The organism is Nocardia sp. NPDC005745 (genome assembly GCF_040630775.1).
GTDB lineage: Bacteria > Actinomycetota > Actinomycetes > Mycobacteriales > Mycobacteriaceae > Nocardia.
In genome coordinates this window covers 1-57,671 of sequence record NZ_JBEXYF010000027.1, presented here as the reverse complement: position 1 = coordinate 57,671, position 57,671 = coordinate 1, and the positions used below count along the sequence as shown (strand labels likewise).

Sequence of the window (57,671 nt, the reverse complement as noted above, 5' to 3'; positions counted from 1 at the left end):
GTCGCGGAGGACAAATCGCTCCGGGAAATCGGCGTGTTGATCGGGTTGAAGGAGACCACGGTCCGGGCCCACCTCGTCCGCATCGAACGCAAACTCGGCGCAGAGGACCGGGTAACGGCGGTAGTGGCGGCGATCCGCAAAAACATTCTGCCGCAAACGCTCCATGAGCCCGCGGATCGAGCCCGCTCGCCCTTGCCTGACCTGACCCCGCGCGAGACCGAGGTCCTCGCTCTGGTGGCGGAGGGCAAATCGAGCCCCGAGATCGCCACGCAGTTGGACATTTCCGTGGCGGCGGTGGATTCTCTCGTGGAGCGCGCCGGTGAGAAGCTCGGCTCACCCACCCGGGCCGGGATGGTTGCCGTGGCCGTCAGCACGGACGTCCTTCCTCGCACCACACAGGGAGGCGATTCCGGCCAGGCTCTTCCTGAGCTCACCCAACGCGAGATCGAGGTGCTGACCCTCATCGCGAAAGGCAAGACCAGCGCCGAGATAGCCGACGATCTCGCACTGACCCCGCAGACTGTGGAGTCCTATGCGTCGAGGATCAATCGAAAACTCGGAGTAGGCACCCGAGCCGGGTCGGTGGCGATCGTCATCCGCACCGGCATCATCCCCCCGATCGATGCGACTGCGTCGGATGGCGCCGCCCGGCCCGAGCTGACGCCTCGTGAACGAGAAGTGCTCGGCCTGGTCGCGAAAGGCGAGAACGACAACGAGATAGCCGCTGCGCTGGGCCTGACCCGACAAAGCGCGAAAACGTACGTCTTCAATATCAACCAGAAGTTCGGTACCCATCATCGCGCAGGGATGGCGGCTTTCGCACTACGCACAGGCAACCTTCCGCTGATGGATGCTGCCCCGGTCGCCGGCGCCGAGAAGACAGGAAGCGGCGGTTCCCCGAGTGGACGACGGCGGACTCGACCGCATGGGGCAGTCGACAGCTATTACGACGCCGATCCGGCGGCCGCACTCGGCCTCTCGCCGAGCGGTTCTCCGCGCACGACCGCATCACACGTTCCCCGTGATGTGCCGCGCTGGGCGATGGGATTCAACCGCAACCCAGACACCGGTGAGGAATGGGGCGACGCCTCGGGCCAGGGCGGTCTCGGAGACACGCCCGGTCCCACGCCCTGGCAGCAGTCCACGACATCCGATCCCGGCATCGCCCCGCCACCGCCAGGGATTGCCCGGAACGATGCGCCGACTTCACCGCCGAAGGTCGCCACGCCGCGAACACGCGCGCAGAGTGACCCTGTCCAGGAAGCGCCCGACACACCGGCGCTGGTACGCGCGGCTCGAAATGGCGACAGCGTGGCGTTCGACCGGCTGCGTGCGGATTTGGCGGATCCGATCGTCCAGTGGATGTCGGCCAGGATGGCCGGCGACCGAGCCGCGGCCGAGGGATTGACCGAGGAGGTGTTCGCCCGTGCGGCCGCGGGAATCGGGCGGTTGCGTGCAGAACAGGACATCGAGCAGTGGCTTGGTGTCATCGCTCGCAATGTCCTCGTCGAACACCGGAGATATGAGCGGCTGCGCGACGGGATATGGGCCTCCTACGCCGGTCCGCGAAACACCGCTTCGGGCCCGCAGGGTGGGCTGCTGGCGAGAGCCGATCGCGCGACGGTGCTGCGTGCTGTGCACCAATTGCCGTCTGACCACCGGAAAGTCCTCGTCTGGCGGTTCGAACAGGACAAGACGGCGACGCAGATCGCCGAATCGATGCCGTCCGCGTGGGGATCGCGGGCGGTTCGGAGGGTGGAGCGCAGGGCCGCGCAGCGCGTGGTCGAGATGGTCGCCGCCGAACTCGGTGTGGTCGTGGGCGGACAGAGCGCCCAGCGCCAGCAGCAATGGCGATTGATCCAGGACGCGGATCCTGTCGAACTCGAGCGGCATATCCACATGCTTCCCGAGCGACAGCGCGAGGTCGCCGGACTCCTGCTGCCCGGTGGGGCGAAGGCGGTGGGCACCTCACCCAGAAGACTCAAGGACACCTTGTACCAGCAAGTCGTTCCCGCCTTGGCAACTTTGCTGGCCGGTGGTGTGGTGCTCACCGACCATGAGGCGGTGATGCTCACGCGGGCAGCGCAGCGGCACGATCCAGCTGTTCTGGCGCCTTACGCGCCGGGACTCGACCCGCTCCACCAGAAGACGTTCGAACAGTTCTTCATGCAGCGGCGCACCGTCAACGAGATGGCTGCCGCGGAAGGCAGCAAGCCGAAGACGATCTACATGCGCGTGTACCGGGTGGCCCGGTTCATGGCGCAGAAGGTACCCAGGGAGCTGCGCGAGAGTTACACGAATCGAGGCCTGCTCCAGTCGGCCACGACGCACGATGTCGCTCGCGAGGCAGGGGTCAGTCAGAGTACTACCGAAAAGGTACTCAGAGGCGCAGGGGAATTCGCGCCGGAAACCAAGCGTCGCGTGCTCGAAGCCGCGGATCGACTGGGGCACACGTTCGTGCAGCGCGAAGGGGTTGCGCCGCCGCTGCGCGTCGTCGGGCCTGCGGAACAGTACCGGTATCTGGGTGGCGATGCCGGGTACCGAATGACTCGATACGAGGCCCACGTACTTTTCGAATCGGCGGTTCGCAGCGGGACTCCAACGGTCGGCGATTTCACCGTGCGGATCCCGGATGCGTCCACAGCCGATGGCAGACCGCTGTTTCCGGAGCACCAGCTGTGGCAGATGATGCCGCCGCACGTCCAGCGGTTCCGCAAGGTTCTGCACCTGCTCTCGGATGTGCGGCTGCCGGATGGCCGGATTCTGGATTCTTCGACGCCGGTGCTCATCGAGCAGCGGCCGCTCGGTGCCGTTCCGACCGATTTCCAGTTCGATCGATTGCGGGCCATGGTGCTGCGCAGTATGGAAGGGCTGCGGCGGGCGCTGGGCGAGGTACCGGTAGAACCGCTGCGACAGTGGCTTCCCGGATTCCCGGAGGATCGAGACACCGAGGGATTCCTACGGTTTCTCACCGGGAAGTGGACGGGTCAGGTCTCGCGATATCGGCAAGCAGGTTGGGCCGAAATGTTCACCGACCTGGAAATTCCTGGCCGAGACCCGTTCGCCGCGATACTCGAGCAAGCGATCTTCATGATTCCGGCTCGGTTCGAGGTGCTCCACGGGCGACTCGGCAGAGAGAACATCCGGATCGACCGAGGCCGAATCACTGCGATAACGGGCTGGGCTGGAGCCTTGATCGGAGACCCGGCATTCGATTGGGCGTGGCTGAACCACCGAGGGACCGGTGATTATGTGCCACCGCGCCTAAGACCGCCCAATATGCCCATTTATGAGAGCTTGCTGCATGTCCGGCGAGTCGTCCACGGCGCAGTGGAACTGGTCGCACAGGGTGAGCCGGACCCCAATCGCATCGCTGAATACGCGGCGAGTTACGCCATCGTCCGCCGATTCTGGGGACTGCCGGCTCGCAACCCCGGGCTCTTGCGGGACATTTTCGAAGCTCAACGCCGCAGACTTGCGGCCGAGACTGCCGCGCGGACCGAACCTCGCACAGGTCAGCCCGAGAACCCGGAGGGTGCAGGCCGACAGACACCGTGGAGCGGCGGTGCTCCGTCAGCTCAGCCGAAGGCCGAGCCGCTCGTCCGGGGTACGTCAGGTAGGCCGACACCCTGGCAACGAACTGCCCCGTCGCCGTGGGCACCGGAGCGGCAAAGCGTCCCGACCGCCGGCACTGCGTCACCAGACGCGCTGCCCGGACCTGTCCGACGACCGGCCCAGCTCACGGCACCGATCGGCGCCGTGAGCCCGCGCGACTCCGATGAACCCGTCGACAGCACCAACAGAGACATCGAAGCTACCAACGCCGTGGATTCCCCATGTGCGGTAGGAGCGTTCGCGGATGCCTGGAAAATCGGATTCGACGTGCGGCAACCGGTGGACGTGGACGGGCCGGTTCCGGCAGCGGCGGTGTCCTGGCTGGCTGGAGCGCACCACAGGCGATTCGATGACGGTCTCGGTGAAGTAGCGCAGTTCATGACTGATCTGGGGCCCGGCGCGGGAATGCTGGTGAATGTCCGTCCGGTCGGTGCGGCGATCGGCCACCTGTTCTTGCTGCACAACGATGGAAAGCACATCTGGATCCACGACCGGCAGGCAGCGAAGCCGAAGGCGGTGTTCGACCCCGGGAACCTCCCGTTCGCGGTGGCGACGACACATGCTCTGGTACTGACCCGGCGGGGCAGCGGCAACACGCTGGAGTCGCGACAGCAGCAACTCGGCGAGGACATCGCTCCCGCCGATCCGGACATGGCCCGCGGGCGGGCCCTACGACCGGTCGATGCCGGCGCCCTCCCCCCCGAGGGCCACATCGACGAACCGTCCGCCGCGACGCCGATCTCGCGCGGCAGGCCGAGCGACGCCACCTTGGAGTTGATGCACCGCTATCTCGATGCGGTGGAGGCCGCCGATGGACAGGCGCAAGAACTGCTCGTGGAGGTCGAACAGCACATCCCGGATACCGGAGAAAGGGCCTACATCCAGCGTTTCGCCGAAAATGAGCGACGTGCGGCCGCGCTGGCGGAGGAGTTGGGAATACCGCTCGATCGGCTCCGCACCTTGATGGCCGAAGAGCTCCGGAAACTGTTCGACGGCGAGATCGTGACCCGAGCCACTTCGGGATCGCTGCGAGGCGTCCTCGAAAGCGGAAGATTCAAGACCGGGTTCGACTTCGCCGGGCGGAGTCGGATGGGACACAGTCTGTTGGCAGGCCGGGTGGCGCTCGAGCAGGCCCTGTTCGGTTATCCACCCGACCTTCCGACGCAATCACGGCCCATCTACGGGTTCATCCGCACGGCACCGTCCTATCGAGTGACCGAGGGCGACGCGCTCGCTCAGTACGGCGACGTCGACATCGTCTTCAAATCAACTGTGGAAGAACGGACAACAGCCAACGTCGGCGACACGAAATCTGTCGTGGCGATCCCGAGCAGAGTCACCGACCCGCAACCGGAGTCGTTCGCCGCCACCCCCCGTGGACACAAGACGCTCGGCTATATCGGCCTCGAAGGCATCGACCGCGACTACACCGGCAAACGGTTCACCGGTAACACCTACATCGAGGCACAGGTGCACGGCGCCACAGTCGCCGACATCGACTACGTCGTGTTCCATACGTCTCCTCCGGACCAGCACCTGCGAGAACTGCTGGACGCGGCGGGCATCCCCTGGTCACATTTCTTCCGCAACCCGAGCAAACCATCGAGGGCGGTACAGGCAGCCGGGAGGACTCGAACGGCTGCGCCGGAGGCGAAAGCGCCCGAACCGGAGGATTCGGCCGACCCGCGCGAGGGCTCCGAACCACGGCAAGCCACCAGGAACGTAGGCCTCATCGGGCACGCAAGTGTCCCTCCCTGGAACGACATCGGCGGCGCCGATGCATTCTCCGACGGTGGCCCCTCGGCTCTCGAAACACCGCGCCGAATGCGCAAACGGCTGCGCGAACTGGGCGAACTCCACATAGATGGGGGTGGTTGGGTCTCCGGAGGAGGTCAACGCCGGCACTCCCGAATGGATCCGGACGAGGCCGCCGTTGCCGCGATACGAGATCTGCCGGCGGATCGAGGAGGTCTGAATCCGGATCTCACCGTGGAATTCGTTCCGCTCTACGCACCCGACGGCCTGCGCACCGAGGAGGACCTGGAGGCGGTCGCGACGGCCGTCGCCGACATGATGCGCGAGCGCGGCTGGCGAGATCGGAGTCAGATCGAAGCCGCAACCGAGTTGGTGCGCAGTGCGGGGCGCAATGCGATGACGTACATGGAGCGCTACACCCGCTCAGTGCAACGGCGCGGCGTCGAGTGGTACGAGGAACAGACAGCCGTGCAGGACATGAAGGCTCGGCTCACACTGCGGATGTCCACGCAGGCCGATGCCCGATCGCTTTACGTGTCGTTCGACGTCGACCAGTACCGTCCGGAGCGATCTCCCGACATCGAGATGTTCACGTGGCATGCGCCGCTGTTCAGCCATGCCGAGATCGGAGCCGAGCTGCGGGGGTTGCTCGACTCGGCCACCGTGTCGGGTGTGGAGCAATGGGGTGAGGTGTGGGCTCGGTTCGACGAGCCGCGGTCGGAACCGAGCGGTGACAGCGTCGTCGAGCCGCCACCCGGGGGAGATCTCGAAGCGAAGGCGCGCATCGTTCGAAAACTGTTCGACGATCACCGCATCCGCTTCTCGGGGTGGGAGGATTCCGTCGTCCCGGTGCAAGCCGTCGAATCCGTCGATCGTGCGCTGCGAGACCTGATCGCGGAATACGGCGGCCGTTTCGCTCTGCGGTACTTCAGGTTCGACGACGAAATCGAGGGCTTCGGCCTGACCCAGAGTTTCGGCACCACAGCTCCCGATACCAAAGACTATTACGTAACTGTCACCCTCAACAGCAAGATCCTCACCGATCCTGAGTTCGCGCGAGCGTGGGCGGAGCAGACCGCGGACCATCGTTGGGCGGGGTCGACGGAGGACATGATCTACCAGCTGACGCACCATGAGTTCATTCACGTCGTAGCGGACGAGGGAAACTGGGTGCTCCATCACCTCGCACCGGCGATGTTGCGGGCGGCCTACGAGCTTTATCGTGAATTGGATCTGATCGCGGCCGATGTCGGATATACCGAATGGCTTGCCCTGCTACCCCACTATTCCTTGTTGACGTTCACGGACCCCGTGACGAATACGTTCGACCCGGTCGAGGGTGTCGCCGAAGGGGCCAGGGCCGGTGCCGTCGATTCATCCTTGCCGTTGACCCATCCGGCGCGAGTGCTGCACTGGTTGACGGTGACACGTGACGGATCGTCGCCGGCAGAGTTCTTGGCGCGATGGGCACAGCGCCAAGCATCCGGCGATCCGGACATATCGCTCCTTTTGCAGGACTTCCGTGACGTCACCGGCCGCGATGACATCGCGACACCACCCCTTCTTCGCCCGGGGGACACGACAGCGGATGTCCTGGTGGCCGCGACCGGTGGGCAGCCACAGCACTTCGCCGATGCCGCTGAGATCGAGGCCCGGTTACGGCTGTGGGACGAGTCGTCGGGCAATCGGGGCGACGGTGTCTCGGCACTTGTCGTCCCGCCGGAACAAGATCCCTACCTACTGGTGCGTCGCGCCTCGCCGGACGGGACGACCCGGATCGAGCTGCGAAGTCCGGTCGACGGTGTGCTGCGTGCCAATCACGTGCCGTCCACACGATTGCCGAGACCGTCCGGCGCGCTGGGGATGTTCTTCGATGAGACCGGAGCGGCGATCACCGTATCCCTCGGGCACGACGGCCCGCCTCGAGACGGGCAACCGGATAGCCACGAGCCACGGACTCCTGCACCGTCGCGAGAAGGCGCGGCGGAAACCGCCACGCAGCATGAGCAGGAGCGTCGAGATGGGATTGCGTCGCTGCGGCCGGACGCTGCATCCGAGCCGGGGTTGGTCGTGCAGGCGATTCCTCACGTGGAACTAACGGCGGCACTCGCATCGTACGGCGACACCGGCGACGGATGGACAGGTGCGGACGGCACGTACTCACGGCGCTTGCCGGACGGTCGACATCTGTGGATGTTCTCCGACACGTTCCTCGGCACCGTGCATCCCGACGGGTCGAGGCCCGCGACGAGCCCGATGGTGAAGAACACATTCGTCGTGGACGACCAAGGCCGGATGTCGACCGTTCACGGTGGGACGGCCGACGCCCCCACCAGCGTGGTGCCCTCCCCCAAGGGACAAATGCTCTGGGTAGGAGGCGGATACGTCACGGGAAACGTCCTCAACGTCATGCTGGTTCGGTTCGTCAACAACGACCCGGACGACCTGATGTGGGGTCTCACGTGGGACGAGAACGTACTCGCCAGATTCGACGCCGACGACCTCGGTCTTATCGATCTCACCCCGATGCCCTCGCAGGCAGGAGTCATGTGGTCGGCGTGGCTGGACTACGACGGCACCCACACCTACGTCTACGGCACCGAGGAATCGGGCAACGACAAATTCATGCACGTGGCCCGGGTCTCCGGCGATGACCTTCGTGCGCGATGGGAATTCTTCGACGGCGAGGGTTGGACGTCGAACGAAAACGATTCCGCCCGCATCATGCCCGGGGTCGCCAACGAATACAGCGTGACTCGATGGCGGGACCGTTATCTGCTGATCACCCAAGACACCAGTGCCCCTTTCAGCGCCGAGATATGGGCGTATCTGTCGGATTCACCCACCGGTCCGTTCACCTCGCCGACCTTGGTATACCGAGCGCCCGAGGCCGGCGCCACCGGATCCTTCGGCGACCCGAACGTATACGCCTACAACGCACACGAACATCCCGACCTGCGGTCCGGAGACACGCTGGTCATCAGCTACAACGTGAACAGTCTCGACTTCGAGGGCGTCGTCGGCGACGTGTCGAAGTACCGGCCACGGTTCGTCACCGTGCGATTGAACCCGACATTCGGGTCTTCCTGCGCAGACGCGACCGAGCACACGCCCGAGCCGGATGCGCCCGATGGCCTCGACCCCGCGACGAACCCCGTGCTCGCGGCGGTGCTGAACCCAGCCGGAGATCCTGCCTTCGACCGCATGGAAGCGGAGCATTTTCCGCCTGTATTCGAATTAGCGATGAGGGTGCAGCTTGCCGCTATCGATGACATCACCGGCACCCCGGGACCATGGACCGCGGACAACGCGCTACGCCCATTCGTCCGGTCGGGTCTGTTACTCGGGGCGGTGAAACAACTCTTCGCCCAGAAAGCCGCGGTCGATCGGGATTCTGCAACCGCGGAAGCAGAGCCGGCTCTGGCGGAGTTACAGGATGCGCATGCGAGCCGCATTCTCACCGACTCGGCATTGGCCTGGATTTTCCAGTACCTGCACGAACATCGCGGCGATCTGGATCTGAGCTACGCAGAACTCGGGTATCTGGAACGAAAGTACAAGGATTTTCAGAACGCGGGAGCATACCTTTCCACCGATCTGGAAAAGCATCGGCTCTCCGAACTGAATTCCGAGGTAGCGGTACTACAGACCGCCTACAAGGATAATCAGGAGCGCGCGCTCGAAGACGTCGAGATCCGAGTGGACGACGCCGACGAACTACGCGGCCTGACCGGAGATCAGATAGAAAGCGCCCGATCGCGCGCCGGGGAAGACGGCGGATACGTGCTACCCAAGCCGCCCGCGATCAGCGGGATCTGGCACCCCTACCTGACCTATCTAGACGATCCCGCCCTGCGCCGGCGGATCTACGAGGAGGTCGCGGGTTTGGCGATCGTCGACCACGACAACTCGCAGAACGTGCTGGACCAAGTAAGGAGGTGGGCCGAACGCGCCGAAATGACCGGCCACAACAATCACGCCGAGTACGTGATGGCCTCCGGCATCTTCGATTCGATTCCAATTGTGAAGAACATTTTGGACCGGATCGCGCGCGCGGCGGCCACCGCAGCGCGGGTCGACTTCCCACTCCTCGCGGAAGCCATCGGCGCCGAGACGATCCAGCCATGGGACCGAAATCGAGCACTCGACGTCTTGATCAGTCGACGGGTCGGAATCGACGAACAGCGGATCCGTGAGTTCTTCGAGCTGGACTTGGTGCTCGACAAAGGCGTGTTCCGCGTGGCGAAGGATTTGTTCGAATTGACCATCACCGAAGTCGACGAGGACAGCAAACCGCCGGTCTGGCACGAAGATGTCCGGGTGTTCGCAGTCCTCGACAAGGAAGGTGAGCACCTCACCAACTTCTACTTCGACCCCTACGCACGCGCTGGCAAAAATGGGGGTGAATGGACGGACCCGATTCGACTGAAGTTCACGCCGAATGGTCAAAGTCCGCTGATCAGCGTCCATTTGAACTTGGAAAAACCGCCTACCGGACGACCCACGCTGCTGGCCCCGAACGAGGTGGACACACTGTTCCACGAATTCGGACACGCATTGCACTTTCTACTCGGTGAAGGCACCCACGAACCGGCCAAGCGCCACCTGGTATTCGCCTGGATCGAGTTCGTCGCCAAAGTATTCCAGCAGTTTTGGAAACATCCTGATGTGGTCGCGAACTACGCAGTGCACCACCAGACCGGTGAACCGATGCCCCCGGAAATGCTCGAAAAGCTGGACGAGTGGCGGACGGCGTACCGGGGTGCCGTCACCATTTTCCGACTCGCGGGCGCTTACGTCGACCTCGCGTGGAGTTCGTTGCCTTCCGCGCAGGTCCCCCAGGGTGACGATCCCCGGGCAATCGTACAAGAATTCGAGAAGACAGTTCTGACCGAGGCGGGAATCTATTTTCCCGAGATGAAGAACCCTTATCCGTCCCAATGGTTCCGGCATCTCTTCGCGCAGATGGGAGCTTTCGGGACTTACTCCGGACAGTATTGGTCGTATCTCCTGAGTGATGTCCTCGCGCTGATCGTTTTCGGAGTACGGATCAACCCGAGCATCGAACAACACGGTCGACTCACACCGGAGACCGGGAAACTGATCCTCGATGAGATCCTTCGATACGAAGAGGACAATCTCGAGCAGGCAACCCGACGGCTGATCGGATCACAGCCCGCGGTCGAATATTTCCTCATGGACCAGCGTCTCCTATGGCCGGAGGCGCTGCTGGAACTCGGAGCGGACGCGACACCCCAATGGCTGAACACGCCCGCCGAACGCCCGCCGGGCACCGACCTCGAGTCGTGGTGGAACGACCGGCTCACGCCGACGTTGCGCGCGGCGATGATCCAGGCGTTTCCGGCCGAGGTCCTGGCGATGGACATCGCACTCTCACCGGAGACCGTGGCCGCCGCCGAGCAGCGGCGCAGGACGCTGCTCGAATACTCCCGGGATGCCCCGGCCGCCACGGCACCACCCGCAGCGCGGACCACCGCGAGCGACCCCGATGCGACCCGCGGACGCCACGAGGCTCGAGACCAGCCCGGTGACCGTACCGCGGCGGAGGAATCGGTCCGTACCGCGATCGAAGAGGCAGCGCCCCAGTGGCCGACCGCCGCACGGACAGCTGCGTCCGAGATGGCCGCAGCTGTGGTGGCCGATGCCGCTCGGCACGGGGCCGCCAGGACAGCGGTCGTGGCACCGCACGCCGACGTACTGCGGGTCACCGTCGAACACGAAGGCGCCGCCGAGCTGTCCCCGGAACTCGTGCGGACGTTGGAGACCGGCGCCACCAGTTGGCGGGCCGAGTCGTCCGACACCACCGGCCGGGTGCTCTTCGAGTTCCACCTCCGGGGCGTGCCCGAACGCGGCGGCGCCGACCCCGCAGACGATCCGGTCGTGGGTTCCCAGGTTGTGCGGGTCGGTCCGATGGACGATGCGTCGGCGGCGGTCCGCGCGTCGGCCTTCATCATGATCAGCCCGGATATCCGTTACTGGAACCACATCGGACCGGCGGTGAACGAAGCGGCGGCGCTGGCGGAGACGCTGGTGCGAGAAGTGGGCCGGGGCGGCCGGGCGGTGACCGCGACAGCGACGATCACCCGGTCCGGGCGGTGGGCCCTAGATGTCGTCGAGGAAAATGCCGGGACGCCGCGATTCGGCCGCGCCGTCTTTCGGCCGAGCGAATACCGTCCTGCGAGCAACAACGTCGCCGAGGTTCTCGAACGTGCAGTGCCCCTGAGCGAGACGAGACGGGCCTCGGAGCCGGAAGCCGTGCCTGCGCGTCGGGATGCTGTGGCCGATACCGCCGGGGCCGACCCACTCCGGCTCCTCACTTGGAATATCGCGGGCGCTCGCCGTTCGCGTTCCGCCGAGGCGTTCGACTATGTCGACGATTTGCCGTCTTTCGTCCGGGTATTGAGCGAGATCGGCGCGAACGTCGCTTTCTTGCAGGAGTCGGAGGTCGGCCCGGACGGATCGAACGCACGGCAGCTGGCTGAGATGCACGGCTACCAGTACGTCTACGAGACAGTGATGTGCCCGTCGCACATGGATACCACCAAGGCGATCAGCCTTGCCGTGCTCAGCGATCGGCCGATCGAGTCTGCTGTCGACGTACTGCTGCCCGCTACGGGCGTCGAGCTCACACTCGGGGGCCGAGCACTGGAGCCGGACGAGCAGTTCGACCGGTACGCGCAAGCCGTCCGGATCGCCGGTACCTGGTTCGTGAATCTTCACCCCACGCCCCTGGGTTTCTTCGGCCGCAGCTACGAGGAGCACCAGGACGTCGAAGGCGCGGCGCATGCCAGGGCGATCGAGCAGTTGCTGCATTCCCTGGCGGATGGCCTGCGGTCCCTGGCGGATGGTCCGATCGTGTTGCTCGGCGACTTCAACACCGATGACCCGGGTTCGGTATACCGAGCGCTGATCGGCGAGTTGGATCTCACCGCCGCGCTCGATCCGGCGACCGAGACCGTTCCCTGGGGAAGTGCGCCGGACCAAGTGATGACCTCCGCGGAAATCCGGACGACCCGCGGCTACATCGTGGTCACCGAAACCGATCACTATCCGGTGGTCGTCGACCTTTCGGAGGCCACCCCAGATTCCCCGCCGTCGAGTGCGGTGCGCGCAAGCGCCGTAGCAGACGCGCATCCGGCGGGCCCGCGTTCGCCCAAGGCGACGAACCATCCGGAAACCACTTCCCGGCAGCCGCATTCAACGGCTCAGCAGATAATTCCGTTCGACTCGCATCGAGTGTCGGGGACAGGTCCCGCCGGAATGGCCCTCGACATCCCCGAACGAAAAGCCTGGGATCTAGGAACAGTGCCGCCCCCACGCGGGCGGTTCGACCCCGGCATGGTCCATGCGGTCGACCCTCGTCTGGGGCCGGACGCCTGGGCGGTCGGTCAGCGGCCGCAGCGACCGCTCGATGCCCGAGAACCAGCGGGGAACGCCTCGGGCGGTCAACCCGCCGCGCGCCCGACGCCCGGCGACGACATCGGGACGACCGACCACGATGAGAACCGATCTCGCCCCGGACAACCAGGTGCTCGCGAGCACACCGGCGGCGGCGGCATTCGCATAACTCCCGCCGGCCTGATCGTGCCCGCCGACCCGACCAACAGCTTGATCGTGCCCGCCCCGCACGTGCTTCCCGCCGATCCGTCCCTCGAAGAACTCATGGAACGGTTGCGTCCGTGGAAGGAGATCTTCCCGTACTTCTGGCAATTCCCGATGCCGCGGGAGGGTGAACCATCCGGCCGGGAGTGGATCGAAAGCAGCGAGCGAAGAGCTTGGATGAGGAGGAGGGCGATACTACGGACCCCGCTCTATGCGGGGGTCGACGCAGCCGTCCGGCTTACACTCGGAGCCGAAAGGCTGCTGGCAGCGCCCAATTCGAGTCCTGGACCCGCGACGCTCCGGCAACGGCGGGTCATCCCGGGCCGTGGGGAAATCGATGCCGAGAAGAAGCGGACCCTGCGGGCCGACGCGCAGGTTCGCGAGTCGAATCGTGCCGATCTGGTCGAGATGACGGTGTTCGAGAGATTCTGGCGGGCAGTGTCAGGGGACGAGATCCCCCAGACCAAGCAGATTCGCCGGGGAGAAATGGCCTACGTCGGGGGACGCCTGCTACGCGCCGAGGGCCACAATCTCATGGTGGCGGGGCGTTATGCCGAAGACTACGAGCTGATGGTCGCGGGACGCGACCCCGTTCTCACGCCGGAAGAGTACGCACTGTGGCTGATGTTCAGTCACGACGCACTGTGGACCGTGCACTATCCCGGCTGCCGAGAACTGGAGTCGCAGTCCCCCGAGTTCCTGCTCACGCGCTACCTGACGGTCGCCATATTCGACAAGATCGCCTCTAAGCCGCTCGAGGTGCAGTACCTGAATGACGTCGTCCGTCCGTATTTGCGCCGTCAAGGTGCGGCAGCCGGCCGGGTATTGCTCCACGAGCTATCCCATCACCTGCTGGATTCGTGCCGATCCACCCTGGAGCAGCTCGGTATGCGGGCTCGAAAAGGTTCGGGCACAAAGGTAGAAGCCGAGGTCGAGGAGCATCTGGACAACTGCGCGGCCTGCCGGACCTCCGCCGCCGCTCTCCCGGGAGCGAGCAGCCTGGGCGGCCGCGAACTGGTCGAGCAGCCGCTCCACGTGACAGAACCCGCGCAGACAGCGACGACCGGCCTCGGCGACTCGGTCGAGTCCGACCCCGACGAATCGGTCTTCGTCGTTACTTTCGAGGTGGTTCTTTCGGAGTATCCCGCACTGCGGGAACTCCTTCCGGAACGGGAATACCGCCACCTCGGTGGCGACGAGGGCGAAGTGATGCCCTCGGAGATAGCCCGGTCACTGCACGAGGCAGGGGTTCGGTACGGCGGAAAGCATTCGGGAGCCCAAAAAGAGGTCTATCTGATCGGCGACTACGCGGTGCTGGTACCCAAGCCGTCGCACACTTCGCTGGATTTCGTGCTCTGGCCGGACGAGTATCAGACGCTGCGGGCAATCGCGGAGGTGGCGCTGCCCGGTGAGCGGCTGCCGGTGCCACAGGTGCTGCATGTGGAGCGGAATGCCGAAGGCCAGGTCATGTTCGCGATCCAGCGGCGGATCCACGGCGAACCGGTGGACAGCGTCTTCAGCAAGGAGCTGGCCCCGGCCATGTCGACCTTGATGGACCTGTTCCGCCGGATCGAGGTCCAGCGGGACTCACGGCCAGTGCGCAAGGGCTCATTGCGACTTCCCGCGGACTATCCGGAATCCGGCGACTCAGTGGGATTCTTCCGGATGATGATGAAATACCTCGAGCGCGTTTACCGGCACTACCGCGAACTCGAGCCGTATCGAGTTGCGTTCGACGAACTGCGGCTCTCCGAATCGCTGGTCGAAAGCCTCGGTGAAATGGTCGGCGAACTCCGCAGCCAGCCGTTCTGCGTGCTCCACGCGGACATCACAACGGCCAACGTCTTGTGGACAGCAGACGGAGGCATGATCGTGGACCTCGGCCTGGCTCTGTACGGCCCACCAGATTACGAGGCCGCAGTAGCCATGCATCGGGACCCCGGCGAGATGGAACGCGACCGTATCCCCATTCACCTGCTGCCGTACTTCGGTCTCCTCGACGTGATGAGAGTCTTGCTCGACACGATCCGTCTCGTCGACGAAGCGACCTCGCCCGATCCCGATGCCGACCGCATCGGTAAAATGGCCGGGAGCGTGGCCTTCGCACTCGGTTGGCCCCATCAATTGCAGCACGGCGATACTCAACCGCTGCCGACGTATGTTCAGATCCGCGACTTCGCTGACCGGCTGGTACAGCAAACTGCGGCGCGCTCCGGCACATCGGCGTCCACCGACACCGACCCCGAGCAAACGCTCTCCGTGGTTGGCGAACCCGACGAGCCGGTGTACGTAGTCACCGAACCCGACGAGCCGAGTCCGACAACCGCGCCGGACAACCATGCCCCGGCCCCGCATGACGAGCGAGAACCGCACGACGCTTCGGAGCCGCAGCAGTCACCATCGGCCCGCGTTTCCTCCGCGGACGAGCAGCGGCATACGGACTGGCTCCAACCGGGCTCCGGTAGCCTTCCTGCGCGTCCGGTCGATCAGGCACAGGACGGCCCGGGGATCACCCTGCGGGCGCAAGCGATCCGTGCGAGCGCCGATCCGCAGGCGGCGTTCGATGGGGCTGTGGCGCTGGATCTTCCGCCGCAGCGCGCCCGTGGTCTGGATGGGCTCGTTCTGGATCCGCGAGCGGCGGTGTCGGACCCGTTCGGCGGCGTGCGGCGCGGTCTGCCCCACGGCGTGCTGGCGCATGCCGCGAATGCGGATGACCCGCATGGCGGCGCCTTCGGCGGTGGACGGAGCGAAGCCGAGCGAATCGCCAACGCTGCCTTATCGACCTTTCAGGTCGGGGCCACATTCGACCACCTCCGGAATTGGGCCGCACGCCTCTCCGATGACACTCTCCAGCACCTGTTGACCGGCTTCACCCACCGGGTCGCCGGACAGCTAGCGGCCATTCATCGCGGCAAACCGCCATCCGTGACCGACCGTGTGATCGATCCGGCACGCCTGCTGGGTGCGATCGTGACGGAAGCGGCCGGCCGCTTCGGCGACAGCGTTCCTACCACCTCGCCGACCACCTACCGGGAATTGTTCGCTCTCGGGTCCTGGCTGCGGGCGAACCGAAGCACCGTCGCCGACCTGCAGGCAGGCATGACCGCAGTGCTCGACGCCGCGTTCGCTGTGGCCCGTACGACCACCGAGCACCGCTGGTCGGTGGATGCTATGCACCACACGGTCCCGGCACATCTCCAGGAAATCGCACACCGTATCGAAGAAGCCGGGCGGCATCGCATCTGGCTCGAGGAGGACGCGTTCCCAACGGATGGCGCCCTCGACGCGGAACATGTGCGGCTCGTGGGGTCCGTCGTGCTGGACGGCCCAACGCTGGTTCGGATGGTCGGGGAGTGGGCCGATGTCATGAACACGCTGCTACAGCGACGATCCGGCGAGAAGTTCTCGCCGCGGTACACCGCGATCTTCGAGTCGCTGCCCGTCCACGCCCTTGCGCTCGATCGGGCGCGGACCGGCTCCGACCGGCTGTTCGCCGCGACGGCCGCGACTGCCCTGCCGCATCTTCTCGATGCGGCGTTCTACCTGCTCCCCACCAGCAACTCCGCCTTGGGACTGGACTACCTGCGTCAGGCCGACGACCTGCTGACCGAGGCCACCACTCGCTTCGCGAACCACATCGTCATCTATTCGCTCCAGGACGCCGCCGACAACGTACACAAACTCTACGAAGACATCGTCGCCGCGCAATCCCGCCGCCCGCCCGAAATCCGGGCGCGGCGCACTCATGACGCCCTGTCGGACTTTTACGGTGTCGGATCGGAATCGCCCCTCCACCGATCATTCCTCTGGGGAGTGCGGGCGCTGTGGGGGCTGGGTAGCCAGAGTCCGGGGATCGAGTACGCGACTCGGGAGCACCGGCTGAACCCCGTCCTGCCGTGGGACTGGGATATCACCGATGACGAGCGCGCCCTCGCCGCAACCGCGGCGGACTTGCTGCACAGCGTCCGGGGACCGGAGGCAGGCATTTCGTCATTACTACGGCACAGCGGTTCCCGGGATCTGTTCGAGGACACCTGGGACAGCGTCTCGAAGAACATGCGATGGTGGAACAAGCTGCGGAGATGGACCAGCGGGACCACACCGATCGGCAGTCTGCTGGCGGGGGCCACGGACTTTTCGGTGTCGCAGATGCAGTTGGCGGTGCTGAGACAGTATCCCCACATCATCGGAGCCGCCGCCGGCATCGAATACCGGGCACGGGATCTGGCGAACCGGCTATCGCTCGCCCGCGACCTCGAATCCCCCGAGATCACGCCCGAACGCCGGCTCGAGCTCGCCACGCTGCGCGACCAGCTGGCAGAGGTCAGACGCGGCGCCTTCGGGCTGGCCATCCCCGGCTCCGGTCCGCCACCGGTACTGCTGATCTCCTACGATCCCATCTCCGAGGGCGGCACGGGCGGAGCTGTCGTCTCGATCGGCGAAGCCGACAGCGCATCCTTCGTGGCGTTCAACGTCACCGGAACCGACACACTCCTCACCGATCTGTCGAACTGGGCGGTTCGCGCCTGCCGGCAGTACGAAGAAGCGCAGCAGCACGCGCCCCGCGATGCCCGCGTGGCGATCATGTTCACGGTCGGCATACCGCGCGGTATCGGTGCACCTCCGCACGCCGCCGGGCCGGACGCCTCGGGAATCGACAACGTCGTCGCAGCCCGAGACGTAGCCGGGGAGATCGTGGCGCGGGAACTCCTCGCCTACGACGCGACCCGCGAATTGGCCCTCGACGACAGCGACGAGAGTTGGTCTCGGATGGTGCGACTGTCCACCGCAATCGGGCACGGCGACGGTGTCGGTGTGCTGCGGGCGGCCGCCCAGACTCTGTGGCTCAGTCGAGCTGTGGACCAGATCGTTCTCGTTCCCCGCTCGGCCGGCGACCCGCTTCCCACCGCCGGTCAGCTCGACATGGGCACCGAGCATGTGTACACGCTCAACCCTCACCGCGACCGGAACGGCGATCCGAACACCGTTGCACTGATCGTGCTCGGACATGGCGCCGATATCGAGTCCGCACCCGACGCCTCCAGCCGATCATCCGCTCCGCTGGTCGAGACCCCAACCACCATCCGCGATCTGTCTCAGTTGCTCTCCGCGCATGAGTACCGACCGCTCGGGGGCAGCCGCGGAATCGTCATGACGCACGACGAGGGCCTGACGGTATACCGAGCAGCGCAACCACTGCTCCGCGATGCGCTGTCGGGGACCTACAACACGACAGTCCTGCTCGAAGACCTCGGTCTCGTCCTGCGCATCGGTCAACCCGATACCGGCAGCTACGACCCGCGTTTCGGACCCGAGCACAGCACCCTCCCCGTCATTTCTCGATATGTTCGGAACGCCCCTCAACTGCTGAGAGTGATCACCGGCCAGATGCCGGACGGGCGCGTCATCGACGAATCGGCGCCGATTCTCGTCGAACGGCTCGCTCGGGGAGACAATCTCACCGAGACATTCCGGCGAGCCGACCGGAAAACGATCCGATTCCGTCAGGGTCTGATACTGCGGGCCTTCGCGAACATCCACGAGCAGCTGCGCACGATGCCGGAGGACCATCCGCTGCTGGTTCAACTGACGCCACCAGGCGTCGCGAAGGGCGACACCGGCGGGTGGTATCTGAATCATATCGATTGGTACACAAAGAACTTCTATCTACGGCACTATGCCCGCTTCGGTCACCTGTTCGACGAGTTCGGCCTACTCCGCGGAAATCCTTTCGAACCGCTGATCGACGAGGCTCGAACGATGCGGGAGTCCCGCCACCACATCCTGCATGCGGACCCGAACGCAGGGAACTTCCTCATCAGCAACGAGCTTCACGTAACGCTGCTCGACTGGGAACTCGCCGTCACCGGTCCGAGCGCCTACGACTGGGCCAGGTTGGGCCATCTCATTCCGGGGATCGAGGTCCCTCGCGAACTCGGTGGCCCCGATATGGGCGCATTCGCTCGACTCGAGAAGTTCAAGCGGGTCATGAACGACACCGTCAAACTGGCGCCCTTGGCCGCCGCAGGACAACTCACCCCTCCACTGATCGAATTCATCGACACCGAATTCAGTGAGGCCGTGATCCAGATGCGTCAGCTATCCGGTCACACCGACCTGCTGCCGCCACGCGCGGAACTCGAGATTCTCCGCTCATGGCGACCATGAGAGCGGATGGCTCCGGCTCGACCGCTCTACGCCGACCGCATCGTGCCGCGCCTCCGGCTATCTTCGACGTTCGCTGCCACCGCGGACAGGCGCTGCTCACTCGGCGGTGTGCGGCGAGACCAGTGGCTTCCACATCGATACGGAGGACAACGTGGCAGAAGAACCCGGTGCGCTGACCGTCGAGCACCCGCTCGCTCGCGCGCTGGCGGCACACGCGCCGACGGGGTGGCAGCGGGTGGACGCGGTGTTCGCTGTCACGGTGGTGGGTGAAATCGCCCATCTCGTATATGCCGTTGGCGAACAGGCGATACCGGTAGACGCGCCGGAGCCGGTGCTTGCCGTCGTCCGCGAGCACCGCGCGATCTCGGCCGGCGCGGAACCCTGGTGGCGTCTGCTGCTGGCGATGACGAGTTCCGGCGAGATCGAAGCCGCGTACGACTACGGCGAAGAGCCCTTCCCGGACGGTCAACTGTTCGTGCCGGAGGCGTACCGCGCCGACCTCGCGGCGTATCCGCGCGAGAGGCTGCCGGTGTGGCTGGCCGCCTACATCGGCCATGGTGACCGGCAGCGGCGTACACCGCAGCAGGCCGCCGCCCAGGCGCGCGCGGACCGGGCCGAAGAGGTGTGGGCGGTACTCGCGGAGAACGAGTTTCCGCCGTTCCCGCAGATGTGGTCGCGTTGGACGACGATCGCCGCGGCCTTCGTGGCGGCGCGGTCGGAATGGGGCCCACGGATGCTGCCCTGGGTAGGAGTATTCGAAGGCACCGCGCGCGGGGGATCGACATTGCACGCGCTCCCGGCCGGGCGGGCCGTGCTGTCCGGCGGTGTATGGAACGCGCCGACCTTGGACGCGGTGTACAACGCGGGCGCACCGATGCCGCGGCTGTACGGCGGCGCGCCGGACTGGGTTGCCGACCCGGTCTTGAACCCGCGGGCGGCATCCGGCCTGCTGTCGTTCTGCTACTGGTGGGAAGCGGGGCGCTGGTACCGGGGGCAGTCACCGCCCGCTCAGGAGTGCGCGCCCGCCGTGCCGGGCATGTGGACGCGGGAGACGGCGATCAAGATCGTGGCGGGTCTGCTCGCGGACAGCGCGGGAAGGGACGCGCCGGAGGCCGTCGGCGCGTTGTTGTCCGCGGCCGAGACGGGAAGAGTGACGCGATCGGCGCTGGTCGCCGTATTCGGCGATGACGGCCGTTACGACATCGACGGCGCGCTCTATCAGTTCTCGGCGGCCGGGCTGCTGTCCACCGTGCCCGAGCCGATGCCCGCCGCCCAGGCGATCGGCCGGGTACGGGACTACATCACCGGACGGCAGCTGGACACCACCGGGTATCCGCTGTCGCAGCTGAGCGCCGATCGCTTCCGTTTCGGCTGGATGGTGCACGTGCCCGCGAACGCGAAGGCTCGCCGGGCGATCTTCTACGTCGCCGACGACGGTGAGTTCGCGCACTCCTCCTCCGCAGTCGACCCGGAGCAATTCGTCGCCGGGTTCGAGCAGCGCTTCCTCGATCGCCACGGTCCGGTGGCCTGACACCCAGGCAGACGTCTTTGCCAATAGTTCGCCTAGATACTTTTTCGATATTCTGAGCTCTGTCGGTAGAAGTTGCTGTCTGTGCGGCGCGACACTCGGGTACACAACGGCCGTTCGCCGCCGGGCACCCGAGCAGGAAGGTCGATCATGTCGCTGGAAAGCAACAAGGCGCTGGTCCGCCGGTTCTATCAGGAGATCGACGCGGGGAACGTCGACGCCATGGACGATCTCGTCGCGGAGGATTACCTCGACCACTCGCCGCCGCCGTTTCCCGGCCTCTCCACCGGCCGCGAGGGCCTCAAACAGGTCTTTCGCATGTTCTGGGACGCCACTCCCGGGAGGCACGTGATCGAGGATCAGCTCGCGGAGGGCGACCGGGTCGTGACACGACTCACCGCGTACGGCCGCCATACCGGGGACCTACCGGGGATACCGGCGACCGGGAACGAATTGACGATGACCGGCACCGCGATCCACCGGATCGCGGACGGCAGGATCGCCGAGAAGTGGTCCGACAAGGACGTGCTCGGGTTCCTTCAGCAGCTCGGCGTATTACCCGCTGTGGGAGGGCACTGACCGACGCGGCCCGAACGCAGCGTTTCGAAACACGAAAATGGGGAAAGCCGCGTATCAGTACCAATCCGATACGCGGCTTTCCGTCTGTGGGCGAAGGGGGACTTGAACCCCCACGTCCCGAAGGACACTGGCACCTGAAGCCAGCGCGTCTGCCATTCCGCCACTCGCCCGAGCGACTGGGAGACAGTATCACGGCCTCGCGCCGGATACGAAATCGCCATTTCAGAGGCCTGACCGGGGGGCTGGACAGGCCCGGGAACCCGCGGCCGTCGCCAAGAGTTACAGGTGTGGACGATCGTGGATATCATGCAATGAACGTGGTCGATTAACGACACGCCATACACGCGTGTCGTTGTTACGAATCAGGAAGAGACGCGCACCGAAGGGAGGCCTTGATGGGCATCGTTTCGCGATTCGAGCGTCGCCTGCAAGGTGCCGTCGGTGACGTGTTCGCCCGAGTGTTCGGCGGCAGTGTCGTACCCCAGGAGGTGGAGGCGGCGCTGCAACGCGAGGCCGCCGATCATGTCCAAGACGTGGGCGGAGGGCATCTGCTGGCACCCAACAGCTATGTGATCACGATCAACTCCTCCGATCATCAGCAGTTGGACGCCGACCACGACCTCACCACCCGCGCGTTCGCCAAACACCTGCAGGACTACATCCGCGAACAAGGCTGGCAGACCTACGGCGAAGTACACGTGGCGTTCGAGGCATCACCTACGCTGCACACCGGACAGTTCAGGGCGAGTGGCCGCGTCGATCCCGACGCCGGACACAGAGCCGGCGCGGCTCGCGGCCCCGAATCACCGCCACAACGACCTGCAAACCCGCAACCAGGAGCTGGCCCCATGACGCAGAACTCAGGCTACGACCCGAGCCGTGAGCCCGCGGAGTCCGATCCACGCAACCGCGGGTACGCTCCACCGCCTGCCGGTCGCGGCGGTGCGCAGAACGGCGCGTACCGCGACGACTACGGCCGCGGTGGCGCGTACGGGGCGGATTACCAGGCTCCGGACGCACAGCAGGGTTACGGCGATTACCAGAACGGCTACGACTACCCCCAGGGTGGCCAGGGCGGCCAGGGCTACGGCCAGCAGGGTTACGGCGAAGCCGGCTACGGCCAGCAACCCGGCTACGGCGAACCGGGCTACGGCGAACCGGGCTACGGCCAGCAGGGCTACGCCGAACGCGGTTACGGCCAGCAGGGCTACGCCGAGCCGGGCTACGGCCAGCAGGGCTACGCCGACCAAGCCTATGGCCAGCAGCAGGGGTACAGCGATGCCGGTTACGGCCAGCAGGGCTACGCCGAGCCGGGCTATGGCCAGCCAGGCTATGGTCAGCCCGGATACGGGCAGTCGGGATACACCGATCCGAGCTACGGCGATCAGAGCTACGCCGATCAAGCCGGCTACGGTCAGGACGACCAGGCCGGCTACGGTCAGGCGTACTCGCAGCAACCCGGATACGGCGCGCCGCAGGCTTACGCGGGCGGCCAGGGCTACGGCGCGGCGCCGCAGGCCGGTTCGGGCTATTCGGCGACCCTCCAGCTGGACGACGGCAGCGGCCGGACTTACCAGCTGCGGGAAGGCAGCAACATCATCGGCCGCGGCCAGGACGCGCACTTCCGCCTGCCCGATACGGGCGTGTCGCGCAGGCACATCGAGGTGCGCTGGGACGGACAGACCGCGATGTTGTCCGACCTCGGCTCCACCAACGGCACCCTGGTGAACGGCTCCCCCGTGCAGGACTGGCAGCTCGCCGACGGCGACGTCATCCGTGCCGGGCACTCCGAGATCCTGATCCGTATCGTCTGATCCCGTAAGCTCGCGGTGCAGGTCACGACATGGCTCTCGAGGGATTCGTCGGCCGTATCGTGATCGAACTCGACCGACGGCCCTATGATGCTGCCTACACACGCGCGGCGCCGACACCGGGGCCGGCAAGACCAGCAGGCTGGTGGGGGTGGTCGAACCGCACCTACGGCACCGACGTACACGGTCGAACAGGAGGTGGAGCGCCGTGCAGGGACTGATCCTGCAACTGACCCGTGCGGGGTTCCTTCTGCTGTTGTGGTTGTTCGTGTGGGCTGTGCTGCGCACGTTGCGCAGCGACATCTACGCGGCATCCGGCATTCGGATTCAGCCCAGGGCCGCACGCGGTTCCGCGGTGCTGCCTTCCTTCAGCCGGGGCCAGAAGGGCGCCAAATTTCTTGTGGTGACTCAGGGTTCACTCGCCGGCACCCGCATCTCGCTCGGCACCCAACCGGTGCTGATCGGGCGTGCGGACGACTCCACGCTGGTACTCACCGATGATTACGCCTCGACCAGGCATGCGCGACTGTCTCCGCGTGGTGACGACTGGTACGTGGAAGACCTCGGCTCGACGAACGGCACGTACCTCGATCGCGCGAAAGTCACCACCGCCGTCCGTGTTCCACTCGGCACGCCTGTTCGTGTCGGCAAAACAGTGATCGAGCTGCGATCGTGACACTTGTTCTCCGCTACGCAGCGCGCAGCGACCGTGGTCTCGTCCGAGGCAACAACGAAGACTCCGTGTACGCGGGCGCCCGGCTGCTCGCACTCGCCGACGGCATGGGTGGCCATGCCGCGGGAGAAGTCGCGTCCCAGTTGATGATCGCCGCGCTCGCCCACCTCGACGACGACGAACCCGGCGACGATCTGCTCGGCAAGCTCGACGCGGCGACCCGAGAAGGCAACGCCGCCATCGCCGATCAGGTCGAGGAGGAGCCCGAGCTCGACGGCATGGGCACCACGCTCACGGCAATCCTGTTCGCGGGCAAGAAACTCGGCCTCGTGCACATCGGCGACTCTCGCGCCTATCTGTTGCGCGGCGGCGAGCTTGCCCAGATCACCCGGGACGACACATTCGTCCAGTCGCTCGTCGATGAGGGCAGGATCACACCGGAGCAGGCGCACACGCACCCGCAGCGTTCGCTGATCATGCGCGCGCTCACCGGCAACGAGATCGAGCCGACGCTGATCATGCGCGAATCGCGCGCAGGCGACCGCTACCTGCTGTGCTCCGACGGTCTCTCGGACGTGGTCAGCGACGAGACCATCGCGAACACGATGCGCGAGGGCACCACCGACGAGTGCGCCGACCGGCTCATCGAGCTGGCGTTGCGCAGCGGCGGGCCGGACAACGTGACCGTCGTCGTGGCCGACGTCATCGATCTGGACTACGGCCAGAGCCACCCGATCGTGGCGGGCGCCGCGTCCGGCGTCGACGAGGACACTCCTCCGCCCAACACCGCCGCGGGCCGGGCCTCCGCCCTGCGTCCGCCGCGGTCCGCGCCGCGCCGGGCCGCCGCCGCGCCCGAGCCGCCCGCGAAGAAGTCGCACCGGCTGCGCTGGATCGTGCTCGCGCTGGCGCTCGTCGTCGCCGTCTGCGTGGGGCTCGTGGTCGGCTACAAGATGATCCGCAGCAATTACTACGTCGGCGCCGACGACGGTTCGGTGGTGATCCTGCGCGGGTTGCCCGGGTCGATCCTCGGCTACTCGATCCATGACGTGAACCTGGTCGGATGCGTAACCCGCAACGGTGAACTCACCCTGTCCGAGCCCGGGGCGGATGCGCCCTCCTCGTGCAAGCCGCTGAAGGTCAGCGATCTGAAGCAGACCGGCCGTGATCAGGTGGACAAGGGATTGCCGCCGGGTTCGCTGGACAAGGCCAGGGACTCGATGACCTATCTCGCTCAGCGAGAACTGCTGCCGCCGTGCCCGGTCAAGGAATCGGCGCCGCAGCCGGGAGTCGTCCCGTCCGCCGAGACCACACCGCCCGCGCCCAACGGCGCTCCGCCCGCACCGGCCACCACCACACCCGCGCCTGCGCCTGCGCCTGCGCCTGCGCCTGCGCCGGAACAGGGTGACGCCAGGGGCACCGAGATCAAGACGCCGACCAAGTCGGAGGCTCCTGCCACGCCGTCGAGCACCTCACCCAATCCCCAGACCACGGGGGAGAACTGCCGGGTGACGGACTGATGTCCGCGCCGGCACCGCCGTCGGCTGGGGCTTTTCCCAGTCCCCCGGGCGGCTTCGCTCCCGCGCCACCGCCGAGCACCAGACGAAATGCGGAACTGCTGCTGCTCGCGGCGGCAGCGGTCATCACCACCGTGTCCCTCTTCCTGGTCGAGGCGAGTCAAGAACAGTCGATCACCTGGGATATCGCCAAGTACGGTCTGGCCTACCTGGCACTGTTCGCGGTGGCGCACCTGGCCGTGCGGCGGTTCGCCCCGTTCGCCGACCCGCTGTTGCTGCCGATCGTCGCGTTGCTCAACGGACTCGGTCTCGTGCTGATCCATCGGCTCGACCTGGCCGACCAGCAGACCGCCGCCTACAACTCGTGGGCGACCCCCTCCCCCGACGCCGATCAGCAGATCCTGTGGACCGCACTGGGCACGCTGGTGTTCATCACACTGCTGATCGCCCTGCGCGACTACCGCACGCTCGCCCGCTACAGCTACACCCTCGGCCTGATCGGCCTCGTCGCGCTGGCCATCCCGGCGCTGCTGCCCAGCGCGTTCTCCGAGACCAACGGCGCGAAGATCTGGATCCGGCTGCCCGGGTTCAGCGTCCAGCCGGGTGAGTTCGCGAAGATCCTGCTGATCATCTTCTTCGCCTCGGTGCTGGTGGCCAAGCGCGAGATCTTCACCGCCGCCGGGCGTCATGTGCTGGGCATGGAGTTCCCGCGCGGCCGCGACCTCGGCCCGATCCTGGCCGTCTGGATCGTCTGCATCGGCGTGCTGGTGTTCGAGAAGGATCTCGGTACCTCGCTGCTGATCTTCAGCACGGTGCTCGTGATGCTCTACATCGCCACCGAACGGGTCGGCTGGCTGGTCATCGGCGGCGGGCTGCTCGCACTCGGATTCATCTTCGCCTACCAGTTGTTCGGCCACGTGCGGGTCCGGGTGGAGACCTGGCTGCACCCGTTCGACGACTACAACAACACCGGCTATCAGATCTCGCAGTCACTGTTCGGCCTGGCCACCGGCGGTCTCGCCGGAACCGGCCTCGGTAGCGGCAGGCCCAACCAGGTGCCCTTCGCCAAGACCGACTTCATCGTCACCACGATCGGCGAGGAGCTCGGCCTGATCGGGCTCGCCGCGGTGCTGATGCTGTTCCTGGTATTCGTGGTGCGCGGACTGCGCACCGCCCTCGCGGTGCGCGACAGCTTCGGCAAGCTGCTCGCGGCCGGTCTGTCGTTCACCATCGCGATCCAGCTGTTCGTCGTGGTCGGGGGTGTGACCAAGCTGATTCCGCTGACCGGTCTCACGACTCCGTTCATGTCCTACGGCGGCTCCTCGCTGTTGGCCAACTACGCATTGCTGGCGTTGCTGATCAAGGTCTCCGACGCCGCCCGCGCACCCGCCCCGGTGCGTAAGAAAGAACCGGCGCCGATCGCCGACGCGCAGACCGAACTGCTGCGCCGCGACGGGGGACGATCGGATGCGGGGCCGCTGACATGAACACTCCACTACGCCGAGTCGCGGTCGCGGTGATGGTGATGGTCGTCGCACTGCTGGCGAACGCCACCTACGTGCAGGTGATCAAGGCCGACGACCTGCGCTCGGATCCGCGCAACTCCCGGGTGCTGCTGGACGAATACGCCCGCCAGCGCGGGCAGATCTCGGCGGGCGGCACCGTGCTGGCCAGCTCGATCGCGACCGACGATCGCTACAAGTACCTGCGCGCCTACCCCAGCGAGCCGGAGGCGTACGCGCCTGCCACCGGCTTCTACTCGATGCAGTACGGCAGCACCGGACTGGAACGCGCCGAGGATTCGGTGCTCAACGGCTCCGACAGTCAGCTGTTCGGCAGCCGTCTCGTCGACCTGATCTCCGGCCGGGACCCGCGCGGCGGCAACGTGCTCACCACGCTCAACCCGCTGATGCAGAAGGTCGCCTACGACCAGATGACCAGCAAGGGATACACCGGTTCGGTGGTGGCCATCGAGCCGAGCACCGGCAAGATCCTCACCATGGTGTCCACGCCGAGCTACGACCCGAACCTCCTGTCCGGGCACGACGGCGCGCGCGGCACCCAGGCGTGGGAAACGCTGAGCGCGGATCCGAACCACCCCATGTTGAATCGCGCTATCTCGCAGACCTATCCGCCCGGGTCCACCTTCAAGGTCGTGGTCACCGCGGCCGCGCTGGCCAACGGCGTCGCGACCCCCGACGACCAGTTCACCGCCGCCCCGACCTTCACACCGCCCGGCACCAGCACTCCGATGGAGAACTACAACGGCACCACCTGCGGTCCGAATCCGACCGCTTCGTTGTTCGAGGCGTTCCGGCGCTCGTGCAACACCGCGTTCGCCGAACTCGGCATCAAGGTGGGCGCCGCGGACCTCAAGGACGAGGCGGCCGCGTTCGGTGTCGGCCCGCACCGGGGGATCCCGATGCCGGTGGCGGAGAGCACCGTCGGCACGATCTCCGACGACGCCGCCCTGGCGCAGAGCAGCATCGGGCAGCGCGACGTGGCGCTGACCCCCTTGCAGAACGCGGTCGTCGCGGCGACGATCGCCAACGGCGGCGTCCGGATGGAGCCGTACCTGGTCGATCAGTTGCAGCGCCCGGATCTGAGCGAGCTGACCAAGACCAAGCCGGTCTCGGTCGGCCAAGCCGTCAGCGCCGATGTAGCGTCGACCGTAACCAACTTGATGATCGCGTCGGAGAGCAACACCTCCGGAGGTGGCCAGACCCCCTATCAAATCGCGTCCAAGACCGGCACCGCGGAACACGGGACCAACCCGCGTAACACGCCGCCGCACGCTTGGTATATCGCGTTCGCCCCCGCGCAGAACCCGAAGATCGCCATCGCGGTGATCGTGGAGAACGGTGGGGACCGGGCGCTTGCCGCGACCGGTGGCTCGGTCGCCGCGCCGGTGGCTCGCGCGGTTCTGGACGCCGGTCTTCGAGGGGGCTGAACGATATGGATGTGCGAGTGAAGGTACGGGGACCTCGATGCTGAACAACGGTGCGATGATCGCCGACCGATACCGGCTGCAGCGACTGATCGCGACCGGCGGCATGGGCCAGGTCTGGGAAGCGCTGGACACCAGGCTCGACCGCAGGGTCGCGGTCAAGGTGCTGAAATCGGAGTTCTCGGCCGACCCGACGTTCCGGCATCGATTCCGCACCGAGGCGAAGACCACCGCCCAGCTGAATCACTCCGGCATCGCGGGCATCTACGACTACGGCGAGACCATCGACCCGCAGGGCAGCGAGATCGCCTACCTCGTCATGGAGTTCGTCCAGGGCGAGCCGCTGAACACCGTGCTCAACCGGCTCGGCAGGCTGTCGGTGGCCCAGGGACTCGATCTGCTCGAGCAAACCGGGCGCGCGCTGGACGTGGCGCACCGCGCGGGCGTGGTGCACCGTGACGTGAAGCCGGGCAACATCCTGGTCACGCCGACCGGCCAGGTGAAGATCACCGACTTCGGTATCGCCAAGGCGGTGGACGCCTCCCCGGTGACCAAGACCGGCATGGTGATGGGCACCGCCCAGTACATCGCCCCGGAACAGGCGGTCGGCGAGGACGCCACCGCGGCCAGCGACGTGTACTCCCTCGCCGTGGTCGGTTACGAAGTGCTGGCAGGACAGCGGCCGTTCACCGGCGACGGCGCGATCACCGTCGCGATGAAGCACGTGCGCGAGACACCGCCTCCGATGCCGGCCGATCTGCCCGGCAACGTGCGCGAACTGATCGAGATCACGATGGAGAAGGACCCGTCGCGGCGCTACGCCAGCGGCGGTGAGTTCGCCGACGCGGTCGCCGCCGTCCGCGCGGGCCGCCGCCCGCCGCCGCCCAGCGGAGCGCACTCCGCCGCGCCCCTGACCGGCGCCACGCGGGTGCTCCCGCCCGGCCCGACCGCCGTGATCCCCTCCACGCCCGCCGACTTCGACGGTGCGACGGTGCGCTACTCGACGCCCGCCGCGGGCGCGGTGGGCGCGGTGGGCGCGGCCCATCAGGCGGGCACCCTCGCGGCTCCGGCCACGGTGCTGAGCCGCGGTGCGGCGAGCGGTCCCCCGCCCGGTAACGGCAGCAGGTTCACTACGACCCAGAAATGGCTGACCGGGCTCGGCATCGGCGCCGTGCTGCTCGGGGCGCTCACGGCCTACCTGCTCTTCGGTGGAGACACCAATCCGGATTCCACGCCGTCGCCGACCGTGACGGTCGCGCCGAACCCCAAGCCCGTCCCGCCGGTGGCCACGACGACCCCCAAGCCCGCACCTCCGCCCGTGGACACCGAGACCTACGAACCGCCCACCACCGAGCCGAAGACCACGACACCGGAGCCGACGACGACCACCCCGCCGCCCACCAGCACGGCACCGAGCACGACGAAGCCGACGACCACCGCGCCCACCGCCACCACCAGCCGTCCGCGCATCCCGACTCTCGACATACCATTCCCGGAGATTCCCGGTGCCCGAGGGCCTTCGGCCACCCGCAGCGGATCCGCCACTTCTTCGCAAGGACTGCCATGACGACCCCGAAGAATCTCTCGTCTCGCTACGAGCTGGGCGAGATCATCGGGTTCGGTGGTATGTCCGAGGTGCACAAGGCTCGCGACATCCGGCTGAGCCGGGACGTGGCGATCAAGGTCCTGCGGGCGGACCTGGCCCGTGACCCCACGTTCTACCTGCGGTTCAAGCGCGAAGCGCAGAACGCGGCCGCGCTCAATCATCCGGCCATCGTCGCGGTCTACGACACGGGCGAGGCGGAGGTGGACGGCGGCCCGCTGCCGTACATCGTGATGGAGTACGTCGACGGCGACACGCTGCGCGACATCGTGCGCGGCAAGGGACCGCTGCCGCCGCGCCGCGCGATGGAGATCATCGCGGATGTCTGCGCGGCCTTGGACTTCAGCCACAAGGCCGGGATCGTGCACCGCGACATGAAGCCCGCGAACATCATGATCAACCGGTCGGGCGCGGTGAAGGTGATGGACTTCGGCATCGCGCGCGCACTCGCCGACAACTCCAACCCCATGACCCAGACCGCGGCGGTGATCGGCACCGCGCAGTACCTCTCCCCGGAGCAGGCGCGCGGCGAAACGGTGGACGCGCGCTCGGACGTCTACTCCGTCGGTTGTGTGTTGTTCGAGATCCTCACCGCGGAGCCGCCTTTCACGGGTGATTCCCCGGTCGCCGTCGCCTACCAGCACGTCCGGGAAGACCCGCGACTGCCCTCGCACGTGTATTCCGGGGTGCCGCGCGAACTGGACTCGGTCGTGCTCAAGGCGATGAGCAAGAATCCGGCCAACCGATACCAGACCGCCGCCGAGATGCGCGCCGACCTGATCCGGGTGCTCGGCGGCCAGAAGCCCAGCGCCCCGATGGTGATGACGGACGAGGACCGCACCACCATGATGAGCGCGGACGAGCCCCCGCCGCGTAACTACCGTACGGTCGAGCGCCACGACGACACCGCGGAGCAGGATCCGGCCGAGCCGAACGGACGGCGCCGGACCGCCTACATCGCGATCGGCGCCGTCGCGGCCGTCGCGGTGGCTTTCGCGCTGTTCTGGGTGCTGCTCGGGCCGGGAAGCCGACCGGACCAGGTGGCCATTCCCGACCTGTCCAACAAGTCCTCGCAGCAAGCGCAGGACGCGCTGCAGAAGCTCGGCTTCACGGTGGCGATTCAGCAGAAGCCCGACAGCAAGGTCGCCACGGGGAACGTGATCGCGACCCAGCCCCTCGGCGGCTCGCGGATCGACGAGGGCAGCACGGTCACGGTCCAGGTGTCCTCGGGTCCCGCGCAGGTCCAGGTGCCGAAGTTGACCGGTCTGTCCCAGGAGCAGGCCGAGCAGGTCTTGAACTCCAAGGGCCTGCGGATCAATCCGAACGTCGAGCGCAAACCGTCGAGCACCGCCGAGAAGGACCAAGTGATCGAGCAGAACCCGTCGCCGGGTTCGAAGGTCGACGTCGACTGGGAGATCGTCGTCACCGTCGGCACCGGCCCGGAGGCGGTCCGCGTTCCCTACGTCGTCGGGCAGAGCATCGACGTGGCCCAGCCGAATATCGAGGGCAACGGCTTCAAGGTCGTCGTCCAGGAGGTGCAGTCCTCGAAGCCCAAGGGCGAGGTGGTCGCCTCCAGCCCGGCAGGCGGCAGTAGCGCCGAGAAGGGTTCCACGGTCACCGTCCAGGTGTCCGCGGGTGACCTGAAGATGCCGTCCCTGGTCGGTCTCACCGTCTCGCAGGCGGTGGAGAAGCTGCGCGCAGAAGGCTGGACCGGCAGCACCAGCCAGATCAGCCAATCCCCGCAGGGCACCTTCGACGCGGGCAATGTCGGCCGCATCCTCAGCCAGCAACCGTCGGCGGGCAGTTCGATCCAGAAGAACAGCGCCATCCTGGTCGGCGTGGGGGTACTCGGCCCGCCGTGATCGGCGCCGCCGGTATCCAGAAAACGAGACCAACCGGTGTGAATTGCGGGAGAATGATGCTGCTTCATCCCAATCAGCGCAGCTGAGCACGAGGAGGTAGCTCATGACCACTGCCAGGGACATCATGAAACCGGGCGTCCAGTGGATTTCGAAGGACACGACGATCGAGCAGGCCGCACGAACCATGGCCGAACTCAACGTCGGGTCCCTGATCGTCTCGGACCAGAACGAGCGGATGTGCGGCATCGTCACCGACCGCGACATCGTGGTGAAGTGCATCGCCCAGGGCAAGAACCCGTCGGATTGCCGGGTGGATGAACTGTGTGAATCGACACCGCGGTGGGTCGACGCCAACGCCGACATCACCGAAGTGCTCGATGAGATGGAAAGCAACCGGGTCAAGCGCATGCCGGTCATCGAGGACAAGCGGTTGGTCGGCATGATCAGCGAGGCGGACCTGGCCCGGCATCTGGACGACAACCAGCTCGGCGAGTTCGTCACCGCCGTCTACGGGCGTCCCTAGGTTCCGGACCGGCGCGGAGGAACGTACCCGACAACGCCTTCCGTGTCCGCACAAGGTACTTCGGCACCGTGCGGCCGGCTCCCGCTCGGCGATGAGTTCAGGGATCCCGCACCGGCCGGTGCCGGCAGCCGGGGCGAGGTGCCAAGGTGAGTTCGGGCCGCGGACGGCCGATGGCCGTCCGCGGTTCACTCGTCCGCGACACCGCGCTACGCGATCAGGCTGAAAGCCTCGCGGTTGCGACGTCACGGCAAGGCTGCGCCGAGCTGTCTCCGCGGGCCTCGACGGTGCGCGGGATCATCGACGTGGCACCGACGACGTCAGATCGTCTCGGCCTTCGGTAGATAACGCAACACCGCGACGTCCCCGACTTGCGTCACATCGGTAAGGCGCATCCGGCGATGAGGCGCGCCCGGAAAGTCGGCCGGGTCGAGAAAGCGCGGCGCCGCGCTGTCTCCTACCAGGATCGGGGCGATCGCTAGATGCAGTTCGTCGGCCAGATCGGCGGCGAGGAACGCGGTGTGGATGCGGGTGCCGCCCTCCACCATGAGCCGCTCGACACCCCGTCGGCCCAGATCGTCCAGCAGTGCACCGAAATCGAGCTCGGTACCGAGATCCACGACCTCGGCCAATCCGGCGAGGCGGGCGGTGAGTTCCGGCGCGGTCGCCGCGGTGGAGTACACGAGCTTGTCGCCGCCGTAGTGCCAGAACCGCAGCTCCGGAGCCAAGTCGCCGCTCGCCGATACGGTCACCTTCAGCGGGAATTCCGGTTTGCCCGCCGCGACGCGCGCGGCCCTGCGTTCGGCGCTGTCGACCAGCAGCCGCGGGTTGTCGCTGCGCAGTGTCTGCGCGCCGACCAGGATGGCGTCGGAGTCCGCGCGGACCTGGTCCACCCGGTCGAAGTCCGCCGCGTCGGACAAGCGCAGCCGCTGCGGGCTCGCGTCGTCGATGTACCCGTCGATGCTCGTCGCGACCGACAGCAGCACATGCGGACGGGTCACTGCAGCACCAGCGCGGCGACCTCCGCCTCCAGCGTCTGCACCAAACCCTCGGCGGGGCGCTCCCCGCACACACCGAGCCAGTTGGCCAGCATCCGGTGCCCACCCTGGGTGAGCACCGATTCCGGGTGGAACTGCACGCCGTGGATGGGCAAGGTGCGATGACGCATGGCCATCACGATTCCGCTCTCGGTGCGTCCGAGCACCTCGATCTCCTCGGGCAAAGTGTCTTCGACGACGGTGAGCGAGTGGTATCGCGTGGCGGTGAACGGGTCGGGCAGACCGGCCAGCACACCCGCGCCGATGTGGAAGACCTCGCTCGTCTTCCCGTGCAGCAGTTCCGGGGCCCTGGTTACGGTGGCGCCGAACGCCTCGCCGATCGCCTGGTGGCCGAGGCACACGCCGAGCAGCGGAACACTCTGCTCCGCGCAGGCGCGCACCAGCGGGATGCTGGCGCCCGCACGGTCCGGGGTGCCGGGGCCGGGACTGATCAAAATGCCGTCGAAATCGCCTACGACCGCGCCGACGTCGGCCAGATTCGGATCGTCGTTGCGCCAGACGACAGCGTCCACACCGAGTTGCCCGAGGTACTGCACCAGGTTGAAGACGAAGCTGTCGTAATTGTCGACGACCAGAACACGCATGACATCGAGATTACGTCCCCGCCCGGCACCGCGTCGCATCCATTACCTGTTGGGATAGCCTAGAGACCACGACCTGCAGCCGAATACGAGGACGTCATGCCCAAGTCGAAGGTCCGTAAGAAGACCGACTATACGATCAACCCCGCCAGCCGGACGCCGGTGAAGGTGAAGGCGGGGCCGTCTCCGGTCTGGTATGTCGCCATCATGCTCGGGTTCATGCTCGCCGGGCTGGTGTGGCTGCTCGTCTACTACCTGGCGGCCGAGCAGATCAGCTGGATGAACGACCTCAACGCCTGGAATTTCCTGATCGGCTTCGGCCTGATGGTGGTCGGGCTGATCATGACGATGCGCTGGCGCTGAGCACAACGCCGACCCGGATTACAGACGTGTCATTCATGCACACCTGTGGATGAGCCTGTGGACAACTCGAGGAGCGATTGGGGAGTGCTGTGAGTCCTGAGCTCCCGGTCCCCGGCCCGCGGGACCGCGAAGAGCCGCGCCTGGCCTGGACCACGCCGACACCCGCGCTCGTCGCGGTCACCGTGGGCGGCGTCGCGCTGGCCGTCGCCGCGGTGGTCACCTCCGAAGCGGCCAGCCGCCTGCTCGTGGGACTCGCCGCCGTCGGACTGCTCGCCCTTGCCGGGCTCGGGTTCCGGCAACGCCCGCGGCTGTCGGTGACAACCGGCGCGCAACCGCGCATGGTCGTCCGCACGCTGACGGGGGCGGACGAATACGCCCCTGAGCAGATCATTCGCGCCCGTGTGGTGAGCTACCGACGCCTCGGGCGCAAGATGCCGATGTTGGAACTCGACGTTCAGCACGACGGCACCGAGCGGCTCCTGATCTTCGGCCGCTGGGATCTGGGCGCCAACCCTGAACTCGTCTACGAAGACCTGGTAGGAGCACTGCGGCTCACCGAGGACAAGACTCGCTGACGTGCGTTCGCCCCACGCGGACGCGAATGTTTCACGTGAAGCGAATCGGCGTGTCACGCAGTGGAAGTGATCGCACTCACCGCCACGGTCGCCAGCGCCGCGACGGCGACGAGCGCCACCGCTGCCCAGCCGACCAACCGTGCCGCTTGCGGAGTTTTCACTCGCAGCCACGCGGGCAGGAACAGGATGCCGAGGGTCGCGAGCGTGCCCGCGGCCAGACCGCCGAGATGGCCCCAGAGTGAGATGCCGGGCAGCGACAAACTGATGAAGACGTTGATGCCGATGATGATGAGCATCTGATTCGGGTTCTGCCGCAACCGGAGCAGGATGATCGTGATCGCACCGAACAAGCCGTACACCGCGCCGGACGCGCCCGCCGTCATGCTGTTCTGCGAGAACAGCATGACCCCGGCGGACCCGCCGAGCAGCGAAACCGAGTACACCGCGAGATAGCGCAATCGTCCCAGCACCAGCTCAGCATCGCGGCCCACCACGTACAGGGCGAACATGTTGAGCGCCAGGTGGATCGGGCCGTAGTGCAGGAACCCGGAACCGAGCACCCGCCACCATTCGCCGTCCGCGACGGCCGGTGCCCACAGCACCCAGTCCAGGAACAGCGCGGAGCCCAGTTGGTTGTCCATCAGGTTCTTCGACTGGGCCGCGGTGATCGCGTAGATCACCACGTTGATCGCGATCAGCGCATAGGTCACATAGGGTGCGGACGTGCGGGCCGCTGCCGCGCCCGAGACCGTCCGCACCGGAGCGACGCCGCGCTGATCCGTGCGCAGACAGTCGACACAGTGTTGGCCGACCGCTGCGGGACGCAGACATTCGGCACAGGACGGCCGCCCGCACCGCGTGCAGGCCAGGCCGGTCGGGCGATTCGGATGGCGGACGCACGTGGGTGCGGGCGGCTGGGGATTCATAGTCTCATTCGATCGTGATCTTGGTGATGACGACGGGTTCCAGCGGCCGGTCGTTGCGATCGGTCCCGGTGGTCGCGATCGAGTCGACGACCTTCCGGGAATCCGGATCCACCACTTCACCGAAGATCGTGTGCTTGCGGTTGAGATGCGGCTGCGGGCGAACGGTGATGAAGAACTGTGAGCCGTTGGTGCCCGGCCCCGCGTTGGCCATCGCCAGCAAGTAGCCCCGGTCGAACCGCAGCTCAGGGTGGAACTCGTCGCCGAACTCATAACCCGGGCCGCCGCGACCGGTACCGGTGGGATCGCCACCCTGGATCATGAATCCGGCCATCACGCGATGGAACAGAGCGCCGTCATAGAACGGGCCCGTGTTGCCCCCGCTGGCGTTCGCGGTGGTGTACGGCGCCGAACCATCGGCGAGACCTAGGAAATTGCGCACCGTCTTGGGCGCGTGGTTACCGAAGAGCGCGAGCTTGATATCGCCGTGATTCGTGTGCAGCGTTGCCACGGATGTCTGATTCGGTGAGGTCACGACGCCCATCGTGCCACGGTCGGCGATCCAGCCGCGGAACTGGGCCGGACCGTGCTGTGAGCTGGGCCTCCTGCACGAATCGGCGGGCTGTGCCTAGAGTGGTGCAATGACCTCGGGGCGCTTGCATGTCTCTTCGCGTTCACGTAACCGGCTCCTCCTCGCGGCGGCAGTCGCGCTGGCGGGCGGCGTGGCCTATCTGGTCCGTAGCCGGCGGCCGCAGCAGCCGGAACCCGCCCCCGCTCCCCCGCGCATCGGGTACTCCCGTAACGGCTCCGCGCCGGCACCCTTGGCGGAAGCCGGCGCGGAACACGATCGCTGATTCGGGAATCGCCGGTCAGCGACTGACCGTCTTCTTGTACTGACGCAGAGCCAGCGGCACGAACACCACCATGATCACCACCACCCACATCAGGGAGGTGATCACCGGGTGCCGCAGCGGCCAGGAGTCCGACGTCGGTGCGATCGGGCTGGTGTTGCCGAACAGGTCGCGCGTCGCCTGGGTCAGCGCGGATACCGGGTTCCATTCCGCGATCACCCGCAGGGCGGTGGGCAACTTGTCGCTGGGGACGAACGTGTTGGCGATGAACGTGAGCGGGAAGATCACCATGAAGCTGGCGTTGTTGAACACCTCCGGCGCCCGCACCAAAAGGCCCACCACGGCCATGATCCAGGACACCGCGTAGGCGAACAGCAGCAGCAGGATGTAGGCCAGCACCGCGTCCAGGAACGAACCGCGAATCCGCCAGCCGACGACCAGACCGGTCAGCGACATCACCGTCAGGCTGACCACGTTGATCACCACATCGCTGATCGTGCGGCCGACCAGCACCGCCGACGAAGCCATCGGCAGCGAGCGGAATCGGTCGATGATGCCCTTCTGCATGTCCTCGGCCAGTCCCGCACCCGTGAAGGTCGCGCCGAACACCACCGTCTGCGCGAAGATGCCCGCGATGAGGAACTCGCGGTATCCGCCGGACAGACCGGGCACATCGATGGCCGCGCCGAAGACGTAGGCGAACAGCAGCACGAACATGATCGGCGAGAGTGTGGAGAAGATCAGGACGTCGGGTACCCGCTTGATCTTTATGACATTGCGTTTCGCGATCGTCACACTGTCGCTGACCACGATGGACAGTCGCTCGCCCAGCGAGGGCCGTGTCAGGGCCGGGGCCGTCGCGGTCATCGGATCGTTCCTTCCGTAGCTTCCAGCTTGTCGTTCGCCGCGTCGCCGCCGGCGCTCGTCTCCGCTTCGTGGCCGGTGAGGGTGAGGAAGACGTCGTCCAGGGACGGACGGCGCAGCCCGACATCGTGGATCTGTACGTTGTGCTCGGCCAGCCGCCCGACCGCCTCCACCAGAGCCTGCGATCCGTCGGCGACCGGGACGGTGATCCTGCGCAACCCCGGTTCGAGGTGGATCTCGCCGTCGGCCAGGCTTTTCAGTGCGGTCTCGGCCGTCGCGAGATTGTCGACGCGGTCGACGGTCAGCTCGATCCGGTCGCCGCCGACCATGGTCTTGAGTTCGTCCGCGGTGCCCTTCGCGATCACCTTGCCGTGGTCGATCACCGCGATCGAATCGGCGAGCCGATCCGCCTCTTCCATGTACTGCGTGGTGAGCAGCAACGTGGTCCCGCCCGCGACCAATTCCTCGATGACGTCCCAAAGATCCAGACGGGCGCGGGGATCCAGCCCGGTGGTCGGCTCGTCCAGAAACAGGACGGGCGGATTCGCGACCAGCGCGCCCGCCAGGTCGAGACGACGGCGCATACCGCCGGAGTAGCCCTTGACCGGCCGGTCCGCTGCGTCGGTGAGCCGGAATCGCTCGAGCAATTCGCGCGCTCGTTCCTTACTTCGCTGTACGCCCATGTGATAAAGACGTCCCACCATTTCCAAATTCTCGAAACCGGTGAGGTATTCGTCGACCGCGGCGTATTGCCCCGACGCCCCGATGCGGGAACGCAGCGCCTGCGGCTCGCGCAGCACATCGATTCCCGCGACCGTGGCGCGTCCGGCATCCGGCACGAGCAGGGTGGTGAACACCCGGACAGTGGTGGTCTTACCTGCGCCGTTGGGTCCGAGCAGTGCGGTGACGGTCCCTTCTGGGACGCTGAGGTCGAGGCCGTCGAGGGCCACCAGTTGGCCGTATCGTTTGACCAGACCCTCGGCGACTATTGCGTCGGGCATGATTCTCCTGGGGTTGATGAGTTCGATGTGATGCAGTGCGACGCCAGGCGCCCAACGACTCGCTGGATCGGGTGACCGGCCGATACCCGAGTCAGTATTGTCCCGCCCGCCGACAATTTCATCCGATTTGTTCCGGGTGGGCGGCCCCGCGAACTACCCGGGAACGGAAGAAGGCCGCATTCCGATCCAGTCGGTGCTCGGGGGTACCGGATCGGAATGCGACCGGTTCGATGGTCCCGCGTGCCCCGGCATCGGAGCGCGCGTAGCGGACTACCCGAATCGAGGAAGACCCGTACTCGAATGGGGGAAGTACGAGCGCTAGCCGTCGCGACGAGCGGGTGCGCTCGGCGGGAACCATCGAGTCGATGAACACGAACACATGTTCGCATCGGGGTACGACAAGTTCGGGCGTCACGCACGCCGAGCGGCGCCACACCCGGCGTGATCGACACGCCGGAGTTTCCCTCGATTTCGTGGCGCGGCGACTGGTCGGCATGTTCCGTGCCGCTCGGTGCCGTAGCAGGTCACATCCGCGAAAACACTCGGAAGAGGTTGCTCGCCAATAGTTTTGGCAAACTATAGGACAACAGTCCGGAGCGAGGGGGTCGGCCGGTCGCGCGGCAAGGGCCGTCCGAGGTCGTCCAGAAGGTGAGCCAACCCGAAAAAACTTGGAACGCGGCCGTCCCCCCGCACACACAATCGCACATCATCGAGTAGCATCGTTCACGTCGGCCCCTCCCCCCCCGGGCCGACCCTACGCGGGCCTCGGCTAACTCCCCCCCTTCGCCGAGGCCCGCTCCCCATTTCAGGCCAGGTCGAGCACTATTCCGACTGGTCGTCCGGTTCTATCGCCCGCCACGCGGCGGTGAGCCGTTGCCCGCGCACCCGCCCTGCGGTGGCCAGCAGCGGCCTGTCGCGCTCCCACCGCTGTCGCGTCACCGGGTCCGCGGACTGCCACAGCGGCTCGAGTTCGGCAAGCAGCGAACCGAACAATTCGAAGACGCCGCCGAGAGCGATGTGCACGCCCGCGGAACTCGGCGCGGCGATGTCCAGGCCGCGCACCGCGGCAACCGCGGTCAGCAACTGTTGCCGACTCGCCCGCGGCCAGTCCGACGCCCGGGCCACCCGTACCAGCCAGCCCAGCGTGGCAGCCAGCACGTGGATGTCCTCGATAGTCCGGAACGGCTTGAGGTAGTCCAGATATCCGTCGCCGGGCAGCACCAGCGCGGGCGCGCCGGTCAGCACGACCGTGGCGTGCGGAACCTCGGGCGCGAACGGGAGCGCTGGACGATCGGCTGGACACACGCCGGCTTCGCCCGCCTCGACTACGCAGGCGCGCAACCGATTCCGTCCGTCGGGCGCCGCGCCGACACTGGCGATCACCACCAACTGTCGTGCGAACGAGCCCATGGTCGCGAACGACTTCGTACCGTCGACCAGCCAGGCCCCGTCCCGTTCGGTGAGCGTGGTGTGGATCGCGGCGGGGTGGCCGCCCCCCTCCTCGGTCGCGCACATCGCGACCAGCTCGTCGTCCGGCAGGTCCGGAATAAGCGTCCGCAACGCCTCCTGATAGCCGGACAGGAAGGCGAACCCGAGCCGGTCGGCGCCGAAGCCCCCCGCGATCGCGATCTCCACCGGCTGGTCGAATCGATTCGCGGCCACGCGATGTCGCGTCCACGCGGCGGCGACATCGTCCAGCGGCGCGGTCGCCACCGGCTCGGTCAGCAGGAAGTCGAACAGAGTATCCACCTCAGCACGGTAACCGAGCAGCGATTCCCCCGGGCCATACCGAGCCCGACCCCGGCCGGCGGCGTCCGGACGCTCGATGCCGGTTGCGCAGGGTGACCGCGCGGGAACTCCTCGCCGCCGCGGGACAGTGGCGATCTCTCGGCGCTGCGTCGGCGAATCCGATGAACTGCCTGCTTCACTGGGGTGTCGCGTCGTACCGGAAGGAGTTCGACCTGTGCCGGAACTGGAGGAAAGTCGGAGAAAAGCACTATTCGACTCCGAGGCCAGACTGTCCTGGGTACTGGCCGCACTCGCCGGGCTGATCGGCGCTGCGGCATTCACGCATACGGCCGGTTATTTCGTCACGTTCATGACGGGCAATACCGAACGGGCTGTCCTCGGGTACTTCCACGACGAGCCGGACATGGCGTTGGCGGCCACCGGGTTGCTGCTGTCATTTCTCGCCGGTGTGGTCGTGGCCTCGTGGTGCCGCAGGCGTTACTGGTCGGGGCACCCGCATGGAGCCACTCTGCTCACCACCGTGTGCCTGGCGCTCGCATCCGTCATCGACATTCTGGAGTATCGGAGGGGAATCGAGCCGATCGGGCTGCTGCCGATCATGCTCGTCGCTTTCGGCGTCGGGGCGCTCAACACATCGTTCGTGCAGAACGGTGAGGTATCGGTGCCGCTCAGTTACGTCACCGGGACACTGGTCAAGATGGGGCAGGGTATCGAACGTCATCTCAGCGGCGGCGACTACGCCGACTGGCTCGGATACTTCCTGCTCTACACCGGTTTCGTGCTCGGCGCGCTGCTCGGCGGACTGCTGAGTCTGGTGGTGGCGGGCTGGGCCATGCTGATCACCGCGACCGTGGTGTGCCTGTTGGTCACCGGATTCACCTACCTGCACCTGGACCGGCACGGTCCCCTCACGGACTGAGGTCGCCGGGCATCTGTCGGTGCTCGTCGCGGCGGTCTCCGCCGGACCGGGAACTGCCGGTGTGGATTCACCAGAGGAAGTCAGAATCGGCGGGCGCCGGACACCGGCATCGAGGAGAGCGGGGAAGTGGTCACCCCGATGCCGTAGGTCGATGCGTGGATGACTTTGCCGTCCCCCGCGTAGAGGGCGGAGTGGCTTCCGCCGTAGAACGACACCACGTCGCCTGGCTGCAGATCGTCGAGCGGCACCGGCGTTCCGGTGGCGAGCTGGTCGTAACTGGTGCGCGGCAACTCCACGCCGGCCTGCTCGTACGACCACTGCACCAAACCGGAGCAATCGAAGGAATCGGGGCCGACCGCGCCATAGCTGTAATCGGAACCGAGTTTGGTTCGTGCCGCGTCGACTGCCATCTCTCCGGCACTCTTCTGCGGTATCACCGCCGCGGGCGGGGTGGGTGCCCTCGGCATGATGTCCGGGAACTCGGCGAGGAACGGGAGTTCGATCTCCGGGAGTGCGCCGAGGAGCGGAATCTCGATCGCCGGAATGATCGTCGGCACCGGCAGTTCGATCGCAGGGACGACGACGGAGACCGGGGACTCGACCGCCGGGCCGAGCGTGGCCGGTGCGATTTCGATGTGCGAGATGGGAGTAGCGGCGGCGGCCTCGATCTCCGGGATTCCAGCCGTTACAGGAGCTTCCGTGACCGGAAGGATAGCGTTGTTCCGAAACAACTTTTCCGGTGCGTCGGGAAGCGGTATTTCGTCGGAAACCTCGAATGTTCCTACGCCCGGGATGGTCAGCGGCTGAGCCGATGCCTCCGCGGCGTTGAACAACATGCCCAGCAGGGCGGCCGCTCCCGCGGTGAGTGCCCAGAAGACGGCACGCCGCAGGTAGCGGATATATCGGACGTCGGTCGATGATGCCATGATGCGGTCCTCCGATGCTCATATCGCTTGCCTTCGGTGGGCCGTACGACGCCGTGGTTCCCGGCGCGTGGGACGTCACCAAAGACTTCGAATTGATTCGAAAACCATCACGGTGATTCGTCAGTCCAGGGGATCCGATCCGAGCGTTCACCTTTCGGCATATATCGCACCTTGTAAAGCACGACGCGCCTTTGATTTCGTAACGAAATAATAACTCGTTTCGCCGTGTGGTTCTGCGATATGAATTCCACGACACCGAAATGTATTCACCCGGAGACACTGCGCCCCGCCCGGAAACGGTTCCGCTGCGGGGCGCGTCGTCCATTCGTAATTCACGCGGTGATCTGTTCCTCGATCTGTCTGGCGATCGTGCGGAGCCTCGCCGCGAACTCGCGGGCCGCGCGCGGGTCGTCGTTGGACCCTCTGACGACGCGCTTGGTCAGCGCGGCGAGCCGGGATTCCATGGCGGTGAAGATGTCGGCCGCACGGTCGTTCTCGCCGCCCGCCAGTTCACCGCGCAGCCACGCCTGAAGACGCTCGATCACCACGTCTTCGTCATAGCGTTCCGGCAGGAGCGCCACCGCTTGCCGGAGCTTTCCCGCGGTGACCTTCACGTCGGCGCCCGCCGCCACGGTGGTGTACACGGTGACCGCGGCGTCTTCGCCGTATTCGGCCGCCACCGGCAGCAGTTCACGCACCTGCCCCTCGTTGATCGCGGGCGCGATCGGATGCAGCCGCGCGGCCAGCGGCCAAGCGCGAATGAGCTTGTGGGCGTAGGAACGCTGCATGTCCCACCGCTGTTCCACGTACTCGTCGAACGTCTCGTGGCTGTCCCGGTACAGTCGGCCGTCGCGCACGATCTGCAGAGCGCGCCCGGCCGCCCAGAACGCGATGCGCAGCGTGTCGATCGATGACTCGCACACCGTCAACTGCGCGCGCTCGCGGTCGCTCAGCGGGCCGTTACCCGCGTCGGGCACCGGCATGGTCAAGACATTCGGGCTCACGGCCGGCTTCGGCCGCCGCCATTCGGCATCACGCAGCGGTGAGACGGGCGGGGTGTGCTCCGCGGTGTCGGACAGCGGATTGGCGCCGCCGATCGAACCCTTCCTGCGTTGTGGAGGCATCAGGCCGGCACCTCCAATAGTGCCCGGTACGCGTTCACCAGCTCGTCGCCCACCTGCCGGTATTCGCCGAGATCCTCGATCGGGTTCTCCGCGCCCTCCCCGACCTCCCCGTCGGCCGCTTCTCGATACCATTTCCACGCGCTCAAATAGGAACCGAAGACGTCGTAGCCCGCGCTCTCCAGGTATCCCCGCTGCGCACGGTATTCGGTCGAGGCATTCACACCTTTCTTCATGATCACCGGCACTTTTGTCATCAGCACCCGCACCCGTATTTCCCGGTTGCTGTCGGCCGCTGCTTCCTCGGCGGCTTTGAAGGTGCTCGGGACTCGTTTCACCTCGGACGGGCTGACACTCGTCAGCAGCAACAGTTCATCGCTCTCGGGAATCGCGGCCTTGAAGATCTCGGCCGACTCACCCCCGGCATCCACGATGATGACGTCGAAATCCGCGGCGTTGTCGGTGATGCAGTCGTTGACGTGCCGTGAGGGGAAAGCGACCAGGTCGAACGGCACCTCGATGCCCCCTTTGACCAGGCGCCGGTACCAGGAGTACCCGGTTTGGCTGAGCGGGTCGGCATCGATCACCAGCACCCGACGTTCGTGAACCGAAGCGAAGTAGCTCGCCAAGAAGAACGCTGATGTCGTTTTACCGACACCGCCCTTGAGATTCCCCAGCGTGATAACCAGAGGTTCGGGCAATTCGAGTGGCGCAACAGAATTCGTCATAGACGGTCCTCCGAGGGTGAGGAGTGCATTACTGTGCGGGGCCAGTCTGGCACAGAACCGGCGAATACCGTCCGATTGCGCCCTGTTGTTGCGGCTGTGCCGCCACTGCTCTGTGTCCAATTGGACACAAAAACCGTCGTTGGATCGGCCGACGAATCCATCGTGCCGCCGAAGTGAGGACCGGCAGGAAAACCGTCTTACGCCGTCGCGCCTTCCGCGTCACGATGACACCACCGTACCCAGCAGAACTTCCCCATGTTGGGAATATTCGAGGTTAGCCCGGACTGTGCCGGACCGATGATTACCGCGAAGACTCTCGCGGTTCGATGAGGGACCGTGTCGAGAAGGGCAGTTTGTGATGGAGCCGCAACCGGTGACGATCCGGCGTGACGACTGGCTATTGTTACTCGATCGCGGGTGGAAGCGGGCCAGCCCCTGGTCCGAACCGCCCACAGAAGCCGTCATCGGCGGCTGGATGATGGACGAGGACGGCAAAGCCGGTCCCTTTCAACCGAATCCGGCATATCTCCCCGGTGACGAAGCGACACCGACCGACCCCACGGATGCGCTGCTGCGCTCGATCGCCGCGGGCAATCCGGTCGGCGAGGAACTGCTGGCTCTGATCCGCAACTCGGTGGTCGAGATAGTGTGCGATGAACAGGACAAACCGATTGTGGACACCGCGCCGGACGGTGTTCGGTGTGTGCTCGTAGCCACCGCGGAAGCACAGAAGGTGGACGTGGGGCCCAACCGCTGGTGGCCGGTACTCGGGAGCGAACTTCCCTCGGTGGTTCCCTCGGGACTCGATATCCTGCTCAATCCCGGAGGGCCGGCCCCATTCCGTCTCGCGACGGAGGTATTGCGGAACGCCGGCAGAAATCAGTGAGCGCGCCCCGTGTTACCCGTATTCGCCCGGATGGTCGGGCGTCTGGATACAGCTGTCGGGAACGCGGCACGAGCGGTGGCAGGCCGCCTCACAACCACCGGCGCTCATCTGCGGGGGACGGCTGTGCGCCTCGAACACGCCGATGCGGAAGGCGCACTTCCCTTCCGGCATTCGGACACACAACCTGTGGCCCGGCGCATGGTCGGTGAGGATCTTCGTTCAGGACAGTTCGTCCGCTTCCAGGCCGACGACGTCATCACCGTTCCCCTGACCGATTCGCGGGGAAACGTCATAGGCGTTTCCTTTCCTTCGAGAAGGGGCGATGTCGGGAGCAAGAAGCTATGGGCGCGTGCGAAATTCAGGTCCAGCGATCACGTGCACTATGCCTTCTGGAAGGAGGATCCGGAGGCGAAGAAGCCCACGTGGGTCTTCGGCCGCCGGCGCGCGGCGCCGTGGGCGGACACCGACCCCGTCTACGCCCATGCGCACGCCGACGCCCGCACGTTCCATGTCTCGATCAAGACGGGGCGTTGGGGATCGAAACCGGTGCAGATCGATGGAGCGACATACGCGGAGTTGCTGGCCGCCAACAAACATCTGGCGCAAGCGCTGGACACGAGAGCGGGGCCGTTGGTCCTGCTGTCTTGCAGCCCGGCTCGACCCGGCGGTTCCGCAGCGGCATCGATGTCCGGACACCTGCACAGCCGGACGAACATCGATCGTGACGTGTACGCCGCGAAAGGTGACGTGATGACCCAGACATGGCGCTCTCGCGAGGAGGTCTCCAGTGTCGGCGTCGAGGTGGATTCTTCGGTCGGAGATGCAGCCGACTCCCTGTGGGAAGTTCATCGGGCCCCTCGCGACACCCCCGCGGGGTCCGACGACCAACTCCCGCCTCCGACCGTGCGGAACGAGCTTTGAACTGCGTGTTCGTGGAGCCTAGGGGAATCGAACCCCTAACCCCTGCCTTGCAAAGGCAGTGCTCTGCCAATTGAGCTAAGGCCCCTGGGGTTCAGCGGCTGGTCACCTCGTGCCACATGTCCGCGTCGCTGCGCCGGCGCAGCTTGGAGATGCCGAAGAGAACCAGAAGCGCGACACCGGCGGTGAGGAGAAGTTTCATGGTTTCCACCCTACTGCGCTGCCGGAAGCGGGCCCAGGAGTGCTCGAGCCGTCGGCGCGATCCTCGCGAGCGCGCGAACCGAATCGGGGCATGGCTGCGCAGAGTCCCGGCAGGTCCCGGGCGGAGCGCTGCACGGCGCCGTCCGGACGGACGAGAACCGCACGAGCACCTGCCCGCCGCAGCCACCTCCGCAGATCGGTCCCCGGGGCTGCTATCACCAGCACCCCCCCGCGTTCGCCGACCAGTGCGCGGTCCGCCGAGGTCGGCTGAACCGCGGTGACGATCGCGTACCGGCCCCCGATGACGTCGTCGTAGCGACGACCGTCCTCTAGGACCGCGTTGGGCACCAGATGGCCCGACCGGCCGCCACCCAGGCGAGGACGCGCGACCAGCCCGGACCGGCGTAGCGGCGGGGTCTCGCCGCTGGTCACCAGCGCGTGGAAACCGGGTAGTCGACGCAAGCGCGGGGCCAGGAGACGGCGCAGCAGGTTGCCGAGTTCACCGCCCTCGGTCATCGCCATGCCGGTGATCTTCGCCAGCCGAATCATGTTTCGCGCGTGTGGTTTTCGTTCGATCTGGTAAGAGTTCAGCACCTGTTCGGGAAGGTCTCCGGCGAGCACGCCCGCGAGCTTCCAGGTAAGGTTGGCCGCGTCCCGCAGGCCCGCGCCCATGCCCTGGCCGATGAACGGTGGGGTGAGATGGGCGGCGTCGCCCAGCAGGAAGACCCGGCCCGCCCGCCAGCGGTCGGCGAGCTGCGCGCGGAAGGTGTACTCGGCTACCCGGAGCAACTGGACTTCCTCCACCGGAATATCGCCGGTCCAGGGGCGGATCAGCTCGTGAACCCGGCCGATGTCCTCGTAGTCGGCCGCTGCCTCACCGGGACGCAGGCGGAACTCCCATCGATACCGTGTCGTTCCGATGCGCATGTAGGTCGCGGCGCGGAAGGGATCGCAGACCTGATGCACGCCTTCCCACGCCCCGAGGTCGGCCGTGGTGGCCACGTCGACGACCAGCCACCGTTGCTCGAAGTTCAGCTCACGCATCTCGGCGCCGATCGACGCGCGAACCAGGCTGTTCGCCCCGTCGCAACCCAGGACGTACCGCGCATGGACCGACTCCGCCGCGCCGGTGGTCCGGTCGGTGAAGTCGACCCGGGCGCCGCGCATCTCCTGGGTCACCGCGGTGACTTCGGCATCACCCCGAACAGTCACTCCCTCATGGCGCTGCGCCGCGGTACGCAGAATCGCCTCCAGCTCCGGTTGGTCGAACATGTTCGCGTCCGGGTACCCGTTGCGGCCGCAGGCCGGATCGCGGCGGAATTCTGCCAGCACCCGCAGATCCCGGTCGAGCAGCCGCAGGCCGAGCGCAGGCCGGGATATGGCGTCGAATTCGTCTCCGACGCCCAACCTTCCCAGGAGCCTGCGGATTTCACCGTCCAAGTGCACCGCGCGCGGTTGCGGATAGATGCCCTCCCACCGTTCCAGGACCAGCGACTCGACACCGTATCGGGCGAGCAGTAGGGCCGCGGTGAGCCCGGTGGGTCCGGCGCCGACGATCACGACCGGAACGTTCACCGGGCGGCCCCCAGCAGCGTCACGAGATACACGACGGCGACGAGGCCGCCCACGATCGCCGGGGCGAACTCGCGGACGCCGTCGCCGATGCGCACGTGGACGACGACGGCGCCGACCAGCAACAGCACAACGCCGATCCCCGCCGCGAGGCCGAGCTGCCACCAGCCGATGCCGAGCAGGAGCCCGAGGGCGCCCGCGGCCTCCGCGAAGCCGATCCCCCGGTAGGCGGCGACGGAGTATCCGGTGTGCGTGGCCCGTTCCCGCATCGACGGTACGGCCAGTATCTTCGCCACACCGATCGCCGCGAAGAACACCGCCAGCACCGCGGCGAGCAGGACCGATGCGACGCTCATCGGAGCACCCCACGCTTCCACGCGAGCGCGTACCGACCCGGAATCACCGCGACGATGCTTTCGCTGCCGGTGTGGTCCAGCTCGACAGTGGCGCCTTTCGCGCCGTCGTCGACGGTGACCGCGATACTCCCCACTCCGGCCGGCTCGTCGAGGGCGTCGAGAAGATCCCGGCGGGTTGCGTCAGCGCGCGGCGGCCACCGCAGGTCCCCGGTCACCGGTACCTCACCGTGGTGCGCTGGCGGCCCAGATCGATGGCGCCGTCGTCGGTGGATATCGCGGCCTCGACGACGTCGCCGTCGTGCAGATACTTCGGGTTCTTGGCCTGGCTTTTGAAGAACATCTTCCACTTGACCGCGGGCGGGAGCAGCGAGCCGATGATCTCGACCGGTTTGGGCGGGGCGCTGATCGCCGTGCCGACGGGGGTTCCGGTGAGCAGCAGGTCGCCTGCGTCCATGCGCTGGAAACCGGTCAATGCCCGCAGGGTCACCAACGGCCGGTAGATCATGTCGGCGACGGTCATGTCCTGACGGAGGCCGCCGTTGACCCACAACCGCAGCCGCAGATCGGTGAACCGTTTCAGCTCGTCGTCTTCCAGCAGCATGAGCACAGGTCCCACGGGGGTGAACGTCGGATACGATTTCGCCTCGTAGAACTGGGTTTTCGGCAACTGGACGTCGCGGGCGGAGATGTCGTTGGTGACCACGAGACCGGCGATGTAGTCGGCCAGGTTGTCGCTCGTGATCTCGGATCCGACCGGCATGGCGCGACCGAACACGAGGCCGATCTCCACCTCGTAATCCAGCAGCCGCACATGCGCGGGCCGGATGACGTCGTCGTGCGGGCCGCTGATCGACCCCGAGGCCTTGCGGAAGAACGTCAGCGGCACCGTCGCCGGATCACCGCCGGAATCCCGGACGTGCGAGGCGAAGTTGGTCATCTGGGCGACCACCCGACACGGCGCCGTCACCGGTGAGACCGGCGCCAGGCTCTCGACCGGCACGACCTCGCTGCTCGTGGACGCCGCGCGGATCGCCTGCCGATCCGCCAGCAGTTGCCCGGTGGTGGTCGCCGTGGTGTCGACCTCGGCCGCGCCCGCGGGTGTGACCACCCACCAGGCGTCGGCGGTGCGAAGAACGGAAATGCTCATGAACCGGCTACTTTCAACAGGCCGCGCAGGCGACGGAGATCGAATTCGTTGTCCTCGCGCAGCGCGTCGACCATCGTGCGCAGCTCGCGGAGGGTTTCCCGGCTCGGTTTGAGGCCGAGGAAGTCTTTGCTGGCAGGCGGCCCCCACTGCGCCAGCCCGGATGCGGTGAACGGCGCCCAGCCGGGTTCCACCGTGCAGTCGAACATGTCGCCGTCACTGAAATGCTCGACGAGGAGTCCGTCCGGGTCGCGCCAGTAGTCGAAGATCTGGCTGCCCTTGATGTGCCTGCCGATCCCCCACGACCGGTAGTAACCGTGATCACGCAGGTACTCCCCGCCCGCGGCCATGGCATCCAGATCGGCGACTTGGTAAGCGGAGTGCACGTACCGGTTCGCCGGGCCGAGCACCAGTGCCAGCGTGTGATGGTCCGTGGGCGTCCGGCCGCGATCACAGCGGATGAAGCTCATCACCGGGCCGCGCTCGCGTTGCCCCGGGTAGTAGTGGAAGTCACTGACGATCAGCCCCAAGTGCCCCAGGTACCAATCGAGCGTTTCGAGATACCTGGTGGTCTGCACCACCACATGCCCCAGACGCTGAACCCGCGCGGGCACCCGGGGTGGCCGCTGCGTCCGATTGACCCGCGCCACTTCATGCCCGAAGTTGAACGTATGCGGCTGCTGGGCGGGCAGAGCGGCGAGCTCGTCGGTGTCGGCGACTACCCGCACCCGTAATCCGCTCGGATCGGTCAGCTCGACGGTCGACCCGCCCAGGGTCTCGGGCAGGGGCGCCACCGTGCGGCCTGTGGCCTCGGCCAGTCGGAGCAGGTCTGCGGTGTCCGCCGCACGAAAGGCCGGGCCGACGAACCGCGAGCGCACGCCTCGGCGGATCAGCACGCACGGCGCCTGCGGATCCGCGCCTCGTAAGTACAGCTCGTCCCCTGCGCGGAACGAGGTGGCGAAACCGAACGCGTGCGCGAAGACCTCGGCGCGCTCCAGGTCCGGCTTCTCGAATTCGAGCCACGCCAGATCGTGCACTTTCACGATCGGTTCGCGCGCCCGCCCCGGATGTTCGCCCGCTACCGCGCCGTTCTCGCTGTGCAATCCGGTGTGTGGGTCGTGACGGTCCATCAGCGACCACTCCCTTTCCTTGACTGACGATATCGTCACATACGACGCGATTTTCAGTCAAGGCCTTACTGAGGAATTCGTCATCATTGAACCGCAGCGCTACCATGGTTGGGCGCCGACAGGGAGAGGAGCGGGCATGACCGATCGGACCGAGGTGGAACCCAACCGCCTGGAGCGCCGTAAGGCCCGCACCCGAGCCGCCCTCGTGACGGCGGCCCAGACGTTCATCGCGACCGGGAAGCCGAACGCGCCGATCCTGGAGATCACCCAGGCCGCGGATGTCGGCATGGGGTCGTTCTACAACCACTTCCAGAGCCGGGAGGACCTGTTCCAGGCGGCGGTGGAGGAAGCGCTCGAGAAGCACGGCGCGGTACTCGACCACTTGACCGAGGGCATGGACGACCCCGCCGAAGTCTTCGCGCAGAGCTTCCGGCTGACCGGCCGTATGCACCGCAGACTGCCAACCCTGAGCAAGGTGTTGCTCAACACCGGCCTCGCGCTCACCGCCTCCGACAAGGGACTCGCACCCCGCGCTCGGCGTGATATCGAGGCCGCGGCTCGCAGCGGCCGGTTCCAGGCGCCTGACGCGGAGTTGGCCATGACGATCGTGTCCGGGGCGGCGCTGTGCCTCGGCCAACTGCTGCACGATCACCCCGAGCGCGACGACGCGGCCGCCACCGATCAGGTCACCGAGAACCTGCTGCGCATGTTCGGTATCCCCGCCGACGAGGCGCACGAGATCTGCTCGCGTCCGCTGCCGTCCCTCGACTAGGCCCCCGGAGCACCGGCAGGCGTCACCCGCTGTTGCCCCGGACGGCGCTCATGGCGAACTCCTTGTCCAGTTCGGTGCCCTCGATATCGAGATCGGGGACATAACGTCCGAACCAGCGCGGGTGGTACCACATGCGCTCGCCGATCAGGGCCATGACCGCGGGCACCAACGTCAGCCGCACGACGAAGGCATCGAGGAGCACGCCGATCGCCAGCGTGAGGGCCAGCGGCTTGACCACCGGGTTGTCGACCCAGGTGAACGCCACGAAGACGGCGAACATGATCAGCGCCGCCGCGCTCACCACCCGTGCCGAGTGCGCCACCCCGTTCTGCACCGACCCGGTCGCGTCACCCGTGCGGCTGTATTCCTCTTTGATCCGGGAGACGACGAAGATCTGGTAGTCGCTGGAAAGCCCGAAGATGATCGCCAGGATGATGATCGGCAGAAAACTCAGCGTCTGCGCCTTCGTCACACCGAAGAACTCCGCTCCCCATCCCCACTGGAACACCGCGACCTGGACGCCCAGTGCCGCGAAGACCGACAGGATGAAACCGACGATCGAGGACAACGGCACCAGCACGGTGCGGAAGGCGATCGTCAGCAGCAACAGCGCCAAGCCGACGACGACCAGGAGAAAAATCGGCAGCGCCTCGGCCAGCCGGTTGGACGTGTCGATGTTCGCGGCGGTCGTTCCACCGATCAGAAAGGTGGCGCCCGTGTTCGCCTCGATCCGGTCGCGGTTGTCGCGCAGCCGGGTGACCAGCTGCGCGGTCGCCTCGTCGTCCGGCCCGGTGGTCGGCACGACCTGGATGAGCACCAGGCCGTCGCCGCTGCCCGCGGGCTGAACCGCGGCGACATCGGGTTCGGCGCGCAACCTGTCCGTCAACGTCTGGGCGGCGTCCGGGGTGGTGGCTCTGGACAGATCGGTCACCATCAGCAGCGGTCCGTTGAAACCCGGACCGAACGAATGGCTGACCAGGTCATAAGCCTTGTGCGCTGTGCTCGATTCCGGCTGCGACTCCCCGCTCGGCAACCCGAGATGGATCCGGGTGACCGGGATCGCCAAGACGATCAGCGTCGCGATACCGAGCACGAGCAAAGGCAGCCGGTAGCGCGTGACGAACCGGCCCCAGCTGTGCCCCATCGTGCGCTCCGGTTCGTACGCCGCGATCCGCGCCACCTCTTCGGCGCGTCCGGGACGCAGCGGCGGCGAGACGAAGCGCGCGACCGTATCGCCTGCGAACCCGAGTAGCGCGGGCAGCAGTGTCAGGGCCACCAGCATCGCCACCAGCACGGCGCCCGCCGCGGTCAACCCCATGACCGTGAGGAACGGGATACCGGCGACCGCCAGCCCGCACAACGCGATGATCACCGTCACCGCGGCGAACACGACCGAACTGCCCGCCGTGCCGACAGCCAGGGGTATCGACTCCTCCGCTGCCAGACCCAGCACGATATTGTGCCGATGCCGGGACAGGATGAACAGCGCGTAGTCGATTCCGCACGACAATCCCAGCATCAATGCCAGGGAAGTCGCCGCCGCGGGCACGTCGACGAACGCGGCCACACCGAGGATTCCGGTCAGACCGATCGCTACGCCGACCAATGCCGTGACGATGGGCAGCCCCGCGGCGACCACCGCCCCGAACGTGATCAGCAGGATGACGAAGGCCGCGGCGATGCCGAGGATCTCGGGCGTCTCGGGCACCTCAGCGGTGAAGCCCGGGTACACCGCTCCGGAGAACTCCACCTCGAGCCCCGCCTCGCGGGCGGGCGCGGCGAGGCGGTCGACCTCATCCAATGTCTGCTCGGTCACCTCCCCCACCGGCACCGAGAACTGGACGCTGCCCAAGGCAACGCGCTGATCGGGTGAGATCGCCTTCGCCTCGAACGGGTCGACCACGGTGGACACCTGCGACAGCCCGCGCAATCCGGCCATGACCTGCTGGATCTGCGCGCTCACCTGCGAGTCGGTGACCTCGGCCAAGCCCGGGGTCGCGAACACCACCTGCATCTGCGCGCCGCTGTAGGCCGGCATCCGCTGCTTCAGCAGCGAAACAGCATCCTGCGACTCGGTGTTCGGAATGGTGAAGTTGTCCGTGGTTTTGCCGCCGCTCACCGCGGCGAACCCGATCGCGCAGGCGAGCAGCACCAGCCACACCGCCAGCACCCACCAGCGCAACCGAGCGACCGTGCGGGCGAGGGCGAACAGATACCGAGACATGCGGGTCCTCTCATCGAGCAACCGACAACACATCGAAGAACCGGATCGTGACGCTGCGGTCAACCCTAAATGTCCATACCGGGCCGGACAGCGACATCGCCGCAATCGGCGTTCACCTCGACGCGACAACCTGCCGTTTTGACCATCTCAGCGGGAAGAAGGTACCGTTTCGAGGCGTCTGTACGCGCAAGCGGTGACAGCTGCGGGGCCTTAGCTCAATTGGCAGAGCACTGCCTTTGCAAGGCAGGGGTTAGGGGTTCGATTCCCCTAGGCTCCACTCCTCGAAGGCTCATGCTCGCAAAGAGCATGAGCCTTTGTCGTTCCACGGTTCGGTGAATGCAATCCCGTACCCCGCGCGGCGGGCTTCCCGGACGTGATGGTGTTGAGTGGTCGTGGTCCGAGTAGGTGCCCGGCGGCCAACGAAAGGCGAGTGCTCACGGAAAAGCGCCCACTCGAGTGGTTTTCACACGTTTCCGAGCCAGCGGGATTCGGATGGTCGACGACCGAATGAAGAGAAGATGGAGTGGGCTCAGGAGGACTTGAACCTCGCCAGCGCACCCTGCGTTTTACCAGTTCAGCGAGCCGATCCTCGCATAACACTGTCGCTCGACTGCCATTTCACGACGCGTCACTATATTTCACGACAGACCATACCAGCTCAGGTGATGACACGGTCATCACCAGGTGAACGCAGGGATCCGCTGCTCGGTGATGACGGCGTCATCACTCGGATCGCGCCCATCGCAGAGCAGACCTCCGCGAGCGGCCCCACAACCCGCCGCAACCAACAAGCCCCGATTTGGCGATCGAAGTCGGTGGCCACTGAATGAAAGTTCCCCTAGACGGCCATTGCGGTTCCCCACCACGGCCGGTTATGGCGATCCGACACACTGCCAGCAATGGCTCGAGCGGAAGGAGAGAAGAGGGGATCACCTGCGCTGTTCGTGCGTATCGCAGTCGACAAAGGGTAGGCGGTATTGGCACCTACTTCGACGAATGGAGGCGTCATGAGGGACGTCGACGATAGTGCTTACGCAGGCGGCGGCCGTCCGCTTCGAATTCCACGTAGCCGGGGAGCCCTCGGCGGGCTAGCGGTGTTGCTCTTGGCCGTGTGGGGTGCGCTGATCCCATTCCTCGGCCCGTACTTCGACTTCGCGTTCACCCCGGATGAGCCATGGGTGTGGACCGCGGCGCGCGGGTGGCTCCAAGTACTGCCCGGCGTCGCCGCGATCATCGGCGGCTTGCTCATGTTGGCAAGCCGCAATCGGCTCGTGGCCAGTTTCGGCGGGTGGCTTGCAGTGGCGGCGGGCTTGTGGTTCGTGATCGGACCGCTGCTGGCGAAGCCACTGGGGATCGGGGATGTCGGCGAACCTGTCGCCACGTCCGACCTGAAACGCGCCGTGCTCCAACTGACGTACTTCTATGGTCTCGGTGCGCTGATCCTGTTCTTCGCCGCGAGTTCGCTCGGCCGCTTGTCAGTACGCAGCGCACGCGACATCGCCTTCGCGCGACGCGAGGTCGTCGATGCCAGAGCCGCCGCCGAAGCCGACAGTCAGCGAAGCGTGGCCGACACGCCAGGACCTGACACACCCACCTGGGCCGATTCCGCGGCGAGGCCACGGCCGAACAAGCGCGGGCTACACCGCAGCTGAAATTGACCCGTTCCGGCGTTTGCCCGATGCCGGCCCCGTTCCGGTACGCCCGGACCGGGCGCCGGATCGCGACGTGTGGGCAGCGAGGCCGCGGACGCCTGCGGGGGGTGTGATCGCCTCGGCGAGTGTGACTAAAGAAATCTCGGGGTTGCCGTAGCTAGTCATTTCAGTCAAGACTGAAATGACTAGCTGCAATTTGCATGAAAGGTGGCGGCGATGACTCCGCGTCCTGAGCAGGTGATGTTCAACAGTCTCGGCACTTCGTGCGCCGGTGATCTGTATCTGCCGGAGGCGGACGCCCCGGTTCCCGGTCTGGTGCTGGGGCACAGCGGGGTGATGGTCAAGGAGGCGCTGGCCGTGTTCGCGCCGCACTTCGTGCGCGCCGGGTTCGCCGTGCTGGCGATCGATTACCGCACGGTCGGTGCCAGCGAGGGCGAACCTCGGGGCCAGGACTATCCGCAGCGGCAGGTGGAGGACTTCCGCAGCGCGATCTCCTACCTACAGAGCCGACCGGAGGTGGACAGGGCACGGATCGGGTTGTGGGGTGTCAGCGTCGGTGGCTCGGTCGCGGTGCAGGCCGCGGTGCTCGACCGGCGCGTGAAGTGTGTTGTGGTGCAGAGTCCCAGCGTGTGGAACGGGTGGCGGTACCTGGAGCGGTTGGTCGGCCGCGCCGGTGTGCAGGCGCTGCGGGACCGGCTGGACGAGGACTGGCAGCGCCGCTACGAGGGCGGGGCCAGTGCCCGGGTCCCGCACCTGAGCCTGGACGGGGAGACCGTGCGGGACACGCCGGACCTGGCTGCGGAGATGTTCCCCAGCTACCGCAACGAGAAGACACTCGACTCCACCGAGCACCTGCTCACCTTCGCGCCGGAGGATCTCATCCACCGACTGGCGCCCACCCCGCTGTTGATGGTCGCCAACGGTGGGTGGGATCCGTACCACATGCTCGAGGAGGCACAGAGCGCGTTCGCCAGGGCCGGCGAGCCGAAACGGCTGGAGGTGCTGCCCTACGACGTCCTCGGCCTCTACACCGGTCCGGGCCTCGACGAGGCGATGGCGCTGGCCGTGGATTGGTTCGACCGCTACCTGCGCCAGACCCGGCTCGCCACCGTCACCCCGACGCCCACCCGCGAGTCGGTTGCCGCCATGACACAGTGACGGCTCCGACAAGTCAGCGAGGAGGACGCCATGTCCAGTCAGGACAACCAGGACGAGGTGCTGCGGTGGGTCGAGCGAGTGGCCACGTTCTGCGTGGAGGAATGGGCGCTCGCGCCGATCACCGGGCGTATCCTCGGCCTGCTGATGATCTGCGACCCGCCCGAGTGCTCCGCCGGCCAGATCGCCGAGGCGATCCAGGCCAGCCGCGCTTCGCTGACCTCGAACATGCGTTTCCTCGCCGCCATCGGGCTGGTCCGCAAGGTTCGCGTGCCAGGTGACCGCACCACCTACTACCGCATCGAGGACGACGCCTGGCACAAGGTGATCCAGCGCAAACTCGACAGCCTCGGCGCCTTCGGCGACATCGCCGATGAGGGCATGAAACTCGCCGGCAGCGGGTCGCACACCGAACGTATCCGCGCCGCCCAGCAGTCCCTGACCTGGCTACGCGACATCGCCGCCCGCAATCCCCCGACAACATAAGGACTTTCCGTGCAACGCTTGCGACTGGACCTGGACCCGCTCCGGGAAACCTTGCTGCTCACCCTCTACGCGAGGGCTCTGGACACCAAGCTTCCCCACCCGATCCTCGGCGACACCCACTCCGCCGGCATCGCCGACGCGATCGACCACGACTTCGCCAAGCTCGCGCTCAAACCCAGCCTCGTCTGCGGCACCGCCCTGCGCGCCAAGAAACTCGACGAAGCGGTCCGGACATTCGTCGCCGACCACCCTGACGCCGTCGTGCTCGACCTCGGCTGCGGACTCGACACCCGCGTCCTCCGCTGCGACCCGCCCGCCGGCGTCGACTGGTACGACGTCGACTTCCCCGACATCGTCGACCTGCGGCCCCAGTTCCTCCCGGACCGGTCCCTGCGCATCGGCGCCGATCTGACCACACCGGGCTGGCTCGACCCGCTGCCCCGCGACCGGCCGGCCATGATCGTCGCCGAGGGCCTGCTGCCGTTCCTGCCCGGCGACGCTTTCCAGCGGATGACCCAGGAGTTGACCGCGCACTTCGACACCGGCGAACTCGCCATCAACGGATACACCCGCTTCGCCGCCTGGTCGATGAAGTACCACCCGACGATCAAGGCCATCGGCATCACCGCCGCCCAGGGCTTCGACGACCCGCACGACCCCGAGACCTGGAACGCCGGCCTGACCTCGGTCGAGGAGCAATTACTCACCCGCGCCCCGGAAGTCGCCGACTTTCCCCAGCCTCTGCGCGCGGCCACCCGGCTCATGAGCCACAGCACCGCACTGTCCCGGCAAGGCACCCGCATACTCCGCTACCGGTTCTAACCGACCTCCATCGCCACACCACCCAGCACCGCAACATCTCACTCGCCCTCTCCGGACGCCCCACACGTCGTGCATCTCACCGAAACGACCACAAGACCGGCTCGCTCAAATCCACTGCGCCCGAACCGAACCACCGACAGCACGGAATCGCGGCCGTGGTGACGATGGCATCGCTGAAAGCTGATCTGGCCAACGCCCACTCCCGCCTCGCCCGGCTCACCGCTCACAACAAGCAGCTCGAGAAGACCCCGCTCGAAGAACGCGACCAAGAACTCTTCGCCGCTCGCGCCGCCAACAGGGAACTGTGTTCGGTCCACTTGGACCGAACCAGCGGGGTCACGTCAGGTGGGTGGGAGTCCGCGTCCTCAGACGAGCCAGCCGCGAAACGAACGCACCGGCCACTAGTACTCCAGCCGCACTTCGTTATGTTGGGCGGTAGTCTGTTTCGTTGTGTTGATCGATGAGGATCTGGCTGCGTGGGTGGCTGGGCTGGATG

Annotated in this window: 37 protein-coding genes and 3 tRNA genes (1 of these 40 running past the window's edge); 22 read left to right on the top strand and 18 right to left on the bottom strand. The window is 66.4% G+C overall.

Annotated features, from left to right (window positions below; all coding sequences use genetic code 11):
* The 3 genes from ABZ420_RS25480 to ABZ420_RS25470 all read left to right on the top strand — a co-directional run.
* Positions 1-19,161, top strand: partial view of a M3 family metallopeptidase gene (locus ABZ420_RS25480; protein ID WP_357127398.1) — the 3' portion only. The gene continues 3,408 nt to the left of window position 1, outside the view; 19,161 of the gene's 22,569 nt are visible here — the last part of the coding sequence; its start codon lies off the left edge, out of view; the stop codon is at positions 19,159-19,161.
* Positions 19,162-19,312: 151 nt separating this feature from the next.
* Entirely contained in the window at positions 19,313-20,692 is a 1,380-nt protein-coding gene (locus tag ABZ420_RS25475; protein ID WP_357127395.1) for a hypothetical protein, read from the top strand.
* Between the two features lie 147 nt (positions 20,693-20,839).
* Positions 20,840-21,268, top strand: a complete 429-nt coding sequence (locus ABZ420_RS25470; RefSeq protein WP_357127392.1) for an ester cyclase — start codon at positions 20,840-20,842, stop codon at positions 21,266-21,268.
* A gap of 87 nt (positions 21,269-21,355) precedes the next feature.
* Here the strand turns inward: ABZ420_RS25470 and ABZ420_RS25465 are convergent.
* A tRNA-Leu gene (locus tag ABZ420_RS25465) sits at positions 21,356-21,438 on the bottom strand.
* 225 nt (positions 21,439-21,663) lie between these two features.
* Here ABZ420_RS25465 and ABZ420_RS25460 point away from each other — a divergent pair.
* The 8 genes from ABZ420_RS25460 (at position 21,664) to ABZ420_RS25425 (ending at position 32,201) form a co-directional block, all read left to right on the top strand.
* Positions 21,664-23,082 (top strand): FhaA domain-containing protein, encoded by a 1,419-nt coding sequence (locus ABZ420_RS25460; protein WP_357127389.1) that lies wholly within the window; start codon positions 21,664-21,666, stop codon positions 23,080-23,082.
* Positions 23,083-23,287: 205 nt separating this feature from the next.
* Entirely contained in the window at positions 23,288-23,755 is a 468-nt protein-coding gene (locus tag ABZ420_RS25455; RefSeq protein WP_014980860.1) for an FHA domain-containing protein, read from the top strand.
* Positions 23,752-25,269 carry a PP2C family serine/threonine-protein phosphatase gene (locus ABZ420_RS25450; protein WP_357127386.1) on the top strand — a complete coding sequence of 506 codons (1,518 nt, stop codon included), beginning with the start codon at positions 23,752-23,754 and terminating at the stop codon, positions 25,267-25,269. The genes ABZ420_RS25455 and ABZ420_RS25450 overlap by 4 nt, the downstream gene beginning before the upstream one ends.
* Entirely contained in the window at positions 25,269-26,753 is a 1,485-nt protein-coding gene (locus ABZ420_RS25445; protein ID WP_357127383.1) for an FtsW/RodA/SpoVE family cell cycle protein, read from the top strand. The genes ABZ420_RS25450 and ABZ420_RS25445 overlap by 1 nt, the downstream gene beginning before the upstream one ends.
* Positions 26,750-28,216, top strand: a complete 1,467-nt coding sequence (locus tag ABZ420_RS25440; protein ID WP_357127380.1) for a penicillin-binding protein 2 — start codon at positions 26,750-26,752, stop codon at positions 28,214-28,216. The genes ABZ420_RS25445 and ABZ420_RS25440 overlap by 4 nt, the downstream gene beginning before the upstream one ends.
* Before the next feature lie 37 nt (positions 28,217-28,253).
* On the top strand, positions 28,254-29,780 hold the full coding sequence (locus ABZ420_RS25435) for a protein kinase (protein ID WP_357127377.1): 1,527 nt from the start codon (positions 28,254-28,256) through the stop codon (positions 29,778-29,780).
* Positions 29,777-31,678: a Stk1 family PASTA domain-containing Ser/Thr kinase gene (gene pknB, locus ABZ420_RS25430; RefSeq protein ID WP_357127373.1), complete on the top strand. Its 1,902-nt coding sequence runs from the start codon at positions 29,777-29,779 to the stop codon at positions 31,676-31,678. Before ABZ420_RS25435 ends, pknB begins: the two co-directional genes overlap by 4 nt.
* A 103-nt stretch (positions 31,679-31,781) precedes the next feature.
* Positions 31,782-32,201, top strand: coding sequence for a CBS domain-containing protein (locus ABZ420_RS25425; protein WP_357127370.1), 420 nt, complete (start codon positions 31,782-31,784; stop codon positions 32,199-32,201).
* Between the two features lie 317 nt (positions 32,202-32,518).
* Here the strand turns inward: ABZ420_RS25425 and ABZ420_RS25420 are convergent, their stop codons facing one another.
* Positions 32,519-33,199, bottom strand: a complete 681-nt coding sequence (locus ABZ420_RS25420; protein ID WP_357127367.1) for a dihydrofolate reductase family protein — start codon at positions 33,197-33,199, stop codon at positions 32,519-32,521.
* On the bottom strand, positions 33,196-33,840 hold the full coding sequence (locus ABZ420_RS25415; RefSeq protein WP_357127364.1) for an aminodeoxychorismate/anthranilate synthase component II: 645 nt from the start codon (positions 33,838-33,840) through the stop codon (positions 33,196-33,198). The genes ABZ420_RS25420 and ABZ420_RS25415 overlap by 4 nt, the downstream gene beginning before the upstream one ends.
* Before the next feature lie 96 nt (positions 33,841-33,936).
* Between ABZ420_RS25415 and crgA the strand changes: the two genes are divergently transcribed.
* Positions 33,937-34,200 (top strand): cell division protein CrgA, encoded by a 264-nt coding sequence (gene crgA / locus ABZ420_RS25410; RefSeq protein WP_040871406.1) that lies wholly within the window; start codon positions 33,937-33,939, stop codon positions 34,198-34,200.
* Between the two features lie 89 nt (positions 34,201-34,289).
* Entirely contained in the window at positions 34,290-34,775 is a 486-nt protein-coding gene (locus ABZ420_RS25405) for a PH domain-containing protein (RefSeq protein WP_357127361.1), read from the top strand.
* 53 nt (positions 34,776-34,828) lie between these two features.
* On the opposite strand, the gene ABZ420_RS25400 is transcribed toward ABZ420_RS25405, so the two are convergent.
* From ABZ420_RS25400 to ABZ420_RS25380, 5 genes are all read right to left on the bottom strand, one after another.
* Entirely contained in the window at positions 34,829-35,701 is an 873-nt protein-coding gene (locus tag ABZ420_RS25400) for a rhomboid family intramembrane serine protease (protein ID WP_357127358.1), read from the bottom strand.
* A gap of 4 nt (positions 35,702-35,705) precedes the next feature.
* Positions 35,706-36,233: a peptidylprolyl isomerase gene (locus tag ABZ420_RS25395; RefSeq protein WP_357127355.1), complete on the bottom strand. Its 528-nt coding sequence runs from the start codon at positions 36,231-36,233 to the stop codon at positions 35,706-35,708.
* Between the two features lie 334 nt (positions 36,234-36,567).
* Complete coding sequence (locus ABZ420_RS25390) at positions 36,568-37,416, bottom strand: ABC transporter permease (protein ID WP_357127352.1); 849 nt, start codon at positions 37,414-37,416, stop codon at positions 36,568-36,570.
* Entirely contained in the window at positions 37,413-38,414 is a 1,002-nt protein-coding gene (locus tag ABZ420_RS25385; RefSeq protein ID WP_062966936.1) for an ATP-binding cassette domain-containing protein, read from the bottom strand. Before ABZ420_RS25385 ends, ABZ420_RS25390 begins: the two co-directional genes overlap by 4 nt.
* An 822-nt stretch (positions 38,415-39,236) precedes the next feature.
* Positions 39,237-40,163: an acyl-CoA dehydrogenase family protein gene (locus tag ABZ420_RS25380; protein WP_357127349.1), complete on the bottom strand. Its 927-nt coding sequence runs from the start codon at positions 40,161-40,163 to the stop codon at positions 39,237-39,239.
* Between the two features lie 214 nt (positions 40,164-40,377).
* Between ABZ420_RS25380 and ABZ420_RS25375 the strand changes: the two genes are divergently transcribed.
* On the top strand, positions 40,378-41,082 hold the full coding sequence (locus tag ABZ420_RS25375; protein ID WP_357127347.1) for a YoaK family protein: 705 nt from the start codon (positions 40,378-40,380) through the stop codon (positions 41,080-41,082).
* Positions 41,083-41,162: 80 nt separating this feature from the next.
* On the opposite strand, the gene ABZ420_RS25370 is transcribed toward ABZ420_RS25375, so the two are convergent.
* The 3 genes from ABZ420_RS25370 to ABZ420_RS25360 form a co-directional block, all read right to left on the bottom strand.
* Positions 41,163-41,651 carry a C40 family peptidase gene (locus ABZ420_RS25370; RefSeq protein ID WP_357127500.1) on the bottom strand — a complete coding sequence of 163 codons (489 nt, stop codon included), beginning with the start codon at positions 41,649-41,651 and terminating at the stop codon, positions 41,163-41,165.
* Positions 41,652-42,340: 689 nt separating this feature from the next.
* Positions 42,341-43,132, bottom strand: a complete 792-nt coding sequence (locus tag ABZ420_RS25365) for a hypothetical protein (RefSeq protein ID WP_357127344.1) — start codon at positions 43,130-43,132, stop codon at positions 42,341-42,343.
* Positions 43,132-43,977 carry an AAA family ATPase gene (locus ABZ420_RS25360; protein ID WP_357127341.1) on the bottom strand — a complete coding sequence of 282 codons (846 nt, stop codon included), beginning with the start codon at positions 43,975-43,977 and terminating at the stop codon, positions 43,132-43,134. The genes ABZ420_RS25365 and ABZ420_RS25360 overlap by 1 nt, the downstream gene beginning before the upstream one ends.
* Positions 43,978-44,230: 253 nt before the next feature.
* Between ABZ420_RS25360 and ABZ420_RS25355 the strand changes: the two genes are divergently transcribed.
* Together ABZ420_RS25355 and ABZ420_RS25350 are read left to right on the top strand one after the other, a co-directional pair.
* A complete protein-coding gene (locus ABZ420_RS25355) occupies positions 44,231-44,743 on the top strand; it encodes a type VII secretion system-associated protein (protein WP_357127338.1) in 513 nt (170 codons plus the stop codon).
* A 375-nt stretch (positions 44,744-45,118) separates the two neighbouring features.
* Complete coding sequence (locus ABZ420_RS25350; RefSeq protein WP_357127335.1) at positions 45,119-45,664, top strand: hypothetical protein; 546 nt, start codon at positions 45,119-45,121, stop codon at positions 45,662-45,664.
* Between the two features lie 12 nt (positions 45,665-45,676).
* Here the strand turns inward: ABZ420_RS25350 and ABZ420_RS25345 are convergent.
* From ABZ420_RS25345 to ABZ420_RS25320, 6 genes are all read right to left on the bottom strand, one after another.
* Positions 45,677-45,749: transfer RNA gene (locus ABZ420_RS25345), tRNA-Ala, on the bottom strand.
* A 110-nt stretch (positions 45,750-45,859) separates the two neighbouring features.
* Positions 45,860-47,437, bottom strand: a complete 1,578-nt coding sequence (locus tag ABZ420_RS25340; protein ID WP_357127332.1) for a bifunctional 3-(3-hydroxy-phenyl)propionate/3-hydroxycinnamic acid hydroxylase — start codon at positions 47,435-47,437, stop codon at positions 45,860-45,862.
* Positions 47,434-47,790 (bottom strand): DoxX family protein, encoded by a 357-nt coding sequence (locus ABZ420_RS25335; protein WP_357127329.1) that lies wholly within the window; start codon positions 47,788-47,790, stop codon positions 47,434-47,436. Before ABZ420_RS25335 ends, ABZ420_RS25340 begins: the two co-directional genes overlap by 4 nt.
* Positions 47,787-48,005 carry a hypothetical protein gene (locus ABZ420_RS25330; protein ID WP_357127326.1) on the bottom strand — a complete coding sequence of 73 codons (219 nt, stop codon included), beginning with the start codon at positions 48,003-48,005 and terminating at the stop codon, positions 47,787-47,789. Before ABZ420_RS25330 ends, ABZ420_RS25335 begins: the two co-directional genes overlap by 4 nt.
* Positions 48,002-48,937: a fumarylacetoacetate hydrolase family protein gene (locus ABZ420_RS25325; RefSeq protein WP_357127323.1), complete on the bottom strand. Its 936-nt coding sequence runs from the start codon at positions 48,935-48,937 to the stop codon at positions 48,002-48,004. Before ABZ420_RS25325 ends, ABZ420_RS25330 begins: the two co-directional genes overlap by 4 nt.
* A complete protein-coding gene (locus tag ABZ420_RS25320) occupies positions 48,934-50,067 on the bottom strand; it encodes a VOC family protein (RefSeq protein WP_357127497.1) in 1,134 nt (377 codons plus the stop codon). Before ABZ420_RS25320 ends, ABZ420_RS25325 begins: the two co-directional genes overlap by 4 nt.
* Positions 50,068-50,200: 133 nt before the next feature.
* Here ABZ420_RS25320 and ABZ420_RS25315 point away from each other — a divergent pair, with 133 nt between their 5' ends.
* A complete protein-coding gene (locus ABZ420_RS25315; RefSeq protein WP_357127320.1) occupies positions 50,201-50,836 on the top strand; it encodes a TetR/AcrR family transcriptional regulator in 636 nt (211 codons plus the stop codon).
* A 22-nt stretch (positions 50,837-50,858) separates the two neighbouring features.
* Here ABZ420_RS25315 and ABZ420_RS25310 read toward each other — a convergent pair whose 3' ends face one another.
* Complete coding sequence (locus tag ABZ420_RS25310) at positions 50,859-53,060, bottom strand: MMPL family transporter (protein ID WP_357127317.1); 2,202 nt, start codon at positions 53,058-53,060, stop codon at positions 50,859-50,861.
* Positions 53,061-53,264: 204 nt separating this feature from the next.
* Between ABZ420_RS25310 and ABZ420_RS25305 the strand changes: the two genes are divergently transcribed.
* The 5 genes from ABZ420_RS25305 to ABZ420_RS25285 all read left to right on the top strand — a co-directional run bounded on the left by ABZ420_RS25305 (position 53,265) and on the right by ABZ420_RS25285 (position 57,175).
* Positions 53,265-53,337: transfer RNA gene (locus tag ABZ420_RS25305), tRNA-Ala, on the top strand.
* 730 nt (positions 53,338-54,067) lie between these two features.
* On the top strand, positions 54,068-54,712 hold the full coding sequence (locus tag ABZ420_RS25300; RefSeq protein ID WP_357127314.1) for a hypothetical protein: 645 nt from the start codon (positions 54,068-54,070) through the stop codon (positions 54,710-54,712).
* A gap of 216 nt (positions 54,713-54,928) precedes the next feature.
* The gene (locus ABZ420_RS25295) at positions 54,929-55,870 is read left to right on the top strand and encodes an alpha/beta fold hydrolase (protein ID WP_357127311.1); all 942 of its coding nucleotides are present in this window, start codon (positions 54,929-54,931) and stop codon (positions 55,868-55,870) included.
* Between the two features lie 30 nt (positions 55,871-55,900).
* Positions 55,901-56,353 carry a hypothetical protein gene (locus tag ABZ420_RS25290; RefSeq protein WP_357127308.1) on the top strand — a complete coding sequence of 151 codons (453 nt, stop codon included), beginning with the start codon at positions 55,901-55,903 and terminating at the stop codon, positions 56,351-56,353.
* 9 nt (positions 56,354-56,362) lie between these two features.
* Positions 56,363-57,175, top strand: coding sequence for a class I SAM-dependent methyltransferase (locus tag ABZ420_RS25285; protein ID WP_357127305.1), 813 nt, complete (start codon positions 56,363-56,365; stop codon positions 57,173-57,175).
* Positions 57,176-57,671 lie beyond the last annotated feature (496 nt).

Bases quoted from the DNA above. Each gene is read 5' to 3' on its own strand.
- ABZ420_RS25470 (WP_357127392.1), top strand. From the start codon at position 20,840: ATGTCGCTGGAAAGCAACAAGGCGCTGGTCCGCCGGTTCTATCAGGAG.
- ABZ420_RS25460 (WP_357127389.1), top strand. From the start codon at position 21,664: ATGGGCATCGTTTCGCGATTCGAGCGTCGCCTGCAAGGTGCCGTCGGT.
- ABZ420_RS25445 (WP_357127383.1), top strand. From the start codon at position 25,269: ATGTCCGCGCCGGCACCGCCGTCGGCTGGGGCTTTTCCCAGTCCCCCG.
- ABZ420_RS25440 (WP_357127380.1), top strand. From the start codon at position 26,750: ATGAACACTCCACTACGCCGAGTCGCGGTCGCGGTGATGGTGATGGTC.
- ABZ420_RS25435 (WP_357127377.1), top strand. From the start codon at position 28,254: ATGCTGAACAACGGTGCGATGATCGCCGACCGATACCGGCTGCAGCGA.
- pknB (WP_357127373.1), top strand. From the start codon at position 29,777: ATGACGACCCCGAAGAATCTCTCGTCTCGCTACGAGCTGGGCGAGATC.
- ABZ420_RS25425 (WP_357127370.1), top strand. From the start codon at position 31,782: ATGACCACTGCCAGGGACATCATGAAACCGGGCGTCCAGTGGATTTCG.
- ABZ420_RS25415 (WP_357127364.1), bottom strand. From the start codon at position 33,840: ATGCGTGTTCTGGTCGTCGACAATTACGACAGCTTCGTCTTCAACCTG.
- crgA (WP_040871406.1), top strand. From the start codon at position 33,937: ATGCCCAAGTCGAAGGTCCGTAAGAAGACCGACTATACGATCAACCCC.
- ABZ420_RS25400 (WP_357127358.1), bottom strand. From the start codon at position 35,701: ATGAATCCCCAGCCGCCCGCACCCACGTGCGTCCGCCATCCGAATCGC.
- ABZ420_RS25390 (WP_357127352.1), bottom strand. From the start codon at position 37,416: ATGACCGCGACGGCCCCGGCCCTGACACGGCCCTCGCTGGGCGAGCGA.
- ABZ420_RS25385 (WP_062966936.1), bottom strand. From the start codon at position 38,414: ATGCCCGACGCAATAGTCGCCGAGGGTCTGGTCAAACGATACGGCCAA.
- ABZ420_RS25365 (WP_357127344.1), bottom strand. From the start codon at position 43,132: ATGCCTCCACAACGCAGGAAGGGTTCGATCGGCGGCGCCAATCCGCTG.
- ABZ420_RS25335 (WP_357127329.1), bottom strand. From the start codon at position 47,790: ATGAGCGTCGCATCGGTCCTGCTCGCCGCGGTGCTGGCGGTGTTCTTC.
- ABZ420_RS25325 (WP_357127323.1), bottom strand. From the start codon at position 48,937: ATGAGCATTTCCGTTCTTCGCACCGCCGACGCCTGGTGGGTGGTCACA.
- ABZ420_RS25315 (WP_357127320.1), top strand. From the start codon at position 50,201: ATGACCGATCGGACCGAGGTGGAACCCAACCGCCTGGAGCGCCGTAAG.
- ABZ420_RS25310 (WP_357127317.1), bottom strand. From the start codon at position 53,060: ATGTCTCGGTATCTGTTCGCCCTCGCCCGCACGGTCGCTCGGTTGCGC.
- ABZ420_RS25300 (WP_357127314.1), top strand. From the start codon at position 54,068: ATGAGGGACGTCGACGATAGTGCTTACGCAGGCGGCGGCCGTCCGCTT.
- ABZ420_RS25295 (WP_357127311.1), top strand. From the start codon at position 54,929: ATGACTCCGCGTCCTGAGCAGGTGATGTTCAACAGTCTCGGCACTTCG.
- ABZ420_RS25290 (WP_357127308.1), top strand. From the start codon at position 55,901: ATGTCCAGTCAGGACAACCAGGACGAGGTGCTGCGGTGGGTCGAGCGA.